The organism is Pseudomonas sp. Root562 (genome assembly GCF_001427125.1).
Lineage (GTDB): Bacteria > Pseudomonadota > Gammaproteobacteria > Pseudomonadales > Pseudomonadaceae > Aquipseudomonas.
In genome coordinates this window covers 234,484-292,154 of sequence record NZ_LMGK01000025.1, presented here as the reverse complement: position 1 = coordinate 292,154, position 57,671 = coordinate 234,484, and the positions used below count along the sequence as shown (strand labels likewise).

Below are 57,671 nucleotides of genomic sequence, written 5' to 3'. Positions count from 1 at the left end.
GAAAAAAGCCAGATGTATATCCAGCGCTACTTGCCACATCTGCCGGCGGCAGGCGAGGTGGTGATCTTCGATCGCAGTTGGTACAACCGTGCGGGCGTCGAGCGCGTAATGAACTTCTGTACCGAAGAACAAGTGGAGACGTTTCTCAAGTCTGTCCCTCATGTAGAGCGTGCGATCGTCGACTCCGGGGTCATCCTGCTCAAGTATTGGCTGGAAGTCAGTCCGCAGGAACAGACGCGTCGGCTCGAAGCGCGGATCAAGGACGGGCGAAAAATCTGGAAACTGACACCGATGGATCTCAAGTCATACAGCCGCTGGTATGACTACTCGCGAGCCCGTGACGCCATGTTCGAAGCGACCGACACCGATCATGCGCCGTGGCTGGTGGCCGATTCAAATGACAAGCGTCGGGCGCGGCTCAACATTATCAGCGATTTGCTCAGTCGCATCCCTTACAAAGACGTGCCCCGCGACAAGGTCGTATTGCCTAAACGGCAGAAGCCCGGTGACTATCGGGAACCTGACTATCCGCTCAAACGCATCCCGGAAAAGTATTGACCGTTAACGGCAGCGAACCTGCGACTCACACAGAAGGGCCAATGTCCTATGAGCCATTCGGATGCTTCGTCGCCCGACCCGGAACCGGGTCGGATTGCACGTCGGGACGCAGGCAGCGATCAGTCTGGCTGGAGCCGCTGGTTTCCCGGGCTGCGCACATTGCGCGGCTACCATATGGCCTGGTTGCGCCACGACCTCGTCGCCGGCCTGGTGTTGACCACCATGTTGGTGCCTGTAGGTATCGCCTACGCGGTGGCATCGGGGGTGCCGGGCATTTATGGCCTGTATGCGACCATCGTTCCGCTGCTGGCGTATGCGCTGTTCGGCCCCAGCCGGATTCTGGTGCTGGGTCCCGATTCATCGCTGGCGGCTGTCATTCTCGCGGTTGTCTTGCCGTTGTCGGGGGGCGACCCGCAACGGGCCATCGCGCTGGCGGCGGCCATGGCTATCGTCTCGGGGGCTGTGTGTGTACTGGCGGGTATCGCCCGTCTGGGGTTCGTGACCGAGCTTCTGTCCAAACCGATTCGCTACGGTTACATGAACGGGATCGCCCTGACGGTCTTGATCAGCCAACTGCCCAAACTCTTCGGCTTCAAAATCGAGGCCGAGGGACCGCTGAGAAGTCTTTGGGCGATCGTGACCGCGATCATCGATGGTAAAACCAATTGGGTCACTTTTGCGGTCGGTGCTGCGACGCTGGTCGTCATCCTGCTGCTCAAGGGATACAAACGCGTGCCCGGCATCTTGATTGCCGTGGTGGCCGCGACCGTCGTCGTCGCGGTTCTGGACCTTGCGGCAAACGCCGGGGTCTCGGTCCTCGGCTCTCTCCCGCAAGGCCTGCCGGGTTTCGCCATTCCCTGGATCACCCGCGCCGATATTGTCCCGGTGCTGATCGGCGGCTGCGCCGTGGCCCTGGTTTCATTCGCCGACACCAGCGTACTGTCCCGCGTTTACGCGGCGCGGACCCGCACCTACGTGGATCCGAACCAGGAAATGGTCGGCCTGGGTGTCGCCAATCTGGCCGCCGGTTTCTTCCAGGGGTTTGCGATCAGCAGCAGTTCGTCGCGCACACCCGTGGCCGAAGCCGCCGGGGCGAAAACCCAAGTGACCGGTGTTGTCGGGGCTGTGGCCGTTGCGTTGTTGCTGGTGTTTGCCCCCGACCTGCTGCGTGACTTGCCCAACAGCGCCCTGGCAGCGGTGGTCATCGCATCGGCCATCGGCCTGATCGAAGTCACTGACCTGTTGCGCATCTACCGCATTCAGCGTTGGGAGTTCTGGTTGTCGATCGTCTGCACCGTCGGTGTGGCCGTGTTCGGTGCGATCGAAGGCATTGGCCTGGCCATCGTGATCGCGGTCATTGAATTTCTGTGGGACGGCTGGCGGCCTTACTCCGCCGTGCTCGGACGCACCCAAGGGGTCAAGGGTTTTCACGATACCCAGCGCTATCCCGACGCGACCCTTATTCCTGGCCTGGTGCTGTTTCGCTGGGATGCATCATTGTTTTTCGCCAACGCCGAATTGTTCCACGACCGGGTCATCGACGCCCTGGCGGCCTCGCCAACGCCGGTGCGCTGGTTGGTCATCGCCGCGGAACCCATCACCAGCGTGGATGTCACCTCGGCCGACATGCTCGCCGAACTGGACGAAACCCTGCGCACCGCGGGCATCAAATTGTGCGTGGCCGAGATGAAAGACCCGGTCAAGGACAAGCTCAAGCGGTTCGGCCTCTACACCTTGCTGGGGGAGGCGGCGTTTTTTCCAACAATAGACGATGCGGTCGGCCGCTATCTGCAAAGTCATTCGCTGGATTTGACGGGCTTGGAGAGCGACGGGCAGTGAGTGGTATTGCCCTCGTCCGATAAATTCTGCATCACGCTCATCATCCGCGTTGAACTCCCAACTGAGCTCTTCCGTCCTCTGCTATGAGGGGCTCAGGGCAATACAGCTGCGTAGTCCCCATGACACGTTTTCGATTCAGAAGGCGAGGGACGACATGAACACTTCAGACAGCAGGACTGGCACCGATACGGGCAATCCAGGGAACGGTAATCCGCAGCAAGGGTTTCAACATTTAAAGGAGGACGTCACCGAGGCGCTCGGCGATGTAAGGCAACAAGCCGATGCACAGTTCGGGCAATACCGTGACACGGCGGCTGACCAGATCGACGCCTTGGCTCAGGGAGCGAAAAGCTTCGTTTCCGAGCTGGAGGATAAAGACACGCTCGGCATGTCCGATTATCTCACCGACATGGCGGAGTCCATGAGCGGACTGGCGGGAAACCTGCGCGGCAAAAGTGCCGAGCAGCTTCTGCATGACGGCGCTGAGCTGGCTCGCAGTAATCCCGCGCTGTTCATTGCCGGCAGCATTGCGTTGGGTTTTGGCCTGTCACGGTTTCTCAAGGCAGGCAGTTCTGCGGCCATGACCGTGCACGCCGGGCACGATCCTGCAACAGGCACGTCAACGCCTCCAACCGGTGGTTTTGGCGCCCAGCGCCCCTATGAAACATCTCCCCCCCATACCGACCCGGCACCGGGACTTGCCACGGGCATCACGCCGGCTTCGGCGGATGTGCACGACCATCCATCGGACTTTGCTGCGGCATCGCCAACCGCTTCGCCAAACGTCAAAGGAGAACTGTGATGAACAGAGATGAATCAGATTTGCCGGGCGTAAGACCGGTTACCCAGGCTGATGACGCATCGGTTGTCGGCTTGCTCAGGCAGTTGTCCCGCGAAGTGCCCGCGTTGTTCACCAAGGAACTCGCGCTGGCCAAAGCCGAACTCCAGGCCAGCCTGACAACCCTCAAGGCCGGCATCGCCGGCGTAGCGGGGGGCGCGATCGTGCTGTTGGCGGGATTCATCATTTTGCTGATGGCAGGCGTCTACGGCCTGAGCCTGTTCATGGCACCGTGGTTGGCCGCGCTGATTGTTGGCGTGGTGGTGATGATCATCGGCTTCGCCATGTTGCAGTCTGGGAAAAAACAATTCGAGCCGTCCCACTTCAAGCCTGACCGGACACTGGACGCTCTGAATAAAGATCAGGAAGCGCTGCGGAGGAAAGTTTCATGAAAAGCGAATTGGAGCTGGAATCGGAAAAGAGCCCCGAACAGATAGAACGCGAGATTGACGCGCAGCGCGCGAGTATCGGCAACATCGTCGACCGCCTGGAAAGCAAGTTCACCCCCGGACAGATGATCGATCAGGCGTGGGGCATGATGCAGGACAATGGCTCGACATTCCTCAGCAACCTCGGTACCAGTGTGCGCAACAATCCGGTTCCCGCGGTGCTGACATCGGTGGGCTTGCTCTGGTTGATGATGAGCCAGAACCGTCCGCCAGTACCGCGCCCAAGCTATCGCACCGGGCCGGATCAGCTGGGTGATTGGGCCGATGATATAGCGGAAGGCTTCGACAGCGCCCGTGAGCATGTGCACCAGACCACCGATACCTTGAAGGAAGGTTATCGTTCGTTGAAAGACAAGGCTGTCCACATGACTGACAACGTCGGCGCCGCCACTGACCACTTAAGCCACGCCGTGCACGACGTAAGTGACCGCGTGACGCGTAACACTCAGGTGATAGGTCAGCAGTTCAGTCAGCTGCTCAAGGAGCAACCGCTGATGGTGGCGGCGGCAGGCATCGCCCTGGGCGCAATGATCGGTGCTGCCTTGCCGACCACCGCGACCGAGCAGCGCTACCTGGGACGTACCAGTGCAGGCCTGGTCGACAAAGTGAAGAAGCAAGCGCAGGAAGGCTATGAAGCGGTGCGTGACACCGTCACTAAAACCACTGAGCAAACGGACGTGGAAGCCAGGCCGGATATGCAGGCATCCCGCACGTCCGGCACACCGGCGGATCTTTCCAGTGGACTGGGGACGTCCTGATTGTCTCAACAGCGGGAGGTCGGTAACGGCCTCCCATTTTCCTTGCAACCGACATCGTCAGATGGTGTGAACCAATCGCGAGTGTCCGGGCTCCACCAGGAAACATCTGCCATGGGCTAGTGAAATGAATGCCTTCAAAGATTTGCTGTCGCCGGCTCAGGAATTGAAATTGCGCGCACTCGATGCCTGGCATCGCGCGCTGGAAAACAAGCGGCTACGCATGGATTGTCCTGATGCCTACCATGAAGAACTGCTGCGTCGGTCCGATGAGATGGATCGTCTGGGTATAGTCAACTGGGCCGAATGGCGGGACTTGCGCAGAAAGGCCGACCAGGCGTATCTGCGTGCAGTCGCCGGCGAAGACTATCACTGAGGGTTTTCCTGGAGTCTTCGGCGCCTTCACATATCAACCGATCAATCATTTCGTGAGTGCTGCTCATGCCCATCGCTGACGATACCGTTGAATACTTGCGCGATAACGCTCTGGTGCTGACAACGGCCGAATCCTGTACTGCCGGCAAGATCGTGACGCTGTTGTCGGAAGTTGAAGGCAGCGGCGAATTCATTGAGTGCGGTTATGTGGTGTATTCACCACAGGCCAAGCAGCGCGTGTTGCATGTCAGCCCGCGCACTATCGAAACGTTCAATCTGACCAGCGTGGAAGTTGCCAGGGAAATGGCGCTGGGCGCTCTGCGAGACAGTACCGCCAATGTCGCTGTGGCCACCACCGGCATTCTCGGGCCGGAGGATGTTGACGGCATACCCGCGGGCACTATCTGCTTTGCCTGGGCTTTTCAGACCGGTGCAGAGCATTGTCTGTTCAGCCACGAGCATCGGTTTATCGGTTCTCGCTGTGAGGTGCAAACCCAGGCAACTGAATACGCTTTGCAATGGCTGCCGCACTTTCATCGTCGCCTGATGAGTGGCGAACAGGGTTGAAGCCTGATGAACGACGATTCAGGACATCCGGATTTGAGCAGTCGTAAATATCCTGTTCGCGAGCTTACCAATTGTGGGTCTGGCGTTTTGAACGACGGGGTTGGTGTTGCTGGAATATATCGAGCTGGGTCATTTGCGTCCTGAAGAAATCATTACTCACCGCATGTCCTTGGAGCTAGTCGCCCAGGGATACGAGATTTTCGACAAGCGCCAGGAAGACTGCCGCAAAGTCATACTGATTCCGGGTGCTCCCGTTGAGCCGTTGACGGAGTCGATTGAACCGGGAGTGGGTTTCGCTGACCGTGGGGTACCGAGCCTGTAGATCAGTTCATACAGCTCTCGTCGAGTGTCCATCATGGAAGCTACTGAGTCGGTGCTGCTGGCTACGCGTTAGTCTCGCAAAATTCACCCCGTTCGGGATTGATCACTGCACCATCGAGGTTTTCATGCAGGAAGCAGAGAGGGAGATCCTTTGAACCCTCAATCGATTTACATAGGATGCGCAGGCTGGAATGTCGGGCGCGAACATGCACCGCAATTTCCTGCGCAAGGCACCCATCTGCAACGCTACAGCGCACAGTTCAATTGCGTTGAAATCAACAGCTCGTTTTACCGACCGCACCGGCATCAGACTTACGTGCGCTGGGCCGAGTCGGTGCCGGCAGGGTTTCGCTTCAGCGTAAAGATTCCCAAGCAAATCACCCACGAACTGCGCTTGGCGAATAGTGAACCGTTGCTCGAAGAGTTCCTGGGTCAATGCTGCGGATTGGGCAAAAAGCTGGGTTGCCTGTTGGTACAGCTGCCGCCGTCACTGGCGTTTGACGAAGCAGTCGTAGAGGTGTTTTTGACGGCACTGAGAGCGCAGTACTCAGGCCCCGTGGTTCTGGAACCACGGCACCCGTCCTGGGTGGAGGCTGGCGCCTTGCTGATGGCATACGGGGTGAGTCAGGCAGCCGTTGACCCCTCGAGGATCAGCACTGACGTGTCTCCGATGGGCACACTGGACGTGCAGTATTGGCGTCTGCATGGCTCGCCGCGTATCTACTTCAGTGCTTACGCTCCAACCTGTCTGAATAGCCTTGCACACACACTGCGGGCTGCCGCTGCCAAAGGCGTGAGCGTTTACTGCCTGTTCGACAATACCGCCAGCGGTGCAGCGCTGGGCAATGCGTTGGAACTCAAAACGTTACTCGCATCGGCTGATTGAATCCGTTCACGCATGCCGTTAGCCAACACCTGAAGGTTCAATGAACTCCTGCCAGCCACCTGCCTCTGAACATCAAGAGCTCGTCAACGCGCATTCAGCTGCTGCATTTCGCTCGTAGCACAAGCACCTGCCTATTGAGTCACTACCTGGGAACGTCGGTCATGAACAACGCCGCACACTTCGAAAACCTGTTGGCCAGATTCGCCGCCCGGTCCGTGAACGCTGATGCGCAAAGTGCGCTGCAAAAGTTGATGCAGGAATTCATCGGTAGCGGATTCGCCTCCTTGCCTATGCCCGGCCAAGGCCGGACGCTGGAACGATGGCGGACGCTGGCGGCCGTGTCCGCCAGCGATCTGGCGCTGGCCAAGTTGTACGAAGGACATACCGATGCACTGGCGATCATGACAGAGCTTGACCCCGACGAACTTAACGCCCGCGGCTTTTGGGGCACCTGGGCTGCCGAGCCGCACTTTGCCCGGGTCAACATCATGGATCGCCAGCGAGACCAAGTGTATTTGCACGGGCGTAAAGCCTGGTGTTCCGGTGCGCAAATGCTTGATTGGGCTTTACTGACGACGTGGGATGAGCAGCATCGACCACAACTGGTCGCCGTGGATTTGCGGCAATCGACGATCAGCATTGAGGCCGATGCCTGGCAGGCGGTTGGCATGAGCAATACGGCCAGCGTCGATGTTGCGTTCAAGGGTGCCTTGGGCCGATGTGTCGGCATGCCCGGCCAGTATGTGGATCGACCGGGTTTCTGGCAGGGCGGGGGAGGGATCGCCGCCTGTTGGTACGGCGCGGCGTGTGCGCTTGCCGGTTACCTTCGTGAACACTGTCGCCAGCCCTGGCACGACGCACATGCCGCCGCACACCTGGGCGCTGTCGATGCGGCGCTGTGCAGTGCTTCGGCCTGCTTGAAAGATACGGCGATGTGGATCGATGCCAACCCCGGGCAATCGGCGCAGCTGCCTGTCCGGCGATTACGTGCCCAGGTGGAACTGACGGTCAGTCTGGTGCTTGAACATGTAGGGCGTGCACTGGGTGCCACACCGTTTTGTCGCAACCCGCACTTTGCCAGGCTCGCGGCCGACCTGCCGGTGTTCGTCCGACAAAGCCATGCGCAGAAAGACCTCGCGGTGCTTGGTGAACTGGTCGCTGCGAAACCGGCTGATGGGTGGCTGTTGTGAGGGGTGAAGCGGCCGCTCAGGCAGAAAACCTCATTCGGGGCAGGGGGACCACGCTGGCTGAGTGGCAGGCCTGCCCGTTGCTGGCTCAGGTGCAGACCATCACTTATCAACAACTGATCCCCGAGGGGCGGCGTGTGGTTGTAGTGGCTCCACACCCTGACGACGAAATCCTTGGCTGCGCAGGCATTCTGGCCGGCATGAAAGGCAGAGTGGCCGATGTGGTGATGGTTGCAGTCACCGATGGCGAAGCCAGTCACCCCGGTTCGCGGCAATGGACTGCCTCTCGATTGCGTCAACAGCGCCCGCTGGAAAGTCAGCACGCCCTCGAGCGATTGGGGCTCGACACCAAAGCATTGAACTGGCAACGATTGGGGCTGCCGGATAGCGCGGTGGCGGGGCGGGAGGCGCAGTTGGTCGAACGGCTGCTGACGCTGATTGAACCTGGCGATCAGGTGGTGACTACCTGGCAGTCGGACGGGCACTGCGATCATGAAGCGACCGGCAGGGCCGTGGCGTTCGCAACATCACAGCGCCAAGCCTGTTTGATCGAGGTGCCGGTCTGGGCGTGGCACTGGGCACGGCCACAGGATCCGAGAATTCCCTGGGCGCGTGCTCGCAAGTTGATGCTTGATGCGCAGCTCGTGGAGAAAAAACGCCAGGCGATCAACGCCCACGTTTCTCAAGTCAGTACCGAAGGCCGGTCCTCGGCAGTCCTTGATCAAGAAACCATTGAGCGACTTTTGCAGCCCTTTGAACTGGTGTTTCTATGAGCGTTTCGCCTGATTATTTTCAGCAACTGTTCAACGCCAGTGATGACCCCTGGTCGTTCCGCACCCGCTGGTACGAAAAACGCAAACGCGAACTGATGCTGGCGAGCCTGCCGCGCCAGCGTTATCAGCGCGTTTACGAGCCCGCCTGCGCCAACGGGGAATTCAGTGCGCTGCTGGCCGAGCGCAGTGAATCGCTGCTGTGCCAGGACATCATCGACAAGGCGGTGACGCTTGCCCGTCGTCGGCTGAGTCACTTGCCCCATGTCCGGGTCGAGCAGGCACGCATTCCCGAAGACTGGCCCGACGGTACGTTTGACCTGATCGTCTTGAGTGAAGTCGGCTACTTTCTCGATGCCAGGGCCTGGCGTCAGGTGATCGAGCGCACGTTGCTCAGTCTCGATGCGCAGGGCGGGGTGCTGGCGTGTCATTGGCTGCATCCGTTTGAAGGATGCTCACAGGACGGCCGAGACGTCCATGCAGCGCTTGCGCAAAATCTGCAGCTGCATCGTCTGGTGCGTCATGAGGAAGCTGATTTTTTACTGGAATACTGGAGCCGCAACCCCGCCTCGATTGATCTCGCCGAAACCTGCGAATAATTACAGGGCCAACGACTTCAGATAGTCGCCAAAGCCTTCACGACAACGACAGTTTTTCCGTGCGCTGGTGGTTACCCGGTTGCTGGCTGTCCACATGATGTTTGCACCGCTGCGCTCAAGATCCGAGACCAGTTGCACATCTTCGTGGGCGGCCAAGGCCTGGAAGCCGCCAGCTCTGCGATAAGCCGCCGAGGAAACACCAAGATTCGCCCCGTGTATATGCCGGTGGCCGTCCATGGTGTGGTAGTTGGCGTGGTAGCGTTCGCGCACTCGGCTTGGGTGTTCGGACCAGTCGCTGACTTCAACCAGGCCACACACGGCATCCGCGTTGAACCTTATCTGGTCAGTCAGCCAGGCTTCGGGCACTACCGTATCGGCATCAGTGAACGCCAGCCATCGTGCGTCCACCCCCAACAAGTGCTCGGCGCCGTGAGCCCGCGCTTTTCCGACGTTGCGATGGGTGCAGGACAATGTCATCACGTCATACGACCGGGCGATGTGCAGTGATGTGTCCGTGCAGTCATCCAGAACGATCAGGATCTTTACTTCTTCATCATCAAGGCCCCGATGCAACGCCGCCTCCAGCAATGACTCGATGCATTGGTTCAAGTGCCGCTCTTCATTGTGCACCGGGACAATGACTCCAATCATTTGAAGACCTCCATACGCCAGCGCTCATTATCTGGCTATTGGATGTCGACCGATGCGCATGACGTTTGGTTGCAATGAACGTATGAAGGCGTGTTGTATTAGCTGCCCGCAAGCCAGCTATCGACAGCGCTCTACACCGTCAATTTCCGGCTGAACTTGGTTTCCATCACGATATGCGAGGCGGTGTGCGCAACCCCTTTGATCATGTTGATCCGGGTGAGCTCTGCGTTGAGTTCGCTCAGGGTCGGCGTGGCGATATGAATGATGAAGTCGGACTCGCCCGACACCGCATACACGGCCTGCACCGAATCCATCTTGCGCAGTGAGGTCATGACATCGGTATAGCTCTTGTTGGTGCAGGAGGTCATGGTGAAACAGTTGATGGTCTGCTGGAGCCTGTTCTGGTCGATGCGCACGCTGTAGCCAGTGATCACGCCGGCCTTTTCCAGACGGCTGATGCGCTCCTGGACAGAAGAGCGAGAGACCTCGAGTTTGCGTGCCAACGAAGCGGTGGGCTCGCGGGCATTGGCCTGCAGCAGGCCCAGCAATTGCCGGTCCTTTTCAGTCAGGTTGAACAGTGGACCGCCGTGCTGCACATCCATGAACGTGATCTCGCTCGGATTCAATGTTTATGAGTCGCCCTGCGTTGAGAGCGTGACTCCTGGAACATATCCATTATCTTCAGGCCTGCATATACCGTCTGCGCCGCTGCCGGGCCGAGCGGGCCGCCGTTCCACTCCAGCCCATAGGCATCGAACAAGCGGTAGCGATCGGTCTCGCCGCAAATGGCTTCTGCAATGACGCGGCCGCCGATAGGGGCGGTGTTCATACCATGGCCACCAAATGATGTACATGCCCATAGCCCTTTCCCGAGCGGGCCGATGTGCGGCATTTTGTGCCTTGCATAGCCCATCAGCCCGGACCAGGCTTTTTCGATCTTGATGCCGCGCAATTGCGGGTACACGTCAAGAATGTCGTCGGTCAGCAACTGCCCCAGGCGCTTTTCATCCTGCAGGTTCCGGGTGGTGATACGCCCTCCCCAGAGCAGGCGGTCACCCTCGACGATTCGATAATAGTCCGAGGCCCGGCGATTATCGCCCACGGCATCGGTGGTGCTAACCGAATCGGCCAGACGCTCGCCCAAATGTTCGGTCAGCACCGCGTAGGTGGCGATCGGCAGAAAGGCGCGGCGCAGCTTGCCGAACTCAGAACCACCGTAACCGCCACAGCAATACACCAAGTTGGCGCAATCGACGGTGCCCTTGTCGGTGACGACTCGATGTCGTCCATTGCGGCTCTCGACCCGGACCATGGGCGAGTGTTCATGAATCTTGCCGCCGTGGCCTTCGATGAGTCGGGCAAGACCCAGGCAGTAGTTCAACGGATGAAAGTGAAACCCGTGGTTATCGCGCAGGGCTTGGAAATATCGTTCGGTCTTCAACTTTTCACGCACGGCCTGGCGGTCGAGGTAGTCGAGGTGGAAGTCAAAATCCGTGGCCATTTTGTCGCGCAGACGCTTGAGGTTATCGCCATCCTCGTAACGCACCACACTCAGTTTTCCTGGTGTTGGTGCGCAGCCGGGCAGTTGGTGGCGGGCGATCATCTCGCGGACCGTGTCGACACCTTCGAGGGAAAGTTTGAACAACGCAGCGGCTGTCGATTTTCCACAGCGTCGCTCGATGGATGACAAGCCTTCGGACCAGCCCTGAAGGACGAAGCCGCCGTTACGCCCCGATGCCCCCCAGGCAACACGACCGGCCTCGATCAGCACGACGGACTGCCCCCGCGATATCAGTTCCCAGGCAGTACTCAGCCCCGCCAGACCTGCGCCGATGATGCAGACATCGGCCTGGACGTTGGCCGACAGCGCCGCGCGCTGAGTCGTAGCGTTCATGGTGGCGGTGTAGTAGTTGTTGTTATAGGTGTGCATGGGGTCGGTTGTCCTTTTTCGCGGCGCAGACATGCAGCGCGCCGCGTCGAGGACGGGCGCCTGCAGTACTTCGGCTTATTGCCTGTGGAATTTATTGCACTTTGGTGAGATCGGCGCCGTACCATTTTTCAGACAGTTGCTTGAGCGTGCCATCGGCTTTCATGTCTGCAACGGTCTTGGTCAGTACGCTGTTGAATGCTTCATCGCCTTTATCCACGGCGATGGCCAACGGTTCGTAGTAAGCGGGTTTGCCTTCCACTCTGACGATGGGATAGCCATTTTTGACGGCAGCGACAACGGTAGGAAGGGCGGACAGGGTGGCGTTGATCCTGACTCCGTTGCCCATGCGCAGGTCATCGAGTGGGCCCATGCTGTCACCGTATGTCTTCACCTCGCCAGGGGTGACGTCGTAGGTGTACGCCGGCACATCGGCGGCGTCGATCTTGAGCCGATGATTGATGTAGTCCTCCGAAGTCGTGCCGGCTTCGACGCCGATAACCTTATCGTTCAAATCCGCCGCTTTCGTTCCGGCCGCATCCTTGTGCACTGCGAATACATAGGGCGTGTAGTAATAGATTGCGGGGAAGTCGAGGACTCGGGAACGCTCGGTGGTGGGCGTCATCGAACCGACCGACAAGTCCCAGCGATTCGACCAGCGACCTGCGGTGATGATCCCGTATTCGGGGGTCACGAAATCGATCTTGCTTCCCAGCCGTCGACCGATTTCAGTGGCGACATCGATATCGAAACCTTGCAGTTTATTGTCCGGTCCCAGGAACGACTGCGGTGGCCAGTTTGCCGCGGTGGCCACTTTGATCACCTTGGTTTCATGGATGCGATCGAGGGTCGAGCCTGCCCAGGCGGCGCCTGCGCTGAGCGTAACGGCGGTGGTGACAGCGGCGGCGGTGAACAAGCGTGTAATCGAGATCATGTAAGCCTCCAGGTAGCTTGAGTGCGTTTTTTGTTGTTTTTGTCGGTACGACGATGCTTCTCAGTGGCTGAGAATCTGTGAGAGAAATTCCCGGGTGCGTTCGTGCTGCGGGTTCTCAAAAAACTCGGTGGGTTTGGCTTGCTCGAGGATGCAGCCCTGATCCATGAAGATGACTCGGTCGGCAACCCGTCGGGCAAAGCCCATTTCGTGGGTGACGCACACCATCGTGATGCCGTCGTGGGCCAGTTCACCCATCACATCCAGCACTTCCTTGACCATTTCCGGGTCCAGCGCGGAGGTGGGTTCGTCGAACAACATGATGCGTGGTCGCATGCAAAGGGCGCGGGCGATGGCAACGCGTTGCTGCTGCCCGCCCGAAAGTTGGCCGGGGTATTTGTCCGCCTGGTTGCCGATCCGCACCCGATCAAGGTATTCGCAAGCCAGTTCGCGCGCCTCGGACTGACTGAGCTTGCTCACCAGACGCGGTCCGAGCATGAGGTTCTCCAGCACCGTCATGTGCGGGAACAGATTGAATTGCTGGAAGACCATACCGACCTGGCGCCGGATGTTCGCCACACAGGTGGCATTGCGGGTCAACTCGACGCCGTCGATGAACACCTGGCCTTTCTGGAAGTCTTCGAGCAGGTTCAGGCAGCGAATCAGTGTCGACTTGCCCGAACCCGACGGTCCGCACACGACCACGATCTCGCCGCTGGCAATGTGCAGGTCGATGCCCTTGAGCACATGAAAATCGCCATACCATTTATGCATCTCGTGAATCGATACAGCGGGATATGGGGCAATGACGGCGGAAGCTGACGGCTGATTCATCCTGATGCTCCTGATTCAGCGGTGGGCGCGATTGAAGTGCTTTTCCAGGCGGGCCTGGACGGTTTCCAGCACGATCGAAAGCAGCCAGTAGAGCACTGCTGCGGTGATGAGCATTTCCAGGTGACGGAACTCGGCGCGGCCCTGGGTTCGTGCCAGGAACATCAGCTCCCAGACGCCGATCACCGAGACCAGCGAACTGTCCTTGAGCATCGAGATGAACTGGTTGCCGGTCGGCGGGATGATCAGGCGCATGGACTGCGGGAGAATCACCCGGGTCATCGTTTGAAACGGGTTCAGGCCAATCGCCCGGGAGGCTTCCCACTGTCCCCGCGAGATACTGCTGATACCCGCGCGGAAGATCTCCGTCATATAGGCGCCATAGCACAGCGAGAGCGCCAGAATCCCTGCCGGGACGGCACCCACCACATAACCAAGCTGTGGAATGCCCAGATAAATGAGATAGATCTGGATCAGCAGCGGAACGCCGCGGAAAAACGAGGTGTAGAAACTCGCGATGGCGATGGCGAAGCCGTTGGAAGACAAGCGGGCTGTAGCGCCCAACAATGCCAGGACAAAAGCAATGGCAATGGAAATCGCCGACACGTAGACCGTGGTGAATACCCCTTGGGTAATCATGAAACCCACTTTGGTGGCGATGAAACTGTAGGAAAGATTGAAGGTATCGAAGAATAAAAGGAACAGCACCAGCAGTTCGCACCAGACCGTAATGATCTGCGCCCGCAACGGAAACCGGCCAAGGATGAACAGATTCAGTACAACGGTGAGGGTGAAGGTGCCGCCCACCGCGATGTCTCGCGCCAGAGGTGCTTGCAAGTCGAGGACGATCGGCCCCATTAAATTGGACAGCCGGCTTTCACCGACACCGCAGACCAGCGTGATAATGAAGATGACCGCTGCGACTGCGCCCATGAATAGCGCGCTGTCAGTCATGCGGGCCTTGACGATATGGTCCTTGTACATGGCTTACGTACCTCAGGGTGAGTCCCTTTATTGTTGTAAGCCAATTATGGGTGTGCGAAATGCCGGGCGGGACCCTGCAAAATGCTGGAGTTATCGGTATTTACTGGCATATCAGCGGGTGTCACCCCTACATCTGACGGAAACCACCGACAGTTACAGCGGGCCAGGGAACAGGCCGGTCAACACCAGGGGCCCTGTCAATTTCAGCGGCGAGAGTGCGCCATGAACCTCGTTCACCGAATGACCGTTAAAGGCAGCTTTTGCTCACTGCTCTTTCGATATGCGGCCAGTGAAGGCACAATGCGCATCCTTTTTTGGCTGGCCTTGCCGGAGGCCTCGAAATGATCAAGACACCGTACTACCTCATCGATAAACAAAAGCTTCTGCTCAACATGCAGAAGATTGCCTACGTGCGCGAGCATTCCGGGGCCAAAGCCTTGCTGGCACTCAAGTGTTTTGCCACCTGGTCGGTGTTCGACCTGATGCAGCAATACATGGACGGCACCACGTCTTCGTCGCTGTACGAGCTCAAGCTCGGTCGCGACAAGTTCGTCGGTGAAACCCACGCCTACAGCGTGGCCTGGGCCGATGATGAGATCGAGGAGATGCTCGATAACTGCGACAAGATCATCTTCAACTCGATCAGCCAGCTGCAGCGCTTTGCCGAACGCTCGCAAGGCAAGACCCGCGGCCTGCGGGTCAACCCGCAAGTGAGCAGCTCCGACTATCTGCTGGCCGATCCCGCGCGTCCGTTCAGCCGTCTGGGCGAGTGGGACCCGGTGAAGATCGAAGGCGTGATCGAGCAGATCTCCGGCTTCATGTTCCACAACAACTGCGAGAACGGCGACTTCGGCCTGTTCGACCAGATGCTCGGCACTATCGAAGAGCGCTTCGGTCCGCTGTTGCACAAGGTCAGCTGGGTCAGCCTGGGTGGTGGCATTCATTTCACCGGCGAAGGCTATGCGCTGGATGCATTCTGCGCGCGGCTCAAGGCCTTTTCGCAAAAGTACGGCGTGCAGGTCTACCTGGAGCCGGGCGAAGCGGCGATCACCAACAGTGCTTCGCTGGAAGTGACCGTGCTCGACACCCTGTACAACGGCAAGCACCTGGCGGTGGTGGACAGTTCCATCGAAGCTCACCTGCTCGACCTGCTGATCTATCGCCTCAACGCCAAACTGGCACCGAGCGAGGGTGATCACACCTACATGGTGTGCGGCAAGTCCTGCCTGGCCGGCGACATCTTTGGCGAGTACCAGTTCGAGCGTCCGCTGGCCATCGGCGATCGACTGTCGTTCATCGATACCGCGGGTTACACCATGGTCAAGAAAAACTGGTTCAACGGCCTGAAAATGCCGTCCATCGTAGTGAAACAACTCGACGGTACAGTCGAAGTGGTTCGCGAATTTGGTTATGAAGACTACCTGTCCAGCCTTTCGTAAAGCGGACAATTTGAAGGAGAGCTCAAGCAATTGAAAAAGAACGTTCTTATCATTGGTGCAGGAGGTGTCGCCAAGGTGGTGGCCCACAAGTGCGCGCAGCACAACGATGAACTCGGTCGTATTGCTATCGCGTCGCGCAACATCTCCAAATGCCAGGCCATCATCGAAAGCGTCAAGGCCAAGGGCAGTCTCAAAGTGCCCGCCGAAATCCAGGCCTTCGCGCTGAACGCCATGGATGTGGAAGCGACCAAGACGCTGATCCGCGAAACCGGATCACAGATTGTCATCAACGTCGGTTCTTCCTTCCTCAACATGTCGGTGCTGCGTGCCTGCATCGATACCGGCGTGGCTTACCTCGACACCGCCATTCACGAAGAACCGGGCAAAATCTGCGAGACGCCGCCGTGGTATGGCAACTACGAGTGGAACCACCTCGAAGAATGCCAAGAGAAGAACATCACCGCCATTCTCGGCGTGGGTTTCGACCCGGGTGTGGTCAACGCCTATGCAGCGCTGGCGCAACAACAGTATTTCGACCGCATTGATTCGATCGACATTCTCGACGTCAATGCCGGCTCCCATGGCAAATATTTCGCCACCAATTTCGATCCGGAAATCAATTTCCGCGAATTCACCGGGCAGGTGTGGAGCTGGCAGAACAGCCAGTGGACCAGCAACACCATGTTCGAAGTCAAGCGCACCGACGACCTGCCGGTCGTAGGCTCGCAGAACCTGTACCTGACCGGTCACGATGAGGTGCACTCGCTGTCGAAGAACCTCGACGTGCCGAACGTGCGTTTCTGGATGAGCTTCGGCGAGCACTACATCAACGTGTTCACCGTCCTCAGGAACCTCGGCCTGCTGTCCGAGCAACCGGTCAAGACCGCCGAAGGCCTGGAAGTCGTGCCGCTGAAAGTGGTCAAGGCCGTGCTGCCTGACCCGAGTTCGCTGGCGCCGGGCTACACCGGCAAGACCTGCATCGGCGATCTGGTCAAGGGCACCAAGGATGGCCAGCCGCGCGAAGTGTTCATCTACAACGTCGCCGACCACGAGGAAGCCTTCGCAGAAACCGACAGCCAAGGCATTTCCTACACCGCTGGCGTGCCGCCTGTCGCTGCAGCCCTGTTGGTCGCCCGCGGCGAGTGGGACGTGCAGCGCATGGCCAACGTCGAAGAGCTGCCGGCTGAGCCGTTCCTCAAGGCGCTGGATGTAATGGGCTTGCCGACCCGCATCAAGGACGAAAAGGGTGACCGTCCCTGGAACTGAAACGCCAGAGACTCCCTGAACACAGGTGAGTCTGGTCTTTGGTTCCCTACAAAAAACGCCGCTCTTTGAGCGGCGTTTTTGTGTGTGGCAATCCCATGTTCAGGTTCTCTGCCCGACGCCTGATAGCAGGAGGCTGCTAAATGACCTACGCTCAAACGCGGCAGTAAACCGGCGGGTGTCTCTACATTTGCGTATCTGATCAAGACATCCAGGGCAAAGTTGATGTTGGTCGGGAGCGACGAATGATGAAATCGGAATATTCAACCCGCATGAAATGGATCGCCATCGCTGCCGCTTCGGTAGCTTTTTTAGCGGGCTGTTCCAGCAAGAATGATCCTGTGACCCAAGCCGAGACCGCCGATGCAGCCAAGGGCATTGCGGCACCCAGCCTGGCCGAAACGAAAGCCATTGCCGAAGAAGCCTTTATCTATGGGCTGCCCATCGTGATGAACCACGCGGTGATGTATGAATACGCCGTGGACAAAAGCAGTCCGCAGTTCAAGGCTCCTTTCAACCAGATCAAGAGTGAACCCCGGGTCTTCACTTACCAGGACACGGCTATTGTCACCCCCAACAGTGATACCCCTTATTCATTCCTCTGGATGGATTTGCGCACCGAGCCCATGGTTCTCACGGTTCCGGCCGTGGAGAAGAGGCGTTACTACTCGGTTCAATTGATTGACGGCAATACCTACAACTACGGTTACATCGGCAGCCGCACCACGGGTAATGGTCCGGGTAACTACATGGTTGTCGGACCTGACTGGAAGGGCACCACCCCGCCAGGCATCAACAAAGTCTTCTATTCGACTACCCCCTTCACGTTGGCGGGCTACCGGACCCAACTCTTCAACCCCAAGGACATGCCGAATGTGGTCAATGTGCAGTCGGGCTATAAAGTCCAGCCGCTGTCGGCATTTTTGAAACAGCCGGCACCGCCTGCATCACCCGTCATCAATTTCACTTCAATCAGCACGACAGGGATCAAAGAGAACTTCTTTGAGTATCTTGATACCGCGTTGCAGTACGTGCCGGTAACGCCGGAAGACAAGGGCATCCGGACTCGAATCGCGCGAATCGGCATCGGTCCGGGCAAAAGTTTTGAGTTCAAGGAGCTTTCGCTCGAGCATAAGGCCGCAGTCCTGCTCGGCATGAAGGAGGGCAACGAAAAGGTCGACAAGTGGTTGGCCGGCGGACTCAAGAATGTCAACGGCTGGGGCATTGGCTCGTACTTTGGCGATCGCCATTTTTATAACGGCGACTGGTTGAAGCGGGCAGGCGCCGCCAAGGGGGGCATCTACGGGAACGATTCAGTGGAAGCCACTTATCCCATTACGCGCACAACCATGACCGGCGAGCCACTGGACGGCAGCAAACATGACTACAAGCTCACGTTCCCGGCGGGGCAACTGCCGCCAGTGAATGCCTTTTGGTCGGTGACGATGTATGACGGTAAAACACAGCTGTTGATCAAAAACCCGATCGACCGTTATCTGTTGAACTCGCCGATGCTGCCCGGCATGAAAAAGAATGCCGATGGGTCGCTGACGCTCTATATACAGAAAAACTCGCCCGGCAAGGCGCTCGAAAGCAACTGGCTGCCAGCGCCCAACGGTCCGATTTATCTGGTGATGCGCCTCTATTGGCCTAAAGAAACACCGCCTTCAGTCCTGCCGGCGGGTGAAGGCAGCTGGAAACCGGCGGGTGTCGTGGTATCGAAATAAAACCTGGCTGCATGCATGTACACCGTTAGCAAACTGTGGCGAGGATTTGTCGGATCGCCGCACCGTCCTGCTGGAGTGCGCAGCAGCCCCTTTTAGGGCCGCTTCGCGCCGGAGCGGGAGCTAGCTCCCTCGCTACAAGTTCAGTGTTTGTCCCTGAGTGAACAACATTACGGTATTTGCCGGGGCGTTGTTTTTCGGCCATTGCGAGATTATTGGGATGCGCATCGAATCGCAAAAAAGCGCAAGACACAAAGCCTGAATGTCCGGCGCTTCACGAGATGGAATGTCTACCAAGCGCAGCTAGACAAGACCGACAAACGACAGGATCACCAAGACGATCACAACTGCGCCAACGATGTAGATGATGTTGTTCATGAAGATGACCTCTCAATCTCAGCGGGATGGGCGAACTCAATGTGTCTATAAGGAATGACACTTTGCTTTCCCGTTCCGTTCCACAAACCTCGACCCACTTTGCAAGTACGTAGTGTGACGGCAGGTCATCCGCAAGCTCTGAAAACCCTGATCAGACAGCACCAAACAAAGATATAAATGCGAATACGTATCAAACGCTAAAAAATTGATATACCATGCGCCGCAATTTGTTGGCACGTATGCCACCCCATTTGGCTGGTTTATCAAGGCTCCTTAAATGCGTCGTACCCTGGTTTCTATCTGCATGCTACAGGCGTTTTCCGCTTCCTCTTGGGCGGAACAAGCGACTACCCATCAGCCCGGTCTGGAGTTGCAAGCGACCGACATCGTTGGCAGCGCTGACTTTGAAACGGCGTTGGGGCCGGTGGATGGATACCGTGCGACGCGCTCGGCCAGTGCCACGCGCACCGACACGTCGATCCATGAGACACCGCAGTCGATCACCGTGGTGCCCAAGGATGTCGTGGAGGACATCAGTGCCACTCGTTTGCAGGACGCGCTCGATTACGCCGGCGGTGTGGGGCGGGCGAACAATTTCGGTGGCCAGGGCCTGACCACCTTCACTGTGCGTGGATTCACCACCGGCGAGTTCTATCGCAACGGATTTCCCATCAACCGTGGTTACCCGAATATGCCCGATGCGAATACCATCGAGCGGCTTGAGGTGCTGCGAGGGCCGGCGACCATGCTCTATGGTCGAGGCGATCCAGGTGGCACTTTCAACGTCATTTCCAAGCAACCTCTGGCCGAGCCCACCGTCACGCTGGGCAGTCAACTCGACGACCAGGGAATGCAGCGCGGCACGCTGGATGCCTCCGGCCCGCTGGACGAAGAAGGCCGCCTGGCCTATCGCCTGAATGTGGTGGGTGAGGGCGGTGATACCTTTCGTGATCATGTTGAAACCGAACGCTATGGCGTGACGCCGGTGCTGAGCTGGCAGGTCACCGATGAGACCAAGGTGATCTTCGAAGGCGATTTCATGCGCAACAATCATCCGCTTGATCGTGGCCTGACGCGATATCCCAACCAGGTCGGCACCGCGTCTCGCGACACTTTTTTCGGCGAAAAAGACGTTGGCAAATTGCACAACGACAACAACATGGCGCAACTGCGGTTCGAGCATCTGTTGAGTGACAACTGGACGTTGGGAGGCGGGTTCCAATGGCTTGATGGCACGTTGCAGGGGAATGCCGTCGAGGCCAACGGCGTCGCCGCAGACGGTCGCACGCTGGGACGCAACTTCAATTACCGCAAGCTGGAGTGGACCGACAAGGACACCCAACTCAACCTCACCGGCCACTTCACCGCCGGCGGTTTCGATCACACCTTGTTGACCGGGGTCGAGTACGAGGACTACGACTACACGTCGATCATTCAGCGCTCCAGCGGGGCGGTGAGTGCCTACCCGATCGACATCTTCGATCCAGTGTATGGTCAGCCTCGCCCAGCCCTGACCCGAACACCGACGGATGACAAGGAAAACCTCAAGACCTACGCCGCTTTCGTTCAGGATCAGGTGGCCTTGACCGAGCGATTGAAACTGTTGGCCGGCGCGCGTTTCGAGCGCTTCGAGCATGACTACCAAACGTTTGTCCCGGGCGGCAGGAGCTGGGAGGCCAGCGACAATGCAGTCACCCCGCGCCTGGGTTTCACCTATGATCTGACCGAGACCGTGGCGCTGTACGCCAACACGGCGCGTTCGTTCAAGCCCAATACCGGAGCCAGTCGCCAGGGCGGAGGGTTTGATCCGGAGAAGGGCAAGTCCTATGAACTTGGGATCAAGTGGGATGCGCTGGACAGCCAATTGAGCGTCGAGGCGGCGATCTACCAGATTGAAAAGCGCAATGTGCTCACCACCGATCCGCTGGACTCGACGTTCAGCGTGGCGGCAGGCGAGGTGCGCAGCCGTGGGTTCGACCTCAACGTGGCCGGTAACCTGACTCCGCAATGGCGGATGATTGGCGGTTATGCCTATGTCGATGCCGAGGTGACCAAGGACAACGTCATCAAGTCCGGCACCCGACTGATGAACATTCCGCAGAATAGCTTCAGCCTGCTCAACGTCTACGAGTTTCAGGATGGCGCACTCAAGGGCCTGGGGCTGGGCACGGGTCTGAAGTACGTCGATGAGCGCGCAGGGCAGACAGCCAACACGGCTTTCACGATGGGCAGCTATACCGTCGTCGACCTGCTCAGCTATTACAAAATCAATGAAAAGGTCAGGCTCAACCTGGATGTGAAGAACCTGACGGATGAAGACTATGAGGAAGGGGCGTTCGGCAACGTTTACGCCTATCCGGGAGCCCCAAGAACGGTACAGGTCGGTATTTCATATACGTTGTAATCGAGTTGTGTTTGAGCGCAATGCTGTTTTCTCAAGGACAAACACCCGTGGCGAGGGAGCTTGTCGGGTCGCCGCACCGTCCCGCTGGGGCGCGAAGCGGCCCTAAAAGGAAGTGCTGCGCAGCCCCGCGGGACGGTAACAGGGCGCCACCCAGCAACAGCGCCGCGCCTGCCGCAACCAGCAAAGGCGCGTGACGAGAGGGTGAACGCCAGCCGCCTTCGACGCGACAGCGGTGAACCGTCGTAGCACATGGGTTCTCATGAAAAAGGCTTTACGTGTACCTCATGCTCTGTGGCCAGTTTCTACGGCGGGATTGCTTTGCTGACTTGCATTCAAGGCGTACGAAGTAGTCCAGTGAAATGCGTTTTCAGCAAAGCGCAACAGTTAGAAGATCGCATTTTTTTGCATTGTTTCTTGAGAACAAAAAATTATTTTTGAACCTCTTGAATCGTATTTCCGGCATCGCTATATATTTTTTACGCGGTGCCGAAACCGGGCCGCGTCATAAATCACTTGGAGAAAACTCAGGAGATTTAGCTATGGCTACTACTTTTTCGTTGGCCCCACTGTTTCGTCAGTCGGTAGGCTTTGATCGTTTCAACGACCTTTTTGAATCCGCGCTTCGCAGCGAGGCGGCATCGACTACCTATCCTCCACACAACGTCGAAAAGCATGGTGACGATCATTATCGAATCGTCATAGCGGCGGCGGGTCTGACGGAGGAGGATTTTGAGATACAAGTCGAGAAGGAGGTTTTGACCATCGCTGGTGGCAAGCGAGAAAGCGATAAGGAAGCGATTTACCTTCATCAGGGAATCGCGCAGCGTGCATTTAGACTGTCCTTCCGTTTGGCGGATCACATAGAGGTCAAAAGTGCATCGTTGTCCAACGGGCTATTGAGTATTGATCTGTTGCGAGTTGTGCCGGAAGAGGCAAAGCCTAAGCGCATCAACATAGATGGTTCGGGTAACGCGGATATGAAACAACTCAATTGATAGCCAAGAACAAGGCGCTCTTCGGAGCGCCTTTTTTTATCTACCCAGATTGAGCCTCCTCGTCGAGGCGGTTTGATGGGGCATCAGCGATTCTTGATCAAAATCGAAAAATTCAACGCGGCCGCGACGCACAGCCATGCCAGATACGGAAACAGGATCAACCCCGTAATTACATCGAGCTGCAGCGCCAACACCACCATCGCCGCCACTACCAACCATAGCACCAGCAGAATCACCATCGCCGCCAACACCTGATGCGCGCCAAAGAAAACCGGCGTCCACAGTGTGTTCAATGCAATCTGTGCCGCCCACAACGCCAGGACTGTCTGGCTGCCCGGGATCAGGCTCAAGCGGTAACCGGCCCAGGCCAGCAACAGGTAAATAGTTGTCCAGGCAAGCGGGAACGCCCAGTTGGGCGGGGTGAAGCCAGGTTTGTTCAGCGCTTCGTACCATGCACCCGGCTTGAACATGACGCCGGTGCTTGCTGCTGCTGCGCAGGCCAGAAGAAAAATGAAAAATGTCATTGCCAGTCCTTGGCTGAAGCCAGCCGATGGGAAGTTATAAGAAAAGGACGCCTGGTGATGCGAAAAGTTTGGATGGGCGATGAAATTTAAGGACTGGTCGATGGGCTGAAGTATGGGCTGATGTCCGTTCGTGTAGCGTCTGTAAAAATCCGTCAAAATCGAGGAAAGCCCCGCGTGGCAAGGGTTTCGTGGCGATTTAAGTCCAGCGAAATCCATTGCGATACATTCCAATCCAACGACAAATGGGGGAACAAGTGGGGGAACAGAACTAGCGCTCAGAAGCTGTTGGAGAGGGGCAAAAAACATGGGTAAGCTCAACATAAAACAAATCGAACACCTATCGATACCCGGTACTTATGAGGATGGTGATGGGTTGCGCTTGGTGGTCAAAGCTAGCGGGAAAAAATCTTGGGTTTTGAGATTTCAGGTGGGAGGTAAACGCCGAGAGATGGGGTTAGGGGGGGTTCCTGACGTTAAGCTGAGGGATGCCCGGAACGAAGCGTTCGCTCAGCGGCAATTAGTTCAAAAGGGTGTGGATCCTTTGGCTGAGCGTGAAGCAACACGCCTGGCGTTGGCCAAGGCGATGCTAACGGATCAATCTCGAGCTATTACTTTCAAATGTATTGCGTTGGAGTACATCGCTGCTCAACGAAATGGTTGGAAGAGTGCTAAGCATGCCCAACAGTGGGAAAACACTCTGACCACGTACGCGTATCCAGTGCTGGCAACGCTGAATACTGAAGACATCACAACAGAGCATATTTTAAAAGTACTCACCCCTATTTGGCAGATCAAACCTGCGACTGCTTCCCGTCTGCGTAACCGAATGGAAATAGTGCTTGATGCTGCGAAAGTGAGAGGGCTCCGTGAAGGAGAAAATCCTGCCCGGTGGCGGGGGCATTTATATAAGCTGGTGCCGCCACGCGCTAGACTTAAGACTGTCGTGCATCACCCAGCGTTACCATGGGGTGAGATGCCAGCCTTCATGCAAGAACTCTGGCTACACGGAGACCTCAGCTACAAAGCAATTGTACTTAGTGTTCTAACCGTCTGAATCGCCCAGCGTCGACCAGCGTGCGACATTCGATGTTTCGTCCAAGGGCAGACCCGCCTTACTTTACGTTCGTAAACAGCCACCCGATCAACATACAAATCTGGTTCCGGATATCAACCAAGTTGTTTTTAAAAGGCTGAGTTCGAACACGTCGAATAAACCGCCAGGTGAATAGACCGCAAGGCCGATTGTGGGCCTTGCGGTCGTTTCACCCGTTCATCGGGCAACATGCCAAGGGTTGGCTTAGAACACTTTTATCGGTACGTTGACGATAAGCCTGAACTCATCGAGATTACCTTCCAGTTGATATTCAGTGGCTCGGTGGGTGGAATAACTCGTGATCAGGCTGATGTTCTTGAAGGTGCCTGATTGCACTGTGTAGCTGGCATTGGCGCCTACTTCATAGTGGCTTTCACCCCGTTGCTTGAGTACCGAGTTGTAGATGCCGTTCGGCCCACCGTCGTAATGACTGCCGTCGATGCCCATGCCCTTGATGTACCACAGCGTAGTCTTGAGACCAGGCAAACCATAAGCGACCCAATCGTTGTTGTAGAACACCCCAATTGAGCGCTCATTGGGGCCGTTGAAGAACGACATCATGGTATTGGGCAGGTTGATGGCATTGGATTCGAAAGGATAATCGAAATATTCGTCGCCCTTGATTTGCTGCAGGCCGATCTTCAGCGAGTGGTTGCGCCACTGAGGCGTGATACTGAGGCCGTAAGCCTGCTGGTCGATATTGCCACCGATTTCGCGACCACTGGACTGGGTGTTATAGGCATCCAATTGCACATCGACGTTAACCGGTCCCCAGTGGGTTTTCATGCCCAACCCCAGATACTCACGATCCCAGATATCGTCGAATCTAGAGACATAAGCGCTGCCGCGCCAGCCTGCGTTCGACAAGTAGTCGGCCCCGGCGTAAGCGTTAAAGTCACTGGTGACCAGGGGCGAGCCGTAAGTAGGAGTTAAATCCCGGCTTCCGGCCCCGGTACGCGGCGAGCCTTTGTCGAAGTAGCCCGACTTGATCGTAAACCCTTCCACGTCATGACTTTCCAGAGACACGCCATTGAACGTTGAAGGCAACGTACGGGTGTCGGTGTAGGACATCATCGGTGTCCTGACTTGCTGCCTGCCCACCTTGAGTAGCGTGTCAGCGAACTTGAACTTCAGCGCTGCAATACCGAGTTTGCTCCAGTCATCGACCACATCGCCTTCCTTGTCCACCAACATTCGATTACTACCGCCTGCCGCCGCTGTCCGGCTGCGCTCCAGCGCAACTGCCGAGAAGGTCGAAAGATCCAGCCCGAACTTCACCGGCCCTTGAGTAAAACCGGAGACGAAGTCGAGCCTGACGCCTTGCAGCCAGGCAGTACGGTCACGCAGCTTGCGTACACCGTCTGGTGTTTGCAGTTTGAAATATGTGGCCTTGTGGCCGACTTCGTGTGAATACCAGTGTCGGGTATTAAGTGTCAGTGAACTGTCCTCCAGAAACCCTCGTTCCTGGGCATGGGCCTGAGAAGTAGAAACCGCGGCCGCCAGCGAGCCGGCGGTGAAAAACGCCAAATTACTTTTGCGATACATAGACTTTGCCTGTTGTTGTTTTTAGGGCAGATCAGAAGAAAGTCGCCGAGTAATCGTTATGAAGATATTGCGCGGGCAGGGCGTGGCCCGACTTGTCCAGCAGGCCGCAAGCGGCTTGCTGGGGTCGTACAAATTTTGGGTTGTTGGTTTAGTGGTGCGAGCCTTTCAAAGTCATCAAATATCGATGAAACGCCATCCATGCCTGCAGCGTCAGTTGAGATAATCTCCCACCAGTTTCAGCCAGCAGTCGGAACCGATGCGAATCAGCTCGTCATTGAAGTCGTAGTGGGGGTTATGCACTGAGCAGCCATGAAACTCGCCTTCACCGTTGCCCAGGAAGAAGTAGCAACCGGGGACCTCAGTCAGCATCCACGCGAAGTCTTCTGTCGCCATGATCTTCGCCGCCTGCGGCAACAAGTGGCCGGGCGTGAACAGCGGCGTCAGGCTTTGGCGAAGCATCTCGGTTTCCGTCACGGTATTGACCAGTGCTGGCGCCAGTTGCGTGATTTCAAGATCGATTTTGACGCCGAATGTGAGTTCATGACCTTGGGCGATTTCCGCCAGGCGCTGATTGATTTTGCCTTCCGTCTGCGCTGTATCGGTACGCACGCTGATCAACATCGATGCCGTGTCGGGAATGATGTTGTAGACACTGCCGGCTTCGACCATGCCAATGCTGATCACGGCGTGTTCATCAACGCAGAGATTGCGCGACTTCACCGTCTGGATCGCGTTGATCATGCTGGCCAGCACCGGTACCGGATCGACGGCGCGCTCGGGCATCGCACCATGACCGCCGCGACCTTTGATCAACACGCGCACGCATTCCGAAGAGGCCATGGTCGGGCCGGCCTGGACCACAGCGGTGTCCAGCGGTATTCCCGGCAAGTTGTGCAAGGCAAAGATCGCGTCACAAGGAAAACGTTGGAAGAGCCCGTCGTCCATCATGGCCTTGGCTCCACCCAGACCTTCCTCGTCAGGTTGGAAAATCAGGTTGAGCGTGCCATTGAAGTCGGATGACTGAGCGATTCGCCATGCGGCTGCCAGCAGGATGGCCGTGTGGCCGTCGTGGCCGCAGGCGTGCATGCGGCCCTCGATCCGGCTGGCATGGGCGAAGCCGTTTTTCTCCTGCATAGGCAGGGCATCCATGTCGGCACGCAAGCCCAAGCGACGAGTGCCGCTGCCTCGACGCAGTACGCCGACCACGCCATGTCCGCCGACACCGCGATGCACTTCGTAGCCCCAGCTCTCGAGCTTGCTGGCCACCAACTCGGCGGTCAGCGGTGTATGCGCGCCCAGTTCAGGGTTCTGGTGGATGTTCCGGCGCAACTGGATAAAAGCGTCCAGGTCCAGTTCGGCAAGGGGCAGGGTTTGGTTTTGGGTCAGTGCATTCATCAGGTCACTCCCGACCAGGGTTTTCGGGGAATACGGCCAGGCACGCCAGGCTGATGGCGCCGCCGACGAGCAGGTACAGTGCCGGCGCCTGGGGGTTATCCAGGGCGGCCGTGAGCCAGGTGGCAATCAGCGGTGAGAAACCGCCGAACAAGGTGACGCCAAAGCTGTAGCTGACAGCGGTACCCAGGGCGCGGCGATTTTTCGGAAAGGCTTCCATGATCAGAGCGAAGAAGGCTCCTGAACCGATACAGCCAGGCAGTACCAGAATCGCGACGACCAGCATCGCTACGAACAAATCAGTGCTCAAACTGAGCAAGTAGAAAGCTGGCCACGCCAGTAGCACCGGCAGGGTGATCGTCCAGGCCAGCAGTTTCTTGCGCAGGCCGTGGCGATCGGCAAAGCGTCCTGCCAGCGGCGTGATGACAGCCAGACAGGCACTTGCCACACAGGCGATAGCCAAGGCGCTGCGTTGCGGGTAACCCAGGGTGACAGTCAGGTACGCGGGCAAATAGAAAATGAACAGGTATATGGCGATGGTGGCGCTGGCCATAAGGCCGATTGCCAATAGGGTGTGACGCACGTCAATGTGATCGCGTAGTCGACCATCGCGTTTGGCCGGTTCGGCTTCATGGGTTTCTGGCAGGCAGCGACGGATGTACCAGCCAAGCGGTCCGATGAGCAGCCCCAGCATAAAAGGGATACGCCACCCCCAGCTTTCAAGGTCATCTACGCTCAAGGTGCTGTTGAGCAGTAAACCCAGACCGGCCCCAACCAGGGCGGCGTAGCCTTGACTGGCGGCCTGCCAACTCACATTGCGACAGCGATTTGCCGTAGCGCTGGACTCCATCAGATACACCGATGCAGTCCCTATTTCCCCACCTGCCGAAAAGCCCTGCAGGAGCCGGCCAGCCACCAGCATCAAGGTGCCGAACAGGCCGATGTGCTGATAGGAGGGCGCGAAGGCAATCATCGCTGTGCCGAAAGTCATCAAACTGATCGTGAGGCTCAAAGCGGCCTTGCGGCCACGGCGGTCGGCAAAGCGACCAATTACAAGAGCCCCCACCGGCCGCATGAGGAAGCCGACGCCAAAGGTGGCTAGCGACATCAGTAGCGATGCCATGGCCGACTGTGCAGGAAAGAAGTTCTTTGCGATCACCACGGCAAAGAAGCTGTAAATCGTGAAGTCATACATTTCCAGGGCATTGCCTAGAGCGCAGGCGACGGTGGCTTTCCTGGACCCGATTACGGATGGCGCGGTGGCGCGGGGGAGAGGGGGCGCTTGCAGAGTAGTCATCGATATTTCCTGTGACAGTTTTGTTGTAGGCCGAATATCCGGCAAACACTGTCACTGCGCACTTGCGCTTTTCTTCGATGATTAACCGTTGGTTATAACCTTTAGCCGCCCCCGTGAAACTCGGCGCCAGATCGGTGCGGTTTCGCCCGATAATCGATTACACGCACTGTTTGACGACAGCGATGCAGGCGTCCTGGCAAACAACTCGGGCGGCAAATACCGGGTTTGGCTCGATGCTCTTGAAGATAGGGTGGTGGGTACCTAGAAACAGGGACTGACTTAACCGTTGGGCATATCGTTGCGTTTTTCTTAAGTTTCTCGCTTGCCACTGCGCTCTAGCGTGACGCATCCATAGGCTGGTTCTTCGAGAGCACGGTTCTGATTGCGTAGTAAAGGTCTCGTGCCGTTGTGGTCAGCGCGTGGCGATCAATGCAGACCAGATAGATGGGGTACTCAGGGATGCTTTCTTCGATCATGACCTGCATCAGGTCTTCATTGAGTCCTTTGGGTAATGTGTTTTCCATTCCGGCTTCACTGAGCGTCATGAACGCATCGGCGTGATGTAACAGATCAAGGGCCAACAAGACTGATGAACACTCGGTTATCCGCTGCGGCGGAGGTATCTCGTTGTCTTCAAACATTTGATAAAACTGCGACGAGTGATCGTCGATAGCATCGAGGCTGATCCAGTTCGCAAACTGCAACTGACGCAGCGAATGAGAGTGGCGAAGCGGATTGTTTTTTCGACAGACCACCAGACCCCGCATGCGGCTCAGCGCTTCCCAATCCAGGTTTAGCCTCTGTGTATGCTGCTGCGAAGTAATGGCGAAATCCAGGGTACCGTCCCTAAGTCGCTGTAGCATCTGGTTGGGGCGCAGATTCACCAGGCGGATACGTACACGCGGATTCTTGGCCTGGAAACCGGCGATGCATTCGCCAAGTCCTTTGAGCACTGAAGTCAGGGACGTGACGCCGATGGTGACTTCACCGACCTGCATATCCTTGATGTTTTCAGCCTCCAGTTGCAGCCGTCGCATGCTCTCGACGGTCAGCTGTGCATGGCGAATGATGCGACGGCCTTCGTCAGTGAGCGACATCCCCCTGTGGGAGCGCTGGAGTAGAGCCAGGCCCAACTCGCTCTCCAGATCCTTGATCGATCGGCTGATGGCGGGTTGAGTGACGTGCAGGATCTGCGAGGCCTCGCTGATGCTCCCGGTTTGGTGGATGGCGACCAGTGCCCTGATTTGATGGAGTTTCACGTACTGACAGGTCCTTGCGGTGCGATGAAGATTCAATCGCTTGCATAGTGTCATGCCTGCCACTGCCGCAACAATGCGGGGGCCATCCGAAGAACCCCGGAACCAGATTCGCTGGCGGACGCGCCTTACTGCAAGGCCCATAAGCCAAAGCCATGAAGCGTTTCTCTGGCGATATCACCCTTTGCACAAAGCGGATAGCGATATGCGCAAAGCGGATATTGCTGTGCTTACGGTCTCAATACCCTCGATTTGCACTCTGCGTAACAGTGCTTTACATGGCGCGCAACAGTGCTGCCGCCACGCCTTGCCTCGTACATAACAAAAATAAGAGCACATCGATGAAGCCAACCATTCATGCAACCCAAACGCTGCTGTCCATGGCTGTCGCCGCGGGTATTTCCAGTCAACTGATGGCCGCCGAAAGCGGTTTTATCAATGATGCCAGCGTTACCCTACAGGCACGCAATTACTACTTCAGCCGCGACTACTCGGACATTGTCGGCGCTAACCGACAGTCGAAGGCCGAGGAGTGGGCCCAGGGATTTATCCTCAATGCCAAGTCCGGATACACACCGGGGCCGATCGGTGTCGGCGTCGATGTCATCGGCTCGCTTGGGCTCAAGCTCGACAGCAGTCCGGACCGCGTGAACACGGGCCTGTTGCCGGTGCACGGCGATGGCCGCGCGGCCGGTGAATACAGTCGCCTGGAAGGAACGTTGAAGCTTCGCTACTCGAAGACCGAACTGCGCGTCGGCGAGCTGCAACCCAACTTGCCGGTGCTGGTTTTCAGTGACATCCGTCTGCTGCCGCCCAGTTACCAGGGGGCGAGCATCACTTCCGCCGAGGTCAATGGCCTGACGCTGCAAGGCGGCCATCTGAGCTCAACGCACCTGCGCAATGAGGGTGGCGACGAGAAGATGCAGGCCATGCTCGGCTACGTGCCCCAGCGCCAGGTCAGCAGTGACGCCTTCAACTACGGCGGCGGCGACTATGCCTTCAATGAAAAGCGCACCAGCGTCAGTGCCTGGTACGGGCAACTGGAAGATATCTACCATCAAGGCTTCCTGGGTCTGAAACACAGTGAGCCCTTGGGCAGTTGGACCCTGGGCGCCAACCTCGGCTATTTCGGCGCAAGGGAGGATGGCAAGAAGCTGTTGGGCAATATCGACAACCAGGCGTTTTTCTCCCTGCTGTCGGCCAAGCACGGCGGCCATACCTTCTACATCGGCTACCAGGGTATCTACGGTGAAAGCGCGTTTCCTCGTGTATTCGCCAACATCTCGCCACTGGGCAACGAAGTGCCGACCTATGAATTCGCCTCCACCGACGAGCGCTCCTGGCAGGCGCGCTATGACTACGACTTCGCCGCCCTCGGCGTGCCGGGCTTGACCAGCACCGTGCGCTACATCACCGGCAACAACGTCGACACCGGCAAGGGCTTCGAAGGCAAGGACCGCGAGCGCGACGTTGACCTCGGTTATGTCGTGCAGAGCGGCACTTTCGCGGGGCTTGGCGTGCGGGTACGCAATGCCATGGCGCGCTCCAATTACCGCAGCGATATCGATGAGAACCGGCTGATCCTGAGCTACACCTGGACGTTGCTGTGAGTGACCTGGAGACGAGTATGAACAATAAAATCTGGGCGCGATTGGCTCTGGGTGCAGCTGGCAGCGCAGTGGTGCTGCTCGCTGCCGACAACGGAACGAACCTGATGTTTGCCGGCATCATCGACCTGTTGCTGCTGGCGGCGGCGGTGCTTTATCACCGTCAGCCAGTGCGGGTGGTTGAAGTGCTTGTTCAGCCAGAACCGGACCCGGTGATGTCCAGTACTCCGGTCCCGCTAGCGTCGTTGCCAGTGGCCGAGCCCGTTTGGCCGGGCGCTCAAGTGAAAGTGGCACTTGAACACTTGATTCAAGTGGTACTGCAAACTGAAGAAGACATGCGCTTTGCCAACCAATTGGCACGTGGCGCGGGCGAACGGGTACAGGCCAGTGCCGTGAGCATGCAGTCTTCGGCTGCCGTGCTGGGGGATCTCGACCAGTATCTGCAGCGCCTGGATCAGGTGTTCGATGAGCTGGGCAGCCAGTCGGTACGCATCGGTGCGATTGTCGGCAGCATTCAAGACATCGCCCGACAGACCAATTTGCTGGCGCTCAATGCCGCGATCGAGGCCGCACGGGCAGGTGATCATGGGCGCGGTTTCGCAGTGGTGGCGGACGAGGTACGCAATCTATCGCGTCAGGCAGCGGACTCCAGTGCGCAGATTAGGCAGATCGCCACTGGTCTTGAAAAATCCGCAGAGGATGCCCGTCAGGGACTTGAGCAGCTTACCGATTCAACGCGTTTGGGCCTGGACAAGGCCGAGGTCGCGTTGCAGTCGATGGGGGAGTTACGCAGTGGTGCGGTCGCCAGGTTGGAAGTGGTCGAGCGCGTTATGCAGCGTTTGGCCAGTTTGCATGAGTTGGCACTGCAGGCAACCCGGATAGCGGTCTGAACAAGGGGGCGTCCCGGTATCTCAAACGCCCGAGCACATGCCCATCACCTGGTAGGTCACTGTATGGCTTTCACCCTGGTGGTCGATGTAGACCATCGTCGCCGGCACGACGTCGCATGCAGTCGAGGTATCGGTTACCGAGATGACCTTGGCGATATCCAGGGTTTGAGGTGCCGGGGCCGGTTTGCTCTCGGCGGCCATTACGGCAGTTGTGGTCAGGGCCAGCAGTACGCTCAATAAAGTCTTCATGCTTTGTTCTCCGTCGTTGTTTGATGAGTCAATTTTATTCCTCTGCAGATACGGATAAAGAGGGCTGTGCTTGATGCAGCGTTACATCAGATGCAACAGTCGTTGCCATGGGAGGGTTCATGGACTTGCTTAACAGCCTGCGTGTATTTGTGCGTGTAGCCGATGCAGGCAGCTTTACCACCGCCGCACAGGCGCTGGACTTTTCCACGGCACAAGTGTCTCGGCTAGTGGCTGATCTTGAGCAGCACGTGCAGGCACGCCTGCTGCAGCGCACCACCCGCCGTTTGAGTCTGACCGAAGCGGGTGAACGCTTTTTGCTGCGGGCGCGGCAAATTCTGGACGACATGGCCGAGGCCACCGCGGAAGCGCGTGGCGCTCACCTCAAGCCCAGCGGCCGCTTGCGTTTGCATTGTTTGAACGGGTTGGGTGTTTTGATGACGCCACTGATTGCTCGCTACTGCGAGCTTTACCCGGACGTAGTGGTTGAATTGACCTTGTCACAGCGCAACCCCGACCCCCTTGAAGACGGACACGACGTGGTCATCTCCATTGCCCAGGAGTTGGAGGATTCACAATTCGTTGCCCAAACGGTAGGGCGTATTTTCAGCATGCTTTGCGCATCGCCTGCGTACATTGCGCGTCGAGGCCTGCCCACTCACCCGGAACAACTGAATCAACATAGCTGCCTGCGCATGCTTGACCCATTGTACGGCGATGAGTGGGCGTTCCGTGACAAGCAGGGCGAGCACTCAGTGGTGCCCGGCAACACCTTTCAGAGCAATGTACCCGAGGCGATGGTCAATGCTTCGGAGGCCGGGATGGGCATCAGCCTGTTGCCGTTCTACACCGCGACCCGGTCGCTGCGCGAGGGCACGTTGCTGCGCCTGCTGGGGGAGCACCGGCTCAGGGAGCGGAACGTCTACGCACTCTATCCTTCCAAGCGTTTTCTGGATGCAAAGGTGAGGACCTGGGTGGACTTTCTCAAGGCAGAGTTGCCCGGGCTTTTTTCCGGGCATGAGATCACAGCCAATGATGTTCGGTATTGGGCAGCAGGCTAGCTGAAAAGGCCAACATTCCGGGATGGAGTCTGGTTGATTGGCCGCCGCGCTGTTTCGTTACTGCAAGGCCGATGAGCAAAAAAGCCTGGAGGCGTTTTTCTCGCGATACTGTTTGGGCGTCATGAACAGTTTTTCTTGAAACAGTCGGGTCATATGGCTTTGGTCCGAGAATCCACAATCCATGGCCACCGCCTTCAACGGAATGTCGCGAACCGTCGACAGGATCCGCTCGGCCTTTTTCAAGCGGCGCGACTGAACGTACTGATGAGGAGAGACCCCGTATACAGCCCCGAATACTCTTACAAAGTACGACGGGCTCAGGTCGACGATGGCGGCCATGTCCTTGACCGAAATGGGGCAGGACAGATGTGAATCGATGTATTGCTGAAGCTGGTCGCGCTTGAGGTTTGTCAGGCGAGACGCTTGATCGCTGTCTCTGAGGTCACACCGCACGTACTGACGCAGCAGATGGATGCACATCTGTATTTCCAGCGTCTGGGCGAAGATGCTGCTCCCCGGTTCGCCACTCAGGCACTCCATTTCATAGGTCGCCATGAGTGTGGAGAGCTTCGCGTCGTTGACGAGCGGGCAGTGGTCGACGAAAACGCCGTCAACATCCTGTTGAAAGACTTCATTGGCGACTTTGGTCATCATGGCTTGTGAAATGTAGATATGACTGACTTCGATATCGTTCATCCAGTACCACCTGGATGATTCACCTCGGGTCAAAATGGTGACGTCGTTATCGCCAACGGACCATTTTTGCCATTGCTTGCCATCGTGGAAGCCCAAATTTGAGGTGCCCGATTTCCATCTCACCAGCTCGTAATCGCGCATGCACGGGATGCTGACTTCGGTTTTGTCAAAGCGGTAGCTCCGAATCGACACGCCATTATCAGGTGCAGTCTCAACGGTTCCCTTGATCGTTACTTCACCAGGGATAACGTCCAGCATTTTTTCTGGCGTTAGCAGGATGGCACTCATCACAACTCCCTTTTTATATGTATTGGCTGTGGAGTTTTTATCAGTACTTAGCGGCTTTTGAGCGTTAAAGGCATCGAGAACACAGATATAAAAATTAACACATCCTTCAAATTTGTACGCAAAACAGGCTTGCCATCGATCGGGGGAATTTCCACCGCTCGTCTAGCAAGCCGTTTCTTACTGCGCCTGGATTTCGTGGTCCCCCGGCCCGGTCAAGTCCGGTCGCCAGCGGCGCAGGTGAGTGTGACGCTCATAGGCTTGCGATGAGGGGTAAGTCACCAATTCAATCGTGCTTCCCCAAGGGGTGCGGGTGTACACGTAGCGATTACCTGATCCGGCGTCACCACCCGGAAGGTCGCCGGGTCGGCTGAGCAGAATGCCGCCGGCTTTCTCAAGGCGATTGGCAGCGGCATCGATATCGTCAACGTAGATGCAGATGTGCTGAATACCAAAGTCGCTCGGAACGATCGGCTGCAACTGCTGGACGCCAGTGTAAGAAAACAGCTCCAGGTTGGGGCCGTTGCCCAGACGCAGCATCCGGATTGAGGCAATCACGGCACCGGGCGGAATGCCGAGTCCCGCTTCTACCTCAGGCCCTCCCAGAGGCGCGTCGAGCATGTCGTAAAGCTTCTCGGCACCAAAGGCCTCGACGAAGAATCGGGTTGCCGCTTCCATATCGGGAACGGTAATGCCGACGTGTTCAATTGCACGAACATTCATGACAGTTCTCCTATTTTCGCCGCCGCCCAGAAACCGGATTGGGTCGCCTCATACATCCGCCCACCACGGGATCTTGTTCCGATGGTGTGAACGCGAATGTCATCGACGCACTCCTCCAGAACTGTTGAAGGCGCGCGGGCAGTCGCCATTACCACGTAACCATCATCAGGCAACTCTGCTGCTGTATTGATCGATACGTCCAGATTCTTGAGAAGGCCGGCGAGATGCTCGCGCTGCATATCATTGGTATCGATGCCCACGCTATCGGCGGGTGAAACAAGGCTGACCTTTTTGCCTTGCTCCGCCAGCCACAGGGCAGCGAACATTGCCGCCTCGGTTTCACCAAATACGGTGACCTCGTTCGCAACAGGCAAATTGGCGCTTGCCAGCATATCGGCCACATCCGGGCCGTGATCCTGCGCAACGGTACCGGTCGCAAGCAGTACGGTGTCCCATGGGCTCAGGTCCAAGTCAGCTGCATCGGTATTGAGATGAACGTCGACGCCTACGCGTTCGAGTTCGCTCTGGTAAAACGCAATCATGTTCTTGACCTCCATGCGAAACGGGCTCGCGGCTGCCCACGCATGGAGCTGGCCGCCGATACGATCCGCTCTCTCGACCAATCTCACACTATGGCCACGCTCGGCAGCCAGTATCGCGGCCTCACAACCGGCCGGTCCGCCACCGACAATCAATACTCGCTCCTGTCTGGAAGCAGGGCGGCGAGCATCACTTGCGCGACGTTCCTGTCCGAGGGTCGGATTGATCACGCACTGGGTGCCTTTGCCGTTGAACATCCACCGCGAGATGCATTCATTGACCGCCAGGCAGCGGCGGACACTTTGTGGTTGCCCGCGCCGTGTCTTGTTGACTGTTTCGGGGTCCGCCAGGCCCGATCGACCCAGGGCCACAAAGTCGAGTTCGCCGTCAGACACCGCTTGTGCCATCTCGTCAAACAACCAGGTGAGTCGACCGACACCGATCACCGGGATGGAGACACGCTGTTTCACCAGCTTGGCGTAGTTGACTAATGATCCTGGCGGGACCATCGGCAGCAACGTCATCGCGGTGTCGTAGTTCCCGGCACTGACATCAAGGGCGTCAACGTAAGGCTCGAGCATTTCGCAAAAGGCCAGGCCATCTTCCAGTGAGAGACCGCCCTCGTAAGGTTCCATGACGCTAAGCCGATACAGGATCGGATAATCCGCACCGACCTGTTCGCGGATCCCACGCACGACTTCGAGGGCGAAACGGGCACGGTTTTCCAGGGAGCCGCCCCAGCGGTCGGTGCGTTTGTTTGTGAAAGGGGAGAGAAACTGGCCGAGCAGATAGCCATGTGCGCCGTGCAGCTCAACGGCATCGAAGCCAGCGGCCACCGCACGTCGGGCGCCCTGGACATACTTATCGATCAGTTCTGGTATTTCATGTTCTTCGATTGCACGCGGTGGGGTACCGAATGCGCTGGTGATACCGGCTGTCGGTGCCAGTGGTGGCTCGTTACGCTCTGTGTTGCTTTGGGAGTTCTGGCGGCCGGTATGGTGCAGCTGTACTGCAATCTTCGCGCCTTCACCGTGGACCGCGTCGACCAGGTTGCTGAGTGCGCCAATGAACCTGTCATGGTCGATTCGCATCGGGTGACCCGCAGTGCGCCCGACCTCCCAATCGATAGAGGTATTCTCGGTGATGATCAGACCAACGCCGCCTCGGGCGCGGGCTCTATGGTATTCGATGAGCTTATCGTCAACCTCACCGAAGGTGCTGGCGAACTGAGTGAAGATCGGTGCTTGCACGAAGCGATTGCGCAACTGCAAGGTGCCAATACGTCCGGGTTGGTAAAGCGCCGCGGCAGGGCCGTCTGAAATCACAAGGTTTCGGATGTCTGGGTGTGCCATTGCCATCTCCTCATTATTTTTTTTGTTTGAGGTTCAAGCATGGAATGAGCGCCGGCATCAGTATTGAACATTCATGTCGAGGCGTTGAAGAATCCTGCCTTGGCGTCGTAGCGGTACTTGTTCAGGTGGTTTAATCCGAAAACAACTCGAACATCAGTTGGCGAAGCCAACGATTGGCGGGGTCTTTGTTATAGCGTGCGTGCCAGAACAGGTTGATTTCGATGTTCGGCAGTTCCACAGGCGTCGGTAGAACCGCGAGGCCAAAGGGTTGTTCGCAACTGCTGGCGAATCGTTCAGGCACTGTCGCCACTAAGTTTGTGCGTTGAAGGATGTGGCCAACCGCAACGAAATGGGGGACTTCCAGGCGAATGTTGCGCTCGATACCGGCCCGCGCCAGAAACGTATCGACTTCGCCGTGTCCTGTGTTCGCCGCTACCACGCGAACGTGCTCATAACTGCAAAAACGCTCAAGCGTTAACGGCTCCCGGGTAGCGGGGTGATCCTTACGGCACATGCAGACGTAGCGATGGTGAAACAGGCGCTGCTGAAAAAATCCGGCTTGCAGGTGTGGCAGTAATCCAACGGCGAGGTCGATCGCCCCGTTTTGCAACCCTTCAGCCAGGGTATCGGATGTGTTGCGCAGCGTGCTGATCGAGCAGCCCGGCGCGCGTTCAGCCAGCGCGTCCATCAGCCGTGGCATGAAGTAGATTTCGCCAATATCGGTCATTGCCATGGTAAATCGGCGATTGCTGTTGAGCGGGTCGAACGTGTCCTGTCGGCTCAGTGCGTCGCGTAAGGTCTGAATGGCCAGTGCGACGGGTTCGGCCAACTGCCGAGCATAAGGCGTGGGCTCCATTCCCTGATAAGTGCGCACGAAAAGCTCGTCGTTCAAGGTGACACGCAAGCGTTTCAACGCGTTGCTGACGGCGGGCTGGGTCAGATCGAGATTATCCGCCGCGGTCGATACCCGCCGGTCAACCAGCAGTTGGTTGAATACCAGCAGAAGATTGAGGTCAAGCTCACGTAATTCCATAACGCCTCGTGCAGATTGTGCGCTCATGAGGGCGATAGATCTTTGCCCATTATTGGGTCTGCACCGCTCTGAAATCGCCGCTGCAAGACTCCAAAGCCTAACAAGTGCCACACGGCCGCGTCCATCGCGAGATATACGGGGCTTCTGCTCGGCCTCGATCTTTATTCACGTTCGAAATAGCTGGTATTCGACTCGCTGCATTTATCACAGCAGAAGGCTTGGCCATTATCAATCCAGCAGGAGCACAGAGTGAAATTCACATTGGCTGAATGAAAGGACGCGGACATCCAAAAAATGCAATAACAAAAATAATAAAGGCTTGGCATGCACAAAAATACAAGAGCGTTTGCTAACTGCTCATTCCCTTGCTTGCTGGCAGCAGCCTCTGCGTCAGTTGCGCACGCTGATAACTTGGTTCTTCCGCCCGCCGCCAGTATTCCATGGGGAGACAACCCCATCTATCTCGCCGATCCTGAAATACGTGAATCGGATTTCCTCGGCCGCATTCGTTATATCCCTCTTTCGGATAATGCCAATGATTACCTGTCTATAGGTGGCGAGATTCGCTACCAATACCAGGATTATGAACATGCATTATTAGGGGTTGGAGGAGCGAGTAACCCCAACAGCATGCTCCAGCAACGCTTGAGAATCAGTGCTGATCTCAACTTGAGTAATGGCTTGCGGGTGTTTGCTGAACTTGGCGATAACCGCGAGTTTCAGGCAGAACGCGTCAGTCGTTTCAATCGAGACAAGACAGACATTCAGCAAGGGTTTGTCGAGCTGACCTCCGGTGACCCTGCTTACGGTACCGTTCAACTGCGTGCCGGCCGATTCGTGATGCCACTTGGCAGCGTCCGCCTGGTCGGCCTGCGCGAAGGGGCCAATGTTCGCTATACCTATGACGGCGCCAAGTTAACCTGGTCCACGCCGAGCAAGTCGCGTTGGGAGTTATTTTCCGTCAGCCCTACGCAGATTGATCCGTTGGAATTCGATGATCAGCGTGACAAGACCCAAGACTTTTCCGGACTGTATGGCACCAATGTATGGAGCCCGGCAGGCGGCCAGGTCGACCTCTACACCTATACCTTCGGGCGCGACAGGGCGACCTATACCAGTAGCTCCGGCAGCGAACGACGCAACAGCTACGGCGCACGTTTCTACGGCCAGCAGTCGCAATGGGATTATGACGTCGAAGCCGTTTTACAAGGCGGTAGCAGCGCCGGGAAAAGCATTCGCGCCTGGGGAGTGATGTCTCAGGCCGGGTATACCTTCAACGACATTAAGTATTCGCCTCGACTTGGGTTTCGGGCAAACGCGTTCAGTGGCGATGATGATCCCAAGGACAACACATTGGGCGACTTCGTGGCTCCTGCACTTGCCTCCGGGCTGGTGTTCACTGATGCAAATTGGTTCACCGCCATCAACATGATCAATATTGCACCTGTTGTACTTTCTTTAAAGTTTTCCCCGAATGTCAAAGCTGAAGTCAATGTTGACTACTTGATGCGCGAGAGCACCAGCGACGGTATTTATTATTTGCCGACCAGCGCTCCTTACGCGCCTGCTCAAGGTGATGCGCGGCATGTGGCCACCAATACCAACTTTATTCTCGATTGGCGACTTAATCGCTTCACTACTGTGCATGCCATGTATACGCACGTGCAGGCGGGGCAAGCACTGGAGGATATTGGCGGTAAAAATTCAGATTATTTCGGGGTATACACCCAGTTTGTATTTTGACGGGTGCGCAGACTGCCCCGGTCAAAAAAATAATAATGGAGAGATGCAATGCGTGAAGTATTTAAACCCAATCTAATCTGCTCACTGGCTCTGGCGGGTGGCATGAGCCTTCTCGCTGCTCCTGCAAGTAACGCCGCCCCAATCGACAAAGGCCAGCGGCCCAACATCGTTCTGATTGTTGCCGATGACATGGGGTATTCCGACCTGAGTGCCTTCGGTAGTGAGATCAAAACGCCTAACCTGGACGCTATAGCCAATCAGGGCGTAATCCTGAGTAATTACCACACGGCGCCTACTTGCTCCCCAACGCGCTCCATGTTGATGAGCGGAACCGACAACCACATCGCAGGTGTCGGCACCATGGCTGAACTGGTACTGCCTGAGCAAAAGGGCAAGCGCGGTTATGAGGGCTACCTGACCGATCGGGTGGTCGCTTTTCCCAAACTGCTGCAGGCCAATGGCTACCGGACAATGATGGTTGGTAAATGGCATTTGGGCAGAACCCCTGAGCTGAGTCCCGTTGCGCGGGGATTCGACCAGTCCTTTGCCCTCATCGAAGGATCGGCCGATCACTTCACCCAAGGCGGAACAACGGACAAGAATCCCAAGGCCACCTATCGACTCAACGGCCAAGAAATAGAACTGCCGAAGGATTTCGGTTACTCGTCTGATTACTTCACTTCTACTGCAATCAAACAAATCGGTTCAGGTAACAGCGGTAAACCGTTTTTTGCTTATTTGGCTTACACCGCTCCCCACTGGCCATTACAAGTCCCGGCGGCCTATCAAGAGCGATATCGTGGGTTTTACGATAAAGGGTATGCCTCCATCGCGCAGGCCCGACTTGAGCGGATGAAGGCCAAGGGCCTGATTGCCGGTGATGTGCAGATCAACCCGGGACCCGATGTCTGGCCTGGCTGGGAGAAGCTCTCGACCAAAGAACAACAACTGGAAGCTCGCCGGATGGAAATTTATGCCGGCATGATCACCAATCTTGACGACAACATCGGACGCCTGGTCAAACACCTGAAAGACACCGGGCAGTATGACAACACTGTGTTCGTGTTTTTTTCCGATAACGGCGCGGAAGGAAGCAACCCCGAAGACGTAACGCCAAACAATGGCAAATGGATTGCCGAACACTTCGACAACTCGCTCAACAATATTGGCAAGCCCGGGTCATTCAGCGGCTACGGTCCCAACTGGGCGCGAGTGAGTTCAACACCTTTCAGAATGTACAAGGCATTCACCTATGAGGGAGGCATTCGTACTGCTGCGTTCATCAAGGGGCCAGGCATGCGTCACGGAGAAATTTCCGATACCTACATGAGCGTCAAAGACATCGCCCCTACGTTTCTGGAGCTTGCACAGATCAACCATCCCTCCACTGAAGATGCGAGCGTTACGAAAATGCAGGGAAGCTCGGCACTGGGCTTTCTAAAGAAGAACCAGGCCAGCGTACATCCTGCAGATGAAGTCCAGTGCACTGAGTTGTTTGGGCGGGTCTCGCTGCTTCAGGGGAACTGGAAAATGACCTTCAGCAATGCGCCTTGGGGCACAGGTCAATGGGAGCTGTTCGACATCCGGAAAGATCCCACCGAGTTACACAATCTTGCGGCTCAACAGCCACAGGTCACTCGCTCGCTGTTGAACCAATGGCAACAATGCCAGGCCCGCAACGGGATCGAATGGGATACCGAACTCGCCACAAAAATTCGATTCGGCAATGAAATCAAGCATTACGAGACGGCAGATGAACAATCACGTTGACGCCGGCCTGGTTGATCGCAACGGGGCGGCCCTGATCAGAATCCCTGAGGGCCGATTTCTGATGGGATCTCAAGATCACTACCCTGAAGAAAGCCCCGTGCGCTGGGAGGAGATCACTGGATTTTTCATGCATGCCACTCCCGTCACCAACGCCATGTTCGCTGCGTTTATCGCCAGCACAGGTTATGTGACTCAAGCAGAACGGTGTCTGGCTTCAGAAGACTATCCCGGCGTCGCACCGGACCTGTTGCAGCCGGCATCGCTGGTATTCATGCCGCCCGACGGCCCGGTTCAACTGGACGATGTGAGCCGTTGGTGGTCATTGGTTCCGGGCGCCGACTGGCGCCACCCGCTGGGGCCCGACTCGAACCTGCAAGGTCTCGACCAACATCCGGTGGTCCATGTTGGCCTCGAAGATGCGCATGCTTATGCCCAGTGGGTGGGTTGCGAACTGCCCACCGAAGCGCAATGGGAATTTGCCGCTTGGGGAGGGCGAACAGGCAGCGAGTTTGTCTGGGGCGATCAACTTGTTCCGGATGGACGCCACATGGCCAACATCTGGCAGGGGGATTTTCCCTGGCGCAACCTTGCTCTGGATGGTTACGACCGGACCTCGCCAGTGGGCGCATTTCCTGCCAATGGTTACGGGCTGCAGGACATGATCGGTAATGTCTGGGAATGGACAATCACGCCATTCAACAATCCCGGGCAGGGTAGCGGTAAGCCTTCCTGCTGTGCCAAAGGCGGTGGCGAGAAAAACATGAGGGTGCTCAAAGGTGGTTCCCATCTTTGCGCCCCGGATTACTGCCGGCGCTACCGCGCGCCCGCCCGTTCACCCCAAGCCCCGGATACCACCAGTTCGCATATTGGTTTCAGATGCGTACGCCGATGAGCTTTATTCACGGTCGAAATAATCAGTATTCGCCTGGCTGCATTTATCCCGGTTGTGGGTTTGCCCATGATCGAGTCCATGCCCGGGTATGAGCGCATCTGCATTTGACCCTTAGGCACGTGCAATAACCGGAGGCGTCAGATCCTCCGGCTCTATAACAATGACAAGAAGAGCGAAGCCATGCGTACGATAGATGTGTCAGCCCTGATTGACGGGGCACGGTTCAATGCCTTCCATGCGCGCGTACTGTTCTGGTGCGCGCTGATCATCATTTTCGACGGTTACGATCTGGTCATCTATGGGGTCGTACTGCCTTCATTGATGTCCGAGTGGGGCCTCAGTTCGTTGCAGGCGGGTGCGTTGGGCAGCTGCGCGCTGGTGGGCATGATGCTGGGGGCGTTGTTTTTCGGTTCACTGTCCGACCGTATAGGTCGACGTAAAACCATCATGATGTGCGTCGCGATCTTCAGCGGGGTCACGGCGATCAACGGCTTGGCGCAGAGCCCTGAGGCGTTTGCGTTATGCCGGTTCATTGCCGGTCTTGGGATCGGCGGGGTGATGCCCAACGTTGTGGCGTTGATGAACGAATACGCGCCGAAGAAATCCCGCAGCACCCTGGTGGCGATCATGTTCAGCGGCTACTCGTTGGGCGGAATGCTATCGGCGGGCCTGGGCATGGTGCTCATCCCGCAATGGGGATGGCAAGCCGTGTTCTATGTAGCGCTTATACCTCTGTTGGCCTTGCCTTTTTTAATACGCCAACTGCCGGAGTCGATGGATTTTCTACTGCGCACCGGACAGTCCGTGAAGGCTCAAAATCTATTGGCACAAGCCGAGCCGTCTTACGTACCCACTCCTAATGACCAGTTGAACCAGATGGTCGCCAAAGGTACGAAAGTGTCGATTGCGCAGCTGTTCCAGGACGGGCGCAAGGTGAACACTTTCATGCTGTGGCTGGCGTTTTTCTGTTGTTTGTTGATGGTTTACGCACTGAGTTCCTGGCTGCCGAAACTGATGACGGCCGCAGGCTATGGATTGAACTCCAGCCTGGCGTTTCTGCTGGCACTAAACGTCGGCGCGATTATTGGCGCAGTGGCCGGTGGGTGGCTGGGGGACCGCATTGGAATCGCCAAGGTCTTGGTCGCGTTTTTCAGTTGTGGAGCGTTAGCCCTGAGCCTGTTGGCGCTCAAGGCGCCGTTACCCGTTCTTTATCTTCTTATCGCCATCGCCGGGGCCTGCACCATTGGTACGCAAATCCTGGCCAACGCTTGCACCGTGCAGTATTACCCCGCGCATATAAGGTCTACCGGGCTTGGCTGGGCAATGGGTGTCGGGCGAACCGGAGCCATCATCGGTCCGCTGCTGGGTGGGGCACTGCACGCTTCATCTCTGCCGCTGCAGGCCAGCTTTCTTATCTTCGCCATACCAGGATTGGTAGGGGGCATCGCCATTCTGGTGTTTCTGATTCAGAACGCTCCAGGCCGTCAGGCTGCTTTATCCCGGCAACCGGCGCATTAACCCTTGCAGCAAAAGACGAGCCCCGGGAGGGCTCGTCGGCCGATGACTGTTCGACCTGACGAGTAATATTCACACCCATGATGGAATGTATGGGAGTTGCGGTATTTATCAATAGCGCTCGGATGGCGATGATTTGCTTACTCCAATAACAATCAGCCTCATGGGTAACTAGCTATGCGTACTTCTCAATCCAAACTGCAAATCGGCATTGTTGGCGGCGGTATCGCCGGCGTGGCTCTGGCCTTGGACCTTTGCCGTCATTCCCACCTCGACGTGCAATTATTCGAGTCGGCGCCTGCCTTTGGCGAGGTCGGAGCGGGTGTCTCGTTCGGCGCCAACGCCGTTCGTGCCATTGCGGGCCTGGGTATTGCCGAACCCTACCGCAAGATTGCCGACCAGACGCAGGATCCCTGGCAGGACATCTGGTTCGAATGGCGTCGTGGTGAAGATGCCGGTTATCTGGGCGCAAGCCTGGCCGAAGGGGTAGGGCAGTCATCGGTACACCGTGCTGACTTCCTCGATGCGCTGGCTAGCCAGTTGCCGGAGGGAATCGCTCAATTCGGCAAGCGCGCCGTCAGCGTGGAGCAGGATGCCGAACAGGCTCGCGTCGTGTTCACCGATGGCACCGAGCATCGCTGCGACCTGTTGATCGCCGCGGACGGTATCAAATCATCGATTCGTGATCATGTGCTCAACGGTCTTGGCCAACCCCTGGTGGCGCCGCGTTTCAGTGGTACCTGCGCCTATCGCGGGATGATCGACAGCCAACAACTGCGCGCGGCCTACCGGGCCCGGGGTGTCGATGAACACTTGATCGACGTCCCGCAGATGTACCTGGGGCTTGATGCTCATATCCTCACGTTCCCCGTCAAACAAGGCCGGCTTATCAACGTTGTTGCCTTCATTTCCGATCGCAGTCGTCCTGATCCAACCTGGCCAAGTGATGCTCCGTGGGTACGCAATGCCAGCCAGGAAGAAATGCTCTCTGCCTTCAACCATTGGGGAGACGCTGCTCGGGTTCTGCTCGAATGCATTCCATCCCCCACCCTTTGGGCGCTGCATGAACTCGATGAGTTGCCAGGTTACGTGCACGGCCGCGTGGGTCTGATCGGCGATGCTGCGCATGCGATGTTGCCACACCAGGGCGCCGGCGCAGGTCAAGGCCTGGAAGACGCCTGGCTTCTGGCGCGATTGTTGGCCGATCCACAGGTCCTGGACAGCCAGCCACAGGCGGTGCTCGAAGCCTACGACGCCATCCGTCGCCCCCGTGCCTGCCGTGTGCAGCGTACCTCCTGGGAAGCCGGTGAGCTGTATGAAATGCGTGATCCAGCGGTGGCCAATGACGAACAACTGCTGAGCAAAACCCTCGCCGAGCGTTTCGACTGGCTGTGGAATCACGACATGCAGTCCGACCTTCAAGAGGCCCGTGCCCAGTTGGGCTGGCGAGCGGTCGCCTAATGATTTGAACCGACACGCACGGAGGGAACACCGAGCGGCTCTCTTCGTGGGTGGATACCAATAAGATCAGGTGAATCGAAATGACAGTGAAAATTTCTCAACTGCCGCAATTGCAGCAATTCTTCCGAGAAGCCTCTGGGCTGGACAACAATGCAGGCGATCCGCGCCACAAGCAGATCGTCTTTCGGTTGCTGCAGGAAGTCGCCCGCGTGATCGAAGATCTGCAGATCAGCGACGATGAATTCTGGGGGGCCGTGGACTACGTCAACCGCCTGGGCGCCAAAAACGAAGCAGGTTTGCTGGTCGCCGGGCTTGGCATCGAACACTTCCTTGATCTGCTGGCCGATGCCAGGGACGCCGAAGCGGGTCGTACCGGTGGCACCCCACGGACAATCGAAGGCCCGTTGTATGTCGCCGGTGCCCCACTATGTGAGTACCAGACTCGAATGGATGATGGGACCGAGGATGGCACAGCAACGGTGATGTTTCTGGAAGGGCGTGTAACCGACCTGAACGGCCAGCCGATCGCTGGGGCCACCGTGGATTTGTGGCAAGCCAACACCCAGGGCAACTATTCGTACTTCGACAAGAGCCAGTCTGAATTCAACTTGCGTCGCCGGATTCTCACCGACGCCAATGGTTGCTACCGGGCTCGCAGCATCGTGCCTTCGGGCTACGGTTGCGATCCAGCCGGCCCGACTCAGGAATGCCTCGATCACTTGGGCCGCCACGGTCAGCGACCCGCGCATATCCACTTTTTCATTTCTGCCCCTGGGCATGAACATCTGACCACCCAGATCAATCTGTCGAATGACAAGTACCTGTGGGACGACTTCGCCTATGCGACGCGTGACGGATTGATCGGTGAAGTTCGCTTTGTGGAAGACGAGGAACGAGCCGCCGCCATGGGTGTGGCAGGGCGCTTCGCCGAGATGACATTCAATTTCAGCCTGCGTCCGGCCGCCAGCGAACAAGCAACCCATCGCAGCCAACGCCCGCGTGCGTTGCAGTCTGCTTGACCAACCGACATTCACTCGACGTCGACGAACCACTTCAAGGAGACAACGATGTCCCGGACTGATGCACAATCGATGAACATCCGTGCCGCAGTATTGCGCACCTCGGGAGCCCCTTTGCAAATTGAGGATGTCTTGCTCGAGGCTCCTCGGCCAACCGAAGTGCGCGTGCGTGTGGTCGCTACAGGTGTTTGCCACACTGACATGGTGGTGCGTGATCAGCTGTTTCCCACTCCTCTGCCCATTATTCTCGGTCATGAAGGTGCCGGTGTCGTCGATGCCGTCGGTTCTGCCGTGACGACGGTACAACCGGGTGATCACGTGGTCATGACGTACATGTCGTGCGGTCTTTGCCTGCCTTGCGAAACGGGCCACCCGGCACACTGCACACACATGCACCCGTTGAACTTTGGTGGTGGCCGACTAGATGGCACCACCTCCGCTTGCGCATGTGGCAGCGACCATGCCATCCACGACCATTTCTTTGGCCAATCCTCGTTTTCCACTTACACGATCGCCAATGAGCGCAACGTCGTCAAAGTCCCAAAGCAGGCACCACTGGAACTCTTGGGGCCGCTGGGTTGTGGTATTCAGACGGGCGCAGGATCAGTGCTCAATGCACTCAGGGTTGAGGCAGGATCGAGCTTCGCCGCCTTTGGTGCAGGCGCGGTCGGGCTGGCGGCGGTAATGGCGGCGAAGGTCGCTGGCGCCACGACCATCATTGCTGTGGACGTCACTGCGAGTCGGCTGGAACTGGCGCTCGAACTGGGAGCGACCCATGTCATCAATAGTCGCGAAGAGGATCCGGTTCAACGCATTCAGGCCATCACCCAGGGCGGTGTCAATTACAGCCTTGAATGCTCTGGTCGCTCCGAGGTGTTGCGCCAGGCGATCGACTCGGTCACCACGCTTGGCACCTGTGGCATTGTCGGCGCTACCAAAATGGGTACTGAGGTCGCCTTCAATATCAACGACGTGATGATTCCCGGCAAACGCATCATGGGCATCGTGCAAGGCGATGTCGTTGCCAATGCCTTTATTCCGAAGCTGGTTGATCTGTTCCTGCAGGGCCGATTCCCCTTCGACAAGCTATGCAAGTTTTATGAGTTCGATGAGGTGAACCAGGCGATGGCCGATAGCGAGCGCGGTATCACCATCAAACCGATTCTCCGTATGCCAGTCCCTGCTTCGGTCTAACTTTTTCGATCTGCCAAGGAACCAGCAATGACCGTTCAAATCGTAATAGACAATCAAAAGCTCGACGCCTCCAATGGCAAGACTTTCCTGCGCATCGATCCGCTCAGTGCCGCGACCGTGAGTGTAGGTGCAGCCTGCAGCGTCGAGGACGCCATCCGTGCTGCCGAGTCTTCCCAACGCGCTTTTCAAACATGGTCAAAAACCGGCCCAACCGAACGCCGGCGCATACTGCTTGCGGCAGCCGATGCCCTGGAATCGAAAATGGCGCAGTTCTGCTCGGTCATGGCCGAGGAGATTGGCGCTTCGCAACTCTGGGCACAATTCAACGTGGGAGCATCGGCCAACCTGCTGCGTGAAGCTGCAGCCCTGACCACACAAATCAAAGGCGAAACCATACCTACCGACAAGCCCGGCGCACTGTCGATGACGTTGCGCCAACCGGTGGGCGCCGTACTGAGTATCGTGCCTTGGAACGGGCCGGTCATTCTTGGCGCACGGGCTATTGCCTACCCACTGGCGTGTGGCAATACGGTGATCTTCAAGGGTTCTGAAAGCAGTCCACGTACGCATGCGTTGCTGGCCGAAGCCTTTTACGATGCCGGTTTGCCGGCGGGGGTATTGAACTTTCTGATCAGCGCGCCAGAAGACGCGTCTGCGGTGACTGAAGCACTGGTCGCTCATGACGTTGTGCGTCGAGTGAATTTCACCGGTTCGACCAAGGTCGGCCGCATGATCGCCCAGACGTGCGCCAGTCATCTCAAGCGCTGTCTCCTGGAACTGGGCGGTAAAGCACCTTTTGTTGTTCTGGACGATGCGGATATCGACGGAGCAGTCAACGCGGCCGTTTTCGGAGCCTTCCTTTATCAGGGTCAAATCTGCATGTCGACCGAGCGTTTCGTGGTCGATGAAGCGGTTGCCGAGCAATTCGTTTCTCGTTTTGCAGAACGCGTAAAGTCGCTGGAAACGGGCGTTCCATCGACGTCGCCAAGTTGCGTGATAGGCCCGATGATCGGCCAAGGCTCGGTACAACGGATCAATCATTTACTCGACGACGCCATCGGCAAGGGCGCTGTCATCGTGGCTGGCGGCCTGGCGGAAAATGCTCTGATGGGCCCGACACTGGTCGATCGGGTTACCCGTGAGATGTCGATTTACGACGAAGAGACCTTTGGTCCCGTTACAACGATCGTACGGGTGAAGGGTGCCGAGCAAGCGCTCGAGGTCGCCAACGACACCGCCTACGGACTTTCCTCTTCAATCTTCAGTCGCGATGTGACACGGGCATTGGAGTTAGCGGGCCGACTGGATGCTGGCTGCGTACACATCAATGGCGCCACCGTGCAAAACGAGCCGCAGGCCCCTTACGGTGGAATGAAAAAAAGCGGCTACGGACGTTTCGATGGCAGCGCAGTCATCGAGGAGTTTACCGAGGTCAAGTGGGTCACGGTTGAACCCTCCAACCAGCCTTATCCCTTCTAAGTGCGATACCGGCGCGAAATGCGCCGGTTTTTTTTGCCACTGCGATGCCACGCAATGCAAACCTGCAGGGCTTACAAAGCTCTACTGCTTTTGCGGGTCAAACTGCTTATCCCTGATAAACAGCGCCGGAATAACGCCACAGATGAAGTAGGCCGCGCCCATCACCAGGAAGCCCACGCCGATCGAACCATGGGAGGCGAGGAACCCGATTGCGGCCGGCGCAATCGCTGCGCCCAGGCGCCCGATATTGTAGGCACCGCCGACGGCGGACCCGCGAAACTTGGCCTCGAAGCTTTCGGTCATGTACGTGGCATTTACACCGTATGGAATGCCGTACAAAAAGCCGAACACCACCAGCATCCACAAGATGTTTTCCGGGCTTTGGAAAAGCACGATCACGGGCAGGAATATCGCAGTCCCCAGGGCGCCAAAGGCGAATACGGTACGACGTCCGATACGATCAGCGGCCAGGCCAGCGAGAACTTTTCCGAGGATCATGGCGGTGTAGGTGCCGACCATATAGCCGGTCATGGATTTGAGATTCAGGCCCAATTCGCTTTCCAGGTACGTCGGCATCCAGTTGTTCACACCGTAGTAGCCGAACTGCAAAAAGCCGGCCGTCAGAGCCCAGAAAATAAACATCCTGCTAGCTTGTGGATCACTGAAAATCAGCTTGTACATGCTTTCGCGCTTTTTGGAGAGCAGGCTTTGGGTACCGGTGAGTTTGTTCCTGGCGCGTGCGGACTGAGCGTTGATCCAGGCCTGTGGTTCAGGCACGAAATGCTGCATCACCACAGCCAGGATCACCGGGATAATCGCGATGTAGAAAAGCCAGCGCCAACCGTGGCTAGGCAGTATCCAGCCCGCCAGCAGCGTCGCAACGATATAGCCCACGGACCAGCCCGCCTGCAGGGTACCGAGTACTGTCGTGCGGTAGCGGGTGGGCACGTATTCCGACATCAGCGTATTGCAAGCCACATACAGTGCCCCGATCCCCAGGGAGGCCACGAAACGGGTGATCGCGAATTGCCAATAACTATGCGTAAGGCCCAGGACCGCCGTGCCTACGGAAAACAGCGTGATACTCCAGACCACTGTTTTCACCCGACCGAAACGATCACAGGCCCAGCCACCGTAGATGCCACCAATGGCCATCCCGGCCAAGGTGAAACTTCCCAGACTGCCGGCCTCAACGTTGCTCAGGCCGAACTCGGCCTTCAGACTGCTGAGGCTGTAGGAAAGCAGCATCAGATCGGCACCGTCGATCAGCAATCCAAGAAAACAGAAGATGAATACCAGCACCCAGGTACTGGTTTTGGCGTGCGAAGTCACGCTCGCCTGAGCTGCAGCGTCCATGGTGATACCTTTTTGTATTTATTGGAGGAGGGCACTTGAACCAGAAATGGAAAGCCCGTGACCTCAGCTTTGAGCGTCGCGAATCATGTTGCGCGCGATAACGATTTGCTGGATCTGGGTCGTGCCTTCGTAAATGCGGAATAGACGAACATCCCGATAGAAGCGCTCGATGGCGTATTCGCTCACATAGCCGGCGCCACCATGAATCTGCACGCAGCGGTCGGCGACCCGACCGCACATTTCAGTGGAGAACATCTTGGCGCAGGAGGCTTCAGTGCTGACGTTACGTCCATCGTCACGCTTGCGTGCAGCATCCAGCACCATGCAACGACTCGCATAGATTTCAGCCTTGCTGTCAGCGAGCATGGCCTGGATCAGTTGAAACTCGGCAATCGGTTTGCCGAACTGTTTGCGCTCCATGGCGTAGCGCAAGGCATCGTCGAGCATTCGCTCTGCAGCACCAATACTCAGGGCTGCAATATGCAGGCGCCCCTTGTCGAGCACTTTCATGGCGGTCTTGAAGCCTACGCCTTCGACACCTCCAATCAGTTGGCTGGCCGGGACACGTGCATTCTCGAATATGACGTCGCAGGTGTGTGCCCCCTTGTGACCCATTTTGTGGTCAGGCTTGCCCAGGGAAACACCGGGTGTGCCGCGCTCGACAATAAACGCGCTGATGCCGGCGGCGCCCTTGATCTCAGGGTTGGTTCGCGCCATCACCGTATAGATCCCGGCGTGCGGGGCATTGGTGATGAAGCGCTTGGTGCCATTGAGAATGTAGCTGTCGCCGTCGCGCATGGCGGTGGTTTTGAGTGACGCGGCGTCTGAGCCAGCATCTGGCTCAGTCAGGCAGAAGGAACTGAGCAACTCGCCGCTGGCCAGTTTTGGCAGGTAGTGATGCTTCTGCTCGTCAGTGCCATCCAAGAGGATACCGATGGAGCCGATCCCGTTATTGGTCCCGATGTAGGAGCGAAACGCCGGCGAAGTACGGCCCAGTTCGAAGGCAATATTGACCTCTTCCTCCATCGTGACACCCAAGCCACCAAACTCTTCCGGAAGCGTCAGGCCAAACAGTCCCATTTCCCGCATCTGCCCGACGATGTCCTGGGGTATTGCGTCTGTGTCAGCTACCTCATTTTCCCGGGGAATCAGCACTTCGCTGACGAACTGACGAAGGGAATCCAACAGAATCTGCAGGGTTTCGGTATCACGGATCATGTACGCTCCTGAGGCTCGCAAGCGAGCCGTTTTGTTAGAGCGCCGTTACTCCGTTGCGTCAGCGAGCAGCGGCGCCAATGTTATTGACCATGTTGATCAGGCGAGGCCCGATATCGTCCATGAGCTGTTCACGGGGAAGCTGAAAGCTCGGTCCACCGCAGTTGAAGGTCAGTAACCCGTACTGCGGGTGCAGCAATGGCACCGCAACGGAGTTGACGTCGCGGTGCCACTCACCGATCGACAGGCAGAAGCCGTAGTCGGCGAAATCCCTGAACGCTTTGTCCAGCCCCTTACGAATGGCTGGCCACTGCTCAGATTCGCGCTGGCGAATGTGATCGAGCAGAAATTCCCGCTCGGTTTCCGGCATTGCAGCAAGGCAGGCGCGACCCACCGAACTTTGTGCCAGGGGCAAATAACTGCCGATCTGACGACGCATGGTCATGTTGCCCTGGCCCTGGACTACATCCAGGTACACCATCTGCAGGCGATCGCGGGCGGCCATGGCGACGGCGGCCTGAGCGTGATTGGCCAACTCTTCCATCAAAGGATGAGCCACCGTGCGGATCGCCAGATTCGACAACATGGCGTAACCGAAACCCAATACACCCACGTCCAACTGATACTTGCCTGAATGCACCTCACGTTTGAGGCAGCCCAACCGCATCAGCGTATTGGTCAGACGCGTCACGGTCGGTTTCGGCAGCCCGGTCATTCGCGCCAGATCCTGATTGCCGAGTACGTTTTCGCGCGGGGTGAAACACCTCATCAATTCAAGCCCGCGAGCTAACGCCGTTACGAACTGGCCACCGCTTTCGTCTTCGCTCAGCGCACTGGCGGGATCGAGCATGCCCATCTTCAACAAGCCGATTTCATCTGTTCCTTTGGACTGGCCCACGGCCTGCTGATCTGCCTTGTTGCGACCCATGGTAGAACCTCGCTTTCAAGAAATGCAAGAAAATAAAATACGGTTTCGCTAGGCGAAATTGTATTTGCTGCCTTAGAAAAAACCAATCTATTTATTTCTAAGGCATAAATACCTGTAAACAAAGGACTAAAACAGATTTATTGGTTTTCCTGTTTACAGCGATTTAGAAGCGTATCTATGATTGATCGAAATTACGGTATTCAGTTTCGCATAGCGAAATACAAATAAGAGGTAGCTATGGACTCCCGACTCAACGCTGTAGTGGATTTACACATTCGCGATGATGCCGTCGCTGTCGTACAGATCCAGCGGCCCGAGGCCAGGAACGCGCTCAACAGCGCAGTTCGCGAACAGCTGGCAGCAATCTTTCGCTCTTTGACCAGCAATGAGCAGGTGCGCGCGATCGTCCTCACCGGTGGTGAACTGTGCTTTGTCGCCGGGGCCGACATCCGCGAGTTCGCCGAGGCCAGCCCTATCGAGATGTATCGCCGCCACACGGAGTACTTGTGGGAGGCCATCGCTCGTTGCCCTAAACCTGTGATCGCAGCGGTGAATGGTTTCGCCTTGGGAGGCGGCTGCGAATTGGCGATGCACTGCGACATCATCGTTGCCGGACAATCGGCGCGCTTCGGTCAACCGGAGGTCAAGCTTGGCCTCATGCCGGGAGCGGGTGGCACTCAGCGCCTGATTCGTGCCGTCGGCAAATTCCAGGCGATGCGTATCGCGCTGACGGGCTGTTTGGTCCCAGCCCCCGAAGCGTTTGCCATAGGCATGGTCAGCGAAGTGGTGAGTGACGAACGCACAGTACCGCGAGCACTTGAACTGGCTGCTGAAATAGCCGCCTTGCCGCCGCTGGCTGTCGCACAGATCAAGGAGGTGATGTTGCTGGGTGCTGACTTGCCCCTGGACAGCGCGCTGGCGTTAGAGCGCAAGGCGTTTCAGTTGCTGTTCGATTCCAGGGATCAGAAAGAGGGTGCCAGTGCCTTCCTTGAAAAACGTAAAGCCACCTTCTCGGGAGAGTGATTCATGACACGCGAGATCAACCATATGGCGGTTGTGGGGGCTGGCATCATGGGCACCGGCATTGCCCAGATTGCAGCCCAGGCTGGTATTGAGGTCCTGCTGTTTGATAACCGCGAAGGCGCTGCCCAGTCGGCTCGGGATAACCTGGAACAGACCCTGGAAAAACTGGTGGGCAAGGGCAAGGTCCTCGCCGCGGATGCACAGGCCGCACTCGACCGCCTGCGTGTAGCGACCGATATGACCGAGCTAAAGGATGTCGACCTGGTCGTCGAAGCGATTATCGAGCGCCTTGATGCCAAGCAAGCCTTGCTCGCACAACTTGAAGCAGTCGTCGGTGACGATTGCATTCTGGCAACCAATACCTCATCGCTGTCCGTGACCAGCATCGCGCGGGAATGTCGGCGCCCTGAGCGTGTCGCCGGGTTTCATTTCTTTAACCCGGTGCCACTTATGAAAGTCGTTGAGGTCATCGACGGGCTGGCCAGTGATCCGCAAGTAGGTGATCGCCTGCAGGCGTTGGCATCGCGCATGGGCCATCGTGGAATTCGGGCCAAGGACACACCTGGTTTCATCATCAACCACGCGGGACGAGCCTACAGCACCGAGGCGTTGCAAATCCTCAAGGAGGGCGTGACTGAGCCCGCCGAAATCGACCGAATCCTGCGTGAAGGACTGGGTTTTCGCATGGGGCCGTTGGAGTTGTTTGACCTTACGGCCCTGGATGTCTCGCATCCGGTGATCGAGTCTATCTACAACCAGTTTTACCAGGAGCCTCGATATCGCCCGGCAGCGCTGACGCGTCAGATGCTTGAGGCTGGTTATGTCGGTCGCAAGGTTGGGCGTGGTTTTTACCGATACGCCAACGGGCAAATGGTTGATGCCCCCCCGGCGCAGTCAGTGCCAGTCGTGGAGACTCTACCGCCGGTGTGGTTGGGTACCGAGAACGAGGTCGATCGTGCCAATCTGACTGCTTTGCTTGAGAAGTTAGGCGCGGAGGTAGAGCAGGGCGCCACACCGTCCAGCGAAGCACTCTGCTTGCTGGCGCCCTACGGTTTGGACGCGACCGGTGCCGTGGAACACTTTGACACTGACCCGACCCGCACGGTGTGCATCGACCCGTTGCTAGACAGCGCTCGCTACCGCACGTTGATGTTGAACCCGGCAACCCAAGTCGACATGCGCAATGCCGCGCATGCATTGCTCGCTCGCGATGGCGTAGGCGTGAGCGTGATCAACGACAGTGTCGGTTTCGTCGCCCAACGTGTACTGGCAATGATCGTCAACCTGGCAGGCGATATCGTCCAACAGCGCATCGCCAGCGTCGAAGACCTGGATGAAGGTGTTCGCCGGGGGCTGGGCTATCCGCAGGGACCGTTGGCATGGGGCGACAGTGTCGGCAGCAAGCGCTTGCTGACCATCCTGCAGCGCATGACCGAATTAACCGGGGATCCTCGTTACCGGCCGGGCCCTTGGCTACGCCGACGTGCGACCCTCGGCCTGTCGCTGTGCCATGGCGAATGTCTACAAACAAAGGTGGTATGAGATGGGTGCTTTGACTGGATACCGCGTGCTCGATTTGAGCCGTGTGCTGGCCGGTCCCTGGTGTGGCCAGACCCTGGCCGACCTGGGAGCCGAAGTCATCAAGATTGAACGACCGGGAGCGGGTGACGACACTCGTGGTTGGGGGCCACCATGGATGAAGGGCCAGAACGATGAGATTACAAACGAAGCCTCCTATTACCAATCGACCAACCGTGGCAAGTTGTCGGTGGCGCTGAACCTGGCGAGCGCCGAAGGCCAGGAATTGGTGCGCGCGCTGGTTGCTTCCTGCGATGTGTTGATTGAAAACTATAAAGCCGGCTCGTTGGCCAAATACGGGTTGGATTATGCCTCTTTGTCCCAGCTCAATCCGCGGCTGGTGTATTGCTCGGTGACCGGCTTCGGGCAGACCGGGCCTCGGGCTGCGGAGCCTGGTTATGATTTCATCATCCAGGGGATCGGCGGGTTGATGAGTATTACCGGGGAGCGTGATGACCTACCCGGTGGCGGGCCGCAGAAAGTTGGCGTGGCGTTCTCTGACCTGATGACAGGGCTTTACTCGACGGTCGCTATTCAGGCTGCATTGCTCAGTCGCGAAAAAACCGGCGTCGGTCAGCACGTCGATATGGCGCTGCTCGACGTTCAGGTCGCCACGCTGTGCAACCAGAGTCAAAACTACCTGGCATCCGGTAAATCACCAGGCCGTTACGGTAATGCCCACGCCAACATCGTGCCCTATCAGGTATTCCGCGCCAGTGATCAGGATTTCGTTATTGCCTGCGGTAACGACTCCCAGTTCGTTGCATTGTGCGAGGCTATCGGTCTGGCGGACCTTTCCTCAGACCCTCGCTTTGCGCGCAATGCGGACAGAGTGACGAATCGGGAGGCAATCATCGAGATTCTTGCACGACACTTTCTCGCTGCCACCGCCGATGAATGGGTGCGGCGTATTCACCCGCAAGGCGTGCCAATAGGCGTGATCAACAGCATTGCCCAGGCGCTGGATGAGCCGCAGGTGAAGGCGCGCAATATGCTGGTGAACATCCCCCATCCGCTAAAGGCGGATTTCGTTACGGTGGGCAGCCCCATCAAGTTGTCCGGCACGCCGGTGGAGTATCTGCGCCCGGCACCGATGCTGGGTGAACACACCGATGAAGTCCTCAAGCGTCAGTTGGGACTGGACGATGAGCGCCTTGCCGAATTGAAGGCGCGCGGCGTCATCGGGCAACTGGGCGAACGCTGATATGCATGACCTCGCACGCCACCTGAGCTGCCGGGGCAATTTTTACAATTGGAGACTGTCATGAAAGTCCTCGTAGCCATCAAGCGCGTGGTCGACTACAACGTGAAAGTTCGCGTCAAGGCGGACAATTCCGGCGTCGATCTTGCCAACGTCAAGATGTCGATGAACCCGTTCTGCGAAATCGCAGTGGAAGAAGCCGTACGCCTGAAAGAACTCTCTATAAAAGAAGGGCGCGTTGCGACTGAAATCGTCGTCGTCTCCGTCGGCCCGTCCACCGCTCAGGAGCAACTGCGCACCGCGCTGGCTCTGGGTGCCGACCGTGCCATCCTCGTCNGATGACGGCCAGGTGCTGCAATCCCATTCTGCGAGATCGCCGTSGAAGAAGCCGTACGCCTGAAAGAGAAGGGTGTTGCGACTGAAATCGTCGTCGTCTCCGTCGGCCCGTCCACCGCTCAGGAGCAACTGCGCACCGCGCTGGCTCTGGGTGCCGACCGTGCCATCCTCGTCGAATCCGCCGAAGATCTGACTTCCCTGGCTGTTGCCAAACTGTTGAAAGCGGTTGTCGACAAGGAACAGCCTCAGCTGGTGATCCTTGGCAAGCAAGCGATCGACAGCGACAACAACCAGACTGGCCAGATGCTCGCTGCATTGAGCGGCTACGGTCAGGGCACGTTCGCTTCGAAAGTCGAAATCAGCGGCGACACAGTTGCCGTGACTCGCGAAATCGACGGCGGCGCGCAGACKGTTTCCCTGAAACTGCCAGCGATCGTCACCACCGACCTGCGTTTGAACGAGCCGCGYTAYGCGTCCCTGCCAAACATCATGAAAGCCAAGAAGAAGCCTCTCGAGACGCTGACTCCGGACGCTTTGGGCGTTTCCACCGCCTCCACCAACAAGACCCTGAAAGTCGAAGCGCCTGCTGCACGCAGCGCGGGTATCAAGGTCAAGTCGGTGGCTGAACTGGTCGAGAAACTGAAAAACGAAGCGAAGGTGATCTGAATGACGATCCTGGTTATTGCTGACTATTCAACCGACCAGCAGGACAACAAAGTGCTGGCCCCGGCCACGCTGAACACCGTTGCT

The 57,671-nt window shown here is 57.3% G+C and carries 49 protein-coding genes and 4 pseudogenes (1 of these 53 running past the window's edge); 34 read left to right on the top strand and 19 right to left on the bottom strand.

What is annotated here, in order from left to right; genetic code table 11:
- The 12 genes and pseudogenes from ppk2 to ASD60_RS24895 form a co-directional block, all read left to right on the top strand.
- Positions 1-558 carry the 3' portion of a polyphosphate kinase 2 gene (gene ppk2, locus ASD60_RS24950; protein ID WP_056856542.1) on the top strand. It extends 261 nt beyond the left edge of the window, so the window shows 558 of its 819 coding nt (coding positions 262-819); its start codon lies off the left edge, out of view; it ends in the stop codon at positions 556-558.
- Positions 559-606: 48 nt separating this feature from the next.
- Positions 607-2,397 (top strand): SulP family inorganic anion transporter, encoded by a 1,791-nt coding sequence (locus ASD60_RS24945; RefSeq protein ID WP_056856541.1) that lies wholly within the window; start codon positions 607-609, stop codon positions 2,395-2,397.
- Between the two features lie 154 nt (positions 2,398-2,551).
- A complete protein-coding gene (locus tag ASD60_RS24940) occupies positions 2,552-3,199 on the top strand; it encodes a hypothetical protein (RefSeq protein ID WP_056856540.1) in 648 nt (215 codons plus the stop codon).
- Positions 3,199-3,627 (top strand): phage holin family protein, encoded by a 429-nt coding sequence (locus ASD60_RS24935; RefSeq protein ID WP_056856539.1) that lies wholly within the window; start codon positions 3,199-3,201, stop codon positions 3,625-3,627. Before ASD60_RS24940 ends, ASD60_RS24935 begins: the two co-directional genes overlap by 1 nt.
- Positions 3,624-4,442: a DUF3618 domain-containing protein gene (locus ASD60_RS24930; RefSeq protein ID WP_056856538.1), complete on the top strand. Its 819-nt coding sequence runs from the start codon at positions 3,624-3,626 to the stop codon at positions 4,440-4,442. The genes ASD60_RS24935 and ASD60_RS24930 overlap by 4 nt, the downstream gene beginning before the upstream one ends.
- 124 nt (positions 4,443-4,566) lie before the next feature.
- Complete coding sequence (locus tag ASD60_RS24925) at positions 4,567-4,815, top strand: hypothetical protein (RefSeq protein WP_056856537.1); 249 nt, start codon at positions 4,567-4,569, stop codon at positions 4,813-4,815.
- 65 nt (positions 4,816-4,880) lie between these two features.
- Complete coding sequence (locus tag ASD60_RS24920; RefSeq protein ID WP_056856536.1) at positions 4,881-5,381, top strand: CinA family protein; 501 nt, start codon at positions 4,881-4,883, stop codon at positions 5,379-5,381.
- Positions 5,382-5,481: 100 nt separating this feature from the next.
- Positions 5,482-5,703, top strand: a pseudogene (locus ASD60_RS24915) (glutathione-dependent formaldehyde dehydrogenase); the annotation flags it as partial.
- A 150-nt stretch (positions 5,704-5,853) separates the two neighbouring features.
- On the top strand, positions 5,854-6,588 hold the full coding sequence (locus ASD60_RS24910) for a DUF72 domain-containing protein (RefSeq protein WP_056856534.1): 735 nt from the start codon (positions 5,854-5,856) through the stop codon (positions 6,586-6,588).
- A 161-nt stretch (positions 6,589-6,749) separates the two neighbouring features.
- Positions 6,750-7,778 carry a hypothetical protein gene (locus tag ASD60_RS24905; protein WP_056856533.1) on the top strand — a complete coding sequence of 343 codons (1,029 nt, stop codon included), beginning with the start codon at positions 6,750-6,752 and terminating at the stop codon, positions 7,776-7,778.
- A complete protein-coding gene (locus ASD60_RS24900; RefSeq protein WP_056856532.1) occupies positions 7,775-8,548 on the top strand; it encodes a PIG-L deacetylase family protein in 774 nt (257 codons plus the stop codon). Before ASD60_RS24905 ends, ASD60_RS24900 begins: the two co-directional genes overlap by 4 nt.
- A complete protein-coding gene (locus ASD60_RS24895; protein WP_056856531.1) occupies positions 8,545-9,144 on the top strand; it encodes a class I SAM-dependent methyltransferase in 600 nt (199 codons plus the stop codon). Before ASD60_RS24900 ends, ASD60_RS24895 begins: the two co-directional genes overlap by 4 nt.
- On the opposite strand, the gene ASD60_RS24890 is transcribed toward ASD60_RS24895, so the two are convergent.
- The 6 genes from ASD60_RS24890 to ASD60_RS24865 form a co-directional block, all read right to left on the bottom strand.
- Positions 9,145-9,795 (bottom strand): glycosyltransferase, encoded by a 651-nt coding sequence (locus tag ASD60_RS24890; protein WP_056856530.1) that lies wholly within the window; start codon positions 9,793-9,795, stop codon positions 9,145-9,147.
- 131 nt (positions 9,796-9,926) lie between these two features.
- On the bottom strand, positions 9,927-10,397 hold the full coding sequence (locus ASD60_RS24885) for an Lrp/AsnC family transcriptional regulator (protein WP_056856897.1): 471 nt from the start codon (positions 10,395-10,397) through the stop codon (positions 9,927-9,929).
- A gap of 20 nt (positions 10,398-10,417) precedes the next feature.
- Complete coding sequence (locus ASD60_RS24880) at positions 10,418-11,725, bottom strand: NAD(P)/FAD-dependent oxidoreductase (protein ID WP_056856529.1); 1,308 nt, start codon at positions 11,723-11,725, stop codon at positions 10,418-10,420.
- A 91-nt stretch (positions 11,726-11,816) separates the two neighbouring features.
- Positions 11,817-12,656 carry a transporter substrate-binding domain-containing protein gene (locus ASD60_RS24875; RefSeq protein ID WP_056856528.1) on the bottom strand — a complete coding sequence of 280 codons (840 nt, stop codon included), beginning with the start codon at positions 12,654-12,656 and terminating at the stop codon, positions 11,817-11,819.
- Between the two features lie 60 nt (positions 12,657-12,716).
- Positions 12,717-13,487: an amino acid ABC transporter ATP-binding protein gene (locus tag ASD60_RS24870; RefSeq protein WP_056856527.1), complete on the bottom strand. Its 771-nt coding sequence runs from the start codon at positions 13,485-13,487 to the stop codon at positions 12,717-12,719.
- Positions 13,488-13,502: 15 nt separating this feature from the next.
- A complete protein-coding gene (locus tag ASD60_RS24865; RefSeq protein ID WP_056856526.1) occupies positions 13,503-14,468 on the bottom strand; it encodes an amino acid ABC transporter permease in 966 nt (321 codons plus the stop codon).
- Between the two features lie 341 nt (positions 14,469-14,809).
- Between ASD60_RS24865 and ASD60_RS24860 the strand changes: the two genes are divergently transcribed.
- The 5 genes from ASD60_RS24860 to ASD60_RS24840 all read left to right on the top strand — a co-directional run bounded on the left by ASD60_RS24860 (position 14,810) and on the right by ASD60_RS24840 (position 22,671).
- On the top strand, positions 14,810-15,907 hold the full coding sequence (locus tag ASD60_RS24860) for a carboxynorspermidine decarboxylase (RefSeq protein WP_056856525.1): 1,098 nt from the start codon (positions 14,810-14,812) through the stop codon (positions 15,905-15,907).
- Positions 15,908-15,937: 30 nt separating this feature from the next.
- The gene (locus tag ASD60_RS24855) at positions 15,938-17,173 is read left to right on the top strand and encodes a saccharopine dehydrogenase family protein (RefSeq protein ID WP_056856524.1); all 1,236 of its coding nucleotides are present in this window, start codon (positions 15,938-15,940) and stop codon (positions 17,171-17,173) included.
- Positions 17,174-17,418: 245 nt separating this feature from the next.
- Positions 17,419-18,897: a DUF1254 domain-containing protein gene (locus tag ASD60_RS24850; protein ID WP_056856896.1), complete on the top strand. Its 1,479-nt coding sequence runs from the start codon at positions 17,419-17,421 to the stop codon at positions 18,895-18,897.
- Positions 18,898-19,549: 652 nt separating this feature from the next.
- Positions 19,550-21,676 carry a TonB-dependent siderophore receptor gene (locus ASD60_RS24845; protein ID WP_056856523.1) on the top strand — a complete coding sequence of 709 codons (2,127 nt, stop codon included), beginning with the start codon at positions 19,550-19,552 and terminating at the stop codon, positions 21,674-21,676.
- 539 nt (positions 21,677-22,215) lie between these two features.
- On the top strand, positions 22,216-22,671 hold the full coding sequence (locus ASD60_RS24840) for an Hsp20 family protein (protein ID WP_056856522.1): 456 nt from the start codon (positions 22,216-22,218) through the stop codon (positions 22,669-22,671).
- Positions 22,672-22,754: 83 nt separating this feature from the next.
- Here the strand turns inward: ASD60_RS24840 and tspO are convergent, their stop codons facing one another.
- Positions 22,755-23,195 (bottom strand): tryptophan-rich sensory protein TspO, encoded by a 441-nt coding sequence (tspO, locus tag ASD60_RS24835; protein ID WP_056856521.1) that lies wholly within the window; start codon positions 23,193-23,195, stop codon positions 22,755-22,757.
- Between the two features lie 304 nt (positions 23,196-23,499).
- On the opposite strand from tspO, the gene ASD60_RS24830 reads away from it, so the two are divergent.
- Complete coding sequence (locus ASD60_RS24830) at positions 23,500-24,249, top strand: tyrosine-type recombinase/integrase (protein ID WP_056856520.1); 750 nt, start codon at positions 23,500-23,502, stop codon at positions 24,247-24,249.
- A gap of 243 nt (positions 24,250-24,492) precedes the next feature.
- Here the strand turns inward: ASD60_RS24830 and ASD60_RS24825 are convergent, their stop codons facing one another.
- The 4 genes from ASD60_RS24825 to ASD60_RS24810 form a co-directional block, all read right to left on the bottom strand.
- Positions 24,493-25,833, bottom strand: coding sequence for an OprD family outer membrane porin (locus tag ASD60_RS24825; protein ID WP_056856519.1), 1,341 nt, complete (start codon positions 25,831-25,833; stop codon positions 24,493-24,495).
- 210 nt (positions 25,834-26,043) lie between these two features.
- Complete coding sequence (locus ASD60_RS24820) at positions 26,044-27,228, bottom strand: amidohydrolase (protein ID WP_056856518.1); 1,185 nt, start codon at positions 27,226-27,228, stop codon at positions 26,044-26,046.
- Positions 27,229-27,232: 4 nt separating this feature from the next.
- On the bottom strand, positions 27,233-28,522 hold the full coding sequence (locus tag ASD60_RS24815) for an MFS transporter (RefSeq protein WP_056856517.1): 1,290 nt from the start codon (positions 28,520-28,522) through the stop codon (positions 27,233-27,235).
- Positions 28,523-28,857: 335 nt separating this feature from the next.
- Positions 28,858-29,781: a LysR family transcriptional regulator gene (locus ASD60_RS24810; RefSeq protein ID WP_056856516.1), complete on the bottom strand. Its 924-nt coding sequence runs from the start codon at positions 29,779-29,781 to the stop codon at positions 28,858-28,860.
- 338 nt (positions 29,782-30,119) lie between these two features.
- On the opposite strand from ASD60_RS24810, the gene ASD60_RS24805 reads away from it, so the two are divergent.
- Together ASD60_RS24805 and ASD60_RS29960 are read left to right on the top strand one after the other, a co-directional pair.
- Positions 30,120-31,388 (top strand): OprD family porin, encoded by a 1,269-nt coding sequence (locus ASD60_RS24805; RefSeq protein ID WP_056856515.1) that lies wholly within the window; start codon positions 30,120-30,122, stop codon positions 31,386-31,388.
- Between the two features lie 494 nt (positions 31,389-31,882).
- A pseudogene (locus tag ASD60_RS29960) lies at positions 31,883-32,275 on the top strand (methyl-accepting chemotaxis protein); the annotation flags it as partial.
- A 21-nt stretch (positions 32,276-32,296) separates the two neighbouring features.
- Here ASD60_RS29960 and ASD60_RS24795 read toward each other — a convergent pair.
- Positions 32,297-32,524: a DUF2790 domain-containing protein gene (locus ASD60_RS24795; RefSeq protein ID WP_056856514.1), complete on the bottom strand. Its 228-nt coding sequence runs from the start codon at positions 32,522-32,524 to the stop codon at positions 32,297-32,299.
- A 119-nt stretch (positions 32,525-32,643) separates the two neighbouring features.
- Between ASD60_RS24795 and ASD60_RS24790 the strand changes: the two genes are divergently transcribed.
- Entirely contained in the window at positions 32,644-33,582 is a 939-nt protein-coding gene (locus ASD60_RS24790; RefSeq protein WP_056856513.1) for a LysR family transcriptional regulator, read from the top strand.
- 57 nt (positions 33,583-33,639) lie between these two features.
- Here the strand turns inward: ASD60_RS24790 and ASD60_RS24785 are convergent, their stop codons facing one another.
- From ASD60_RS24785 to ASD60_RS24770, 4 genes are all read right to left on the bottom strand, one after another.
- Complete coding sequence (locus ASD60_RS24785) at positions 33,640-34,566, bottom strand: helix-turn-helix domain-containing protein (protein ID WP_056856512.1); 927 nt, start codon at positions 34,564-34,566, stop codon at positions 33,640-33,642.
- 177 nt (positions 34,567-34,743) lie between these two features.
- Entirely contained in the window at positions 34,744-35,286 is a 543-nt protein-coding gene (locus tag ASD60_RS24780; RefSeq protein WP_056856511.1) for a VOC family protein, read from the bottom strand.
- The gene (locus ASD60_RS24775) at positions 35,283-37,178 is read right to left on the bottom strand and encodes an oxidoreductase (RefSeq protein WP_056856510.1); all 1,896 of its coding nucleotides are present in this window, start codon (positions 37,176-37,178) and stop codon (positions 35,283-35,285) included. Before ASD60_RS24775 ends, ASD60_RS24780 begins: the two co-directional genes overlap by 4 nt.
- Positions 37,179-37,308: 130 nt before the next feature.
- Complete coding sequence (locus ASD60_RS24770) at positions 37,309-38,211, bottom strand: LysR family transcriptional regulator (protein WP_056856509.1); 903 nt, start codon at positions 38,209-38,211, stop codon at positions 37,309-37,311.
- Positions 38,212-38,535: 324 nt separating this feature from the next.
- On the opposite strand from ASD60_RS24770, the gene ASD60_RS24765 reads away from it, so the two are divergent.
- From ASD60_RS24765 to ASD60_RS24730, 8 genes are all read left to right on the top strand, one after another.
- The gene (locus tag ASD60_RS24765) at positions 38,536-39,954 is read left to right on the top strand and encodes an alginate export family protein (RefSeq protein ID WP_056856508.1); all 1,419 of its coding nucleotides are present in this window, start codon (positions 38,536-38,538) and stop codon (positions 39,952-39,954) included.
- Between the two features lie 48 nt (positions 39,955-40,002).
- A complete protein-coding gene (locus ASD60_RS24760) occupies positions 40,003-41,724 on the top strand; it encodes an arylsulfatase (protein WP_056856507.1) in 1,722 nt (573 codons plus the stop codon).
- Positions 41,708-42,616, top strand: a complete 909-nt coding sequence (locus tag ASD60_RS24755) for a formylglycine-generating enzyme family protein (RefSeq protein WP_056856506.1) — start codon at positions 41,708-41,710, stop codon at positions 42,614-42,616. Before ASD60_RS24760 ends, ASD60_RS24755 begins: the two co-directional genes overlap by 17 nt.
- Positions 42,617-42,796: 180 nt before the next feature.
- Complete coding sequence (locus ASD60_RS24750; RefSeq protein WP_056856505.1) at positions 42,797-44,134, top strand: MFS transporter; 1,338 nt, start codon at positions 42,797-42,799, stop codon at positions 44,132-44,134.
- A 174-nt stretch (positions 44,135-44,308) separates the two neighbouring features.
- A complete protein-coding gene (gene salA / locus ASD60_RS24745; RefSeq protein ID WP_056856504.1) occupies positions 44,309-45,592 on the top strand; it encodes a salicylate 1-monooxygenase in 1,284 nt (427 codons plus the stop codon).
- Positions 45,593-45,672: 80 nt separating this feature from the next.
- Complete coding sequence (catA, locus tag ASD60_RS24740) at positions 45,673-46,611, top strand: catechol 1,2-dioxygenase (RefSeq protein ID WP_056856503.1); 939 nt, start codon at positions 45,673-45,675, stop codon at positions 46,609-46,611.
- 48 nt (positions 46,612-46,659) lie between these two features.
- A complete protein-coding gene (locus ASD60_RS24735; protein ID WP_056856502.1) occupies positions 46,660-47,805 on the top strand; it encodes an NAD(P)-dependent alcohol dehydrogenase in 1,146 nt (381 codons plus the stop codon).
- Positions 47,806-47,832: 27 nt separating this feature from the next.
- Positions 47,833-49,284 carry an aldehyde dehydrogenase gene (locus ASD60_RS24730; protein WP_056856501.1) on the top strand — a complete coding sequence of 484 codons (1,452 nt, stop codon included), beginning with the start codon at positions 47,833-47,835 and terminating at the stop codon, positions 49,282-49,284.
- 81 nt (positions 49,285-49,365) lie between these two features.
- Here ASD60_RS24730 and ASD60_RS24725 read toward each other — a convergent pair whose 3' ends face one another.
- The 3 genes from ASD60_RS24725 to ASD60_RS24715 form a co-directional block, all read right to left on the bottom strand.
- Positions 49,366-50,640 carry an MFS transporter gene (locus ASD60_RS24725; RefSeq protein ID WP_056856500.1) on the bottom strand — a complete coding sequence of 425 codons (1,275 nt, stop codon included), beginning with the start codon at positions 50,638-50,640 and terminating at the stop codon, positions 49,366-49,368.
- A gap of 63 nt (positions 50,641-50,703) precedes the next feature.
- On the bottom strand, positions 50,704-51,858 hold the full coding sequence (locus ASD60_RS24720; protein WP_056856499.1) for an acyl-CoA dehydrogenase family protein: 1,155 nt from the start codon (positions 51,856-51,858) through the stop codon (positions 50,704-50,706).
- Positions 51,859-51,916: 58 nt separating this feature from the next.
- Positions 51,917-52,783, bottom strand: coding sequence for an IclR family transcriptional regulator (locus ASD60_RS24715; RefSeq protein WP_056856498.1), 867 nt, complete (start codon positions 52,781-52,783; stop codon positions 51,917-51,919).
- A 237-nt stretch (positions 52,784-53,020) separates the two neighbouring features.
- On the opposite strand from ASD60_RS24715, the gene ASD60_RS24710 reads away from it, so the two are divergent.
- The 5 genes and pseudogenes from ASD60_RS24710 to ASD60_RS24690 all read left to right on the top strand — a co-directional run.
- Entirely contained in the window at positions 53,021-53,806 is a 786-nt protein-coding gene (locus tag ASD60_RS24710) for an enoyl-CoA hydratase (RefSeq protein WP_056856497.1), read from the top strand.
- A 3-nt stretch (positions 53,807-53,809) separates the two neighbouring features.
- A complete protein-coding gene (locus ASD60_RS24705) occupies positions 53,810-55,348 on the top strand; it encodes a 3-hydroxyacyl-CoA dehydrogenase (protein ID WP_056856496.1) in 1,539 nt (512 codons plus the stop codon).
- Between the two features lies 1 nt (position 55,349).
- Positions 55,350-56,588 (top strand): CaiB/BaiF CoA transferase family protein, encoded by a 1,239-nt coding sequence (locus ASD60_RS24700; RefSeq protein WP_056856495.1) that lies wholly within the window; start codon positions 55,350-55,352, stop codon positions 56,586-56,588.
- A 60-nt stretch (positions 56,589-56,648) separates the two neighbouring features.
- Positions 56,649-56,921, top strand: a pseudogene (locus ASD60_RS24695) (electron transfer flavoprotein subunit beta/FixA family protein); the annotation flags it as partial.
- Positions 56,922-56,945: 24 nt separating this feature from the next.
- Positions 56,946-57,587: pseudogene (locus tag ASD60_RS24690) on the top strand (electron transfer flavoprotein subunit beta/FixA family protein); the annotation flags it as partial.
- Positions 57,588-57,671 lie beyond the last annotated feature (84 nt).

Excerpts from the sequence above, each read along its gene's own strand:
- ASD60_RS24880 (WP_056856529.1), bottom strand. The coding sequence starts at position 11,725 with ATGCACACCTATAACAACAACTACTACACCGCCACCATGAACGCTACG.
- ASD60_RS24735 (WP_056856502.1), top strand. The coding sequence starts at position 46,660 with ATGTCCCGGACTGATGCACAATCGATGAACATCCGTGCCGCAGTATTG.
- ASD60_RS24895 (WP_056856531.1), top strand. The coding sequence starts at position 8,545 with ATGAGCGTTTCGCCTGATTATTTTCAGCAACTGTTCAACGCCAGTGAT.
- ASD60_RS24920 (WP_056856536.1), top strand. The coding sequence starts at position 4,881 with ATGCCCATCGCTGACGATACCGTTGAATACTTGCGCGATAACGCTCTG.
- ASD60_RS24730 (WP_056856501.1), top strand. The coding sequence starts at position 47,833 with ATGACCGTTCAAATCGTAATAGACAATCAAAAGCTCGACGCCTCCAAT.
- tspO (WP_056856521.1), bottom strand. The coding sequence starts at position 23,195 with ATGACATTTTTCATTTTTCTTCTGGCCTGCGCAGCAGCAGCAAGCACC.
- ASD60_RS24815 (WP_056856517.1), bottom strand. The coding sequence starts at position 28,522 with ATGACTACTCTGCAAGCGCCCCCTCTCCCCCGCGCCACCGCGCCATCC.
- ASD60_RS24825 (WP_056856519.1), bottom strand. The coding sequence starts at position 25,833 with ATGTATCGCAAAAGTAATTTGGCGTTTTTCACCGCCGGCTCGCTGGCG.
- ASD60_RS24820 (WP_056856518.1), bottom strand. The coding sequence starts at position 27,228 with ATGAATGCACTGACCCAAAACCAAACCCTGCCCCTTGCCGAACTGGAC.
- ASD60_RS24805 (WP_056856515.1), top strand. The coding sequence starts at position 30,120 with ATGAAGCCAACCATTCATGCAACCCAAACGCTGCTGTCCATGGCTGTC.
- ASD60_RS24860 (WP_056856525.1), top strand. The coding sequence starts at position 14,810 with ATGATCAAGACACCGTACTACCTCATCGATAAACAAAAGCTTCTGCTC.
- salA (WP_056856504.1), top strand. The coding sequence starts at position 44,309 with ATGCGTACTTCTCAATCCAAACTGCAAATCGGCATTGTTGGCGGCGGT.
- ASD60_RS24725 (WP_056856500.1), bottom strand. The coding sequence starts at position 50,640 with ATGGACGCTGCAGCTCAGGCGAGCGTGACTTCGCACGCCAAAACCAGT.
- ASD60_RS24890 (WP_056856530.1), bottom strand. The coding sequence starts at position 9,795 with ATGATTGGAGTCATTGTCCCGGTGCACAATGAAGAGCGGCACTTGAAC.
- ASD60_RS24790 (WP_056856513.1), top strand. The coding sequence starts at position 32,644 with ATGGACTTGCTTAACAGCCTGCGTGTATTTGTGCGTGTAGCCGATGCA.
- ASD60_RS24715 (WP_056856498.1), bottom strand. The coding sequence starts at position 52,783 with ATGGGTCGCAACAAGGCAGATCAGCAGGCCGTGGGCCAGTCCAAAGGA.
- ASD60_RS24765 (WP_056856508.1), top strand. The coding sequence starts at position 38,536 with ATGCACAAAAATACAAGAGCGTTTGCTAACTGCTCATTCCCTTGCTTG.
- ASD60_RS24830 (WP_056856520.1), top strand. The coding sequence starts at position 23,500 with ATGGGTAAGCTCAACATAAAACAAATCGAACACCTATCGATACCCGGT.
- ASD60_RS24930 (WP_056856538.1), top strand. The coding sequence starts at position 3,624 with ATGAAAAGCGAATTGGAGCTGGAATCGGAAAAGAGCCCCGAACAGATA.
- ASD60_RS24940 (WP_056856540.1), top strand. The coding sequence starts at position 2,552 with ATGAACACTTCAGACAGCAGGACTGGCACCGATACGGGCAATCCAGGG.
- ASD60_RS24720 (WP_056856499.1), bottom strand. The coding sequence starts at position 51,858 with ATGATCCGTGATACCGAAACCCTGCAGATTCTGTTGGATTCCCTTCGT.
- ASD60_RS24785 (WP_056856512.1), bottom strand. The coding sequence starts at position 34,566 with ATGAGTGCCATCCTGCTAACGCCAGAAAAAATGCTGGACGTTATCCCT.
- ASD60_RS24865 (WP_056856526.1), bottom strand. The coding sequence starts at position 14,468 with ATGTACAAGGACCATATCGTCAAGGCCCGCATGACTGACAGCGCGCTA.
- ASD60_RS24760 (WP_056856507.1), top strand. The coding sequence starts at position 40,003 with ATGCGTGAAGTATTTAAACCCAATCTAATCTGCTCACTGGCTCTGGCG.
- ASD60_RS24945 (WP_056856541.1), top strand. The coding sequence starts at position 607 with ATGAGCCATTCGGATGCTTCGTCGCCCGACCCGGAACCGGGTCGGATT.
- catA (WP_056856503.1), top strand. The coding sequence starts at position 45,673 with ATGACAGTGAAAATTTCTCAACTGCCGCAATTGCAGCAATTCTTCCGA.
- ASD60_RS24780 (WP_056856511.1), bottom strand. The coding sequence starts at position 35,286 with ATGAATGTTCGTGCAATTGAACACGTCGGCATTACCGTTCCCGATATG.
- ASD60_RS24710 (WP_056856497.1), top strand. The coding sequence starts at position 53,021 with ATGGACTCCCGACTCAACGCTGTAGTGGATTTACACATTCGCGATGAT.
- ASD60_RS24755 (WP_056856506.1), top strand. The coding sequence starts at position 41,708 with ATGAACAATCACGTTGACGCCGGCCTGGTTGATCGCAACGGGGCGGCC.
- ASD60_RS24925 (WP_056856537.1), top strand. The coding sequence starts at position 4,567 with ATGAATGCCTTCAAAGATTTGCTGTCGCCGGCTCAGGAATTGAAATTG.
- ASD60_RS24885 (WP_056856897.1), bottom strand. The coding sequence starts at position 10,397 with ATGGATGTGCAGCACGGCGGTCCACTGTTCAACCTGACTGAAAAGGAC.
- ASD60_RS24840 (WP_056856522.1), top strand. The coding sequence starts at position 22,216 with ATGGCTACTACTTTTTCGTTGGCCCCACTGTTTCGTCAGTCGGTAGGC.
- ASD60_RS24875 (WP_056856528.1), bottom strand. The coding sequence starts at position 12,656 with ATGATCTCGATTACACGCTTGTTCACCGCCGCCGCTGTCACCACCGCC.
- ASD60_RS24770 (WP_056856509.1), bottom strand. The coding sequence starts at position 38,211 with ATGGAATTACGTGAGCTTGACCTCAATCTTCTGCTGGTATTCAACCAA.
- ASD60_RS24775 (WP_056856510.1), bottom strand. The coding sequence starts at position 37,178 with ATGGCACACCCAGACATCCGAAACCTTGTGATTTCAGACGGCCCTGCC.
- ASD60_RS24905 (WP_056856533.1), top strand. The coding sequence starts at position 6,750 with ATGAACAACGCCGCACACTTCGAAAACCTGTTGGCCAGATTCGCCGCC.
- ASD60_RS24795 (WP_056856514.1), bottom strand. The coding sequence starts at position 32,524 with ATGAAGACTTTATTGAGCGTACTGCTGGCCCTGACCACAACTGCCGTA.
- ASD60_RS24845 (WP_056856523.1), top strand. The coding sequence starts at position 19,550 with ATGCGTCGTACCCTGGTTTCTATCTGCATGCTACAGGCGTTTTCCGCT.
- ASD60_RS24870 (WP_056856527.1), bottom strand. The coding sequence starts at position 13,487 with ATGAATCAGCCGTCAGCTTCCGCCGTCATTGCCCCATATCCCGCTGTA.
- ASD60_RS24705 (WP_056856496.1), top strand. The coding sequence starts at position 53,810 with ATGACACGCGAGATCAACCATATGGCGGTTGTGGGGGCTGGCATCATG.
- ASD60_RS24700 (WP_056856495.1), top strand. The coding sequence starts at position 55,350 with ATGGGTGCTTTGACTGGATACCGCGTGCTCGATTTGAGCCGTGTGCTG.
- ASD60_RS24935 (WP_056856539.1), top strand. The coding sequence starts at position 3,199 with ATGAACAGAGATGAATCAGATTTGCCGGGCGTAAGACCGGTTACCCAG.
- ASD60_RS24850 (WP_056856896.1), top strand. The coding sequence starts at position 17,419 with ATGAAATCGGAATATTCAACCCGCATGAAATGGATCGCCATCGCTGCC.
- ASD60_RS24750 (WP_056856505.1), top strand. The coding sequence starts at position 42,797 with ATGCGTACGATAGATGTGTCAGCCCTGATTGACGGGGCACGGTTCAAT.